At 39.5% G+C, this 57,671-nt stretch carries 53 protein-coding genes (2 of these 53 cut by a window edge); 32 read left to right on the top strand and 21 right to left on the bottom strand.

Annotation, left to right across the window (positions count from 1 at the left end):
* Positions 1–1,083, top strand: partial view of a transcription termination factor Rho gene (rho, locus tag I6E82_RS17170; protein ID WP_002960945.1) — the 3' portion only. Its footprint begins 177 nt before the window's first position; only the last 1,083 of its 1,260 coding nucleotides appear in the window; its start codon lies off the left edge, out of view; it ends in the stop codon at positions 1,081–1,083.
* 64 nt (positions 1,084–1,147) lie between these two features.
* Here rho and I6E82_RS17165 read toward each other — a convergent pair whose 3' ends face one another.
* Positions 1,148–3,967, bottom strand: a complete 2,820-nt coding sequence (locus I6E82_RS17165) for an ATP-binding protein (RefSeq protein WP_197118363.1) — start codon at positions 3,965–3,967, stop codon at positions 1,148–1,150.
* 76 nt (positions 3,968–4,043) lie between these two features.
* Between I6E82_RS17165 and I6E82_RS17160 the strand changes: the two genes are divergently transcribed.
* On the top strand, positions 4,044–4,616 hold the full coding sequence (locus tag I6E82_RS17160) for a DNA-J related domain-containing protein (RefSeq protein ID WP_197118362.1): 573 nt from the start codon (positions 4,044–4,046) through the stop codon (positions 4,614–4,616).
* A gap of 22 nt (positions 4,617–4,638) precedes the next feature.
* Here the strand turns inward: I6E82_RS17160 and dbpA are convergent, their stop codons facing one another.
* Complete coding sequence (dbpA, locus tag I6E82_RS17155; RefSeq protein ID WP_007580581.1) at positions 4,639–6,027, bottom strand: ATP-dependent RNA helicase DbpA; 1,389 nt, start codon at positions 6,025–6,027, stop codon at positions 4,639–4,641.
* A 191-nt stretch (positions 6,028–6,218) separates the two neighbouring features.
* Here dbpA and I6E82_RS17150 point away from each other — a divergent pair, with 191 nt between their 5' ends.
* The 3 genes from I6E82_RS17150 (at position 6,219) to I6E82_RS17140 (ending at position 10,907) form a co-directional block, all read left to right on the top strand.
* Positions 6,219–8,297, top strand: a complete 2,079-nt coding sequence (locus I6E82_RS17150; RefSeq protein ID WP_197118361.1) for a TonB-dependent siderophore receptor — start codon at positions 6,219–6,221, stop codon at positions 8,295–8,297.
* Between the two features lie 181 nt (positions 8,298–8,478).
* Entirely contained in the window at positions 8,479–9,879 is a 1,401-nt protein-coding gene (locus I6E82_RS17145) for a M20/M25/M40 family metallo-hydrolase (RefSeq protein WP_165726223.1), read from the top strand.
* 86 nt (positions 9,880–9,965) lie between these two features.
* Positions 9,966–10,907 carry a tetratricopeptide repeat protein gene (locus tag I6E82_RS17140; protein ID WP_197118360.1) on the top strand — a complete coding sequence of 314 codons (942 nt, stop codon included), beginning with the start codon at positions 9,966–9,968 and terminating at the stop codon, positions 10,905–10,907.
* A gap of 33 nt (positions 10,908–10,940) precedes the next feature.
* On the opposite strand, the gene I6E82_RS17135 is transcribed toward I6E82_RS17140, so the two are convergent.
* Positions 10,941–12,902 (bottom strand): alpha/beta hydrolase family protein, encoded by a 1,962-nt coding sequence (locus I6E82_RS17135; RefSeq protein WP_197118359.1) that lies wholly within the window; start codon positions 12,900–12,902, stop codon positions 10,941–10,943.
* 83 nt (positions 12,903–12,985) lie between these two features.
* Entirely contained in the window at positions 12,986–13,891 is a 906-nt protein-coding gene (locus I6E82_RS17130) for a DUF808 domain-containing protein (RefSeq protein WP_024592606.1), read from the bottom strand.
* 145 nt (positions 13,892–14,036) lie between these two features.
* Between I6E82_RS17130 and I6E82_RS17125 the strand changes: the two genes are divergently transcribed.
* The 5 genes from I6E82_RS17125 to I6E82_RS17105 all read left to right on the top strand — a co-directional run bounded on the left by I6E82_RS17125 (position 14,037) and on the right by I6E82_RS17105 (position 19,362).
* Positions 14,037–14,318 (top strand): MliC family protein, encoded by a 282-nt coding sequence (locus I6E82_RS17125; protein WP_197118358.1) that lies wholly within the window; start codon positions 14,037–14,039, stop codon positions 14,316–14,318.
* Between the two features lie 66 nt (positions 14,319–14,384).
* Entirely contained in the window at positions 14,385–16,415 is a 2,031-nt protein-coding gene (locus I6E82_RS17120; RefSeq protein ID WP_010555427.1) for a methyl-accepting chemotaxis protein, read from the top strand.
* A 71-nt stretch (positions 16,416–16,486) separates the two neighbouring features.
* Positions 16,487–17,953: a 4-hydroxy-3-polyprenylbenzoate decarboxylase gene (gene ubiD / locus I6E82_RS17115; protein ID WP_007580574.1), complete on the top strand. Its 1,467-nt coding sequence runs from the start codon at positions 16,487–16,489 to the stop codon at positions 17,951–17,953.
* 109 nt (positions 17,954–18,062) lie between these two features.
* Entirely contained in the window at positions 18,063–18,776 is a 714-nt protein-coding gene (gene fre / locus I6E82_RS17110; protein WP_024589658.1) for an NAD(P)H-flavin reductase, read from the top strand.
* A 175-nt stretch (positions 18,777–18,951) separates the two neighbouring features.
* Positions 18,952–19,362, top strand: a complete 411-nt coding sequence (locus I6E82_RS17105; RefSeq protein ID WP_007580571.1) for a CBS domain-containing protein — start codon at positions 18,952–18,954, stop codon at positions 19,360–19,362.
* 58 nt (positions 19,363–19,420) lie between these two features.
* On the opposite strand, the gene add is transcribed toward I6E82_RS17105, so the two are convergent.
* From add to cyaY, 8 genes are all read right to left on the bottom strand, one after another.
* On the bottom strand, positions 19,421–20,422 hold the full coding sequence (add, locus tag I6E82_RS17100) for an adenosine deaminase (protein WP_165726228.1): 1,002 nt from the start codon (positions 20,420–20,422) through the stop codon (positions 19,421–19,423).
* Positions 20,423–20,548: 126 nt separating this feature from the next.
* Positions 20,549–23,236, bottom strand: coding sequence for a CHASE domain-containing protein (locus I6E82_RS17095; protein WP_165736043.1), 2,688 nt, complete (start codon positions 23,234–23,236; stop codon positions 20,549–20,551).
* 51 nt (positions 23,237–23,287) lie between these two features.
* Positions 23,288–24,397, bottom strand: coding sequence for a heme biosynthesis HemY N-terminal domain-containing protein (locus I6E82_RS17090; protein WP_010554570.1), 1,110 nt, complete (start codon positions 24,395–24,397; stop codon positions 23,288–23,290).
* Positions 24,394–26,235, bottom strand: coding sequence for a uroporphyrinogen-III synthase (locus tag I6E82_RS17085; protein ID WP_197118357.1), 1,842 nt, complete (start codon positions 26,233–26,235; stop codon positions 24,394–24,396). The genes I6E82_RS17090 and I6E82_RS17085 overlap by 4 nt, the downstream gene beginning before the upstream one ends.
* Positions 26,236–27,174: a hydroxymethylbilane synthase gene (gene hemC, locus I6E82_RS17080; RefSeq protein ID WP_197118356.1), complete on the bottom strand. Its 939-nt coding sequence runs from the start codon at positions 27,172–27,174 to the stop codon at positions 26,236–26,238.
* Between the two features lie 35 nt (positions 27,175–27,209).
* Positions 27,210–28,187: a DUF2914 domain-containing protein gene (locus I6E82_RS17075; protein ID WP_121954370.1), complete on the bottom strand. Its 978-nt coding sequence runs from the start codon at positions 28,185–28,187 to the stop codon at positions 27,210–27,212.
* 22 nt (positions 28,188–28,209) lie between these two features.
* Positions 28,210–28,866, bottom strand: coding sequence for an alpha/beta hydrolase (locus I6E82_RS17070; RefSeq protein WP_007580555.1), 657 nt, complete (start codon positions 28,864–28,866; stop codon positions 28,210–28,212).
* Positions 28,863–29,186: an iron donor protein CyaY gene (cyaY, locus tag I6E82_RS17065; RefSeq protein ID WP_002960979.1), complete on the bottom strand. Its 324-nt coding sequence runs from the start codon at positions 29,184–29,186 to the stop codon at positions 28,863–28,865. The genes I6E82_RS17070 and cyaY overlap by 4 nt, the downstream gene beginning before the upstream one ends.
* A 341-nt stretch (positions 29,187–29,527) precedes the next feature.
* Here cyaY and lptM point away from each other — a divergent pair, with 341 nt between their 5' ends.
* The 8 genes from lptM (at position 29,528) to I6E82_RS17025 (ending at position 35,646) form a co-directional block, all read left to right on the top strand.
* Entirely contained in the window at positions 29,528–29,722 is a 195-nt protein-coding gene (gene lptM, locus I6E82_RS17060) for an LPS translocon maturation chaperone LptM (RefSeq protein ID WP_024592613.1), read from the top strand.
* Complete coding sequence (gene lysA, locus I6E82_RS17055) at positions 29,723–30,976, top strand: diaminopimelate decarboxylase (protein WP_197118355.1); 1,254 nt, start codon at positions 29,723–29,725, stop codon at positions 30,974–30,976.
* Between the two features lie 64 nt (positions 30,977–31,040).
* Positions 31,041–31,871, top strand: a complete 831-nt coding sequence (gene dapF, locus I6E82_RS17050; protein WP_007580548.1) for a diaminopimelate epimerase — start codon at positions 31,041–31,043, stop codon at positions 31,869–31,871.
* Positions 31,868–32,479 (top strand): DUF484 family protein, encoded by a 612-nt coding sequence (locus I6E82_RS17045; RefSeq protein ID WP_197118354.1) that lies wholly within the window; start codon positions 31,868–31,870, stop codon positions 32,477–32,479. Before dapF ends, I6E82_RS17045 begins: the two co-directional genes overlap by 4 nt.
* Positions 32,476–33,420 (top strand): tyrosine recombinase XerC, encoded by a 945-nt coding sequence (locus I6E82_RS17040; protein ID WP_010554563.1) that lies wholly within the window; start codon positions 32,476–32,478, stop codon positions 33,418–33,420. Before I6E82_RS17045 ends, I6E82_RS17040 begins: the two co-directional genes overlap by 4 nt.
* A gap of 8 nt (positions 33,421–33,428) precedes the next feature.
* The gene (locus I6E82_RS17035) at positions 33,429–34,136 is read left to right on the top strand and encodes an HAD-IA family hydrolase (protein ID WP_197118353.1); all 708 of its coding nucleotides are present in this window, start codon (positions 33,429–33,431) and stop codon (positions 34,134–34,136) included.
* Between the two features lie 28 nt (positions 34,137–34,164).
* Entirely contained in the window at positions 34,165–35,268 is a 1,104-nt protein-coding gene (locus I6E82_RS17030) for a retroviral-like aspartic protease family protein (RefSeq protein WP_165726237.1), read from the top strand.
* A 21-nt stretch (positions 35,269–35,289) separates the two neighbouring features.
* On the top strand, positions 35,290–35,646 hold the full coding sequence (locus tag I6E82_RS17025; protein ID WP_024592619.1) for a HopJ type III effector protein: 357 nt from the start codon (positions 35,290–35,292) through the stop codon (positions 35,644–35,646).
* A gap of 10 nt (positions 35,647–35,656) precedes the next feature.
* Here the strand turns inward: I6E82_RS17025 and I6E82_RS17020 are convergent, their stop codons facing one another.
* Positions 35,657–36,064, bottom strand: coding sequence for a GNAT family N-acetyltransferase (locus I6E82_RS17020; protein ID WP_197118352.1), 408 nt, complete (start codon positions 36,062–36,064; stop codon positions 35,657–35,659).
* Positions 36,065–36,104: 40 nt separating this feature from the next.
* On the bottom strand, positions 36,105–36,410 hold the full coding sequence (locus I6E82_RS17015) for a DUF6482 family protein (RefSeq protein WP_024589642.1): 306 nt from the start codon (positions 36,408–36,410) through the stop codon (positions 36,105–36,107).
* Positions 36,411–36,519: 109 nt separating this feature from the next.
* Here I6E82_RS17015 and I6E82_RS17010 point away from each other — a divergent pair, with 109 nt between their 5' ends.
* The 3 genes from I6E82_RS17010 (at position 36,520) to I6E82_RS17000 (ending at position 38,921) form a co-directional block, all read left to right on the top strand.
* Positions 36,520–37,218, top strand: a complete 699-nt coding sequence (locus I6E82_RS17010) for a pseudouridine synthase (RefSeq protein WP_197118351.1) — start codon at positions 36,520–36,522, stop codon at positions 37,216–37,218.
* Positions 37,219–37,325: 107 nt separating this feature from the next.
* On the top strand, positions 37,326–37,700 hold the full coding sequence (locus I6E82_RS17005; RefSeq protein ID WP_007580531.1) for a BlaI/MecI/CopY family transcriptional regulator: 375 nt from the start codon (positions 37,326–37,328) through the stop codon (positions 37,698–37,700).
* Between the two features lie 9 nt (positions 37,701–37,709).
* Positions 37,710–38,921, top strand: a complete 1,212-nt coding sequence (locus I6E82_RS17000; protein WP_197118350.1) for a M56 family metallopeptidase — start codon at positions 37,710–37,712, stop codon at positions 38,919–38,921.
* Positions 38,922–38,995: 74 nt separating this feature from the next.
* Here I6E82_RS17000 and I6E82_RS16995 read toward each other — a convergent pair whose 3' ends face one another.
* Positions 38,996–39,379, bottom strand: coding sequence for an MAPEG family protein (locus I6E82_RS16995; protein WP_197118349.1), 384 nt, complete (start codon positions 39,377–39,379; stop codon positions 38,996–38,998).
* A gap of 239 nt (positions 39,380–39,618) precedes the next feature.
* On the opposite strand from I6E82_RS16995, the gene I6E82_RS16990 reads away from it, so the two are divergent.
* The gene (locus I6E82_RS16990) at positions 39,619–40,497 is read left to right on the top strand and encodes a DMT family transporter (protein ID WP_197118348.1); all 879 of its coding nucleotides are present in this window, start codon (positions 39,619–39,621) and stop codon (positions 40,495–40,497) included.
* Between the two features lie 67 nt (positions 40,498–40,564).
* Here the strand turns inward: I6E82_RS16990 and I6E82_RS16985 are convergent, their stop codons facing one another.
* From I6E82_RS16985 to I6E82_RS16970, 4 genes are all read right to left on the bottom strand, one after another.
* On the bottom strand, positions 40,565–40,882 hold the full coding sequence (locus I6E82_RS16985; protein WP_007580521.1) for a DMT family transporter: 318 nt from the start codon (positions 40,880–40,882) through the stop codon (positions 40,565–40,567).
* Positions 40,882–42,414: a bifunctional GNAT family N-acetyltransferase/carbon-nitrogen hydrolase family protein gene (locus tag I6E82_RS16980; protein ID WP_010554553.1), complete on the bottom strand. Its 1,533-nt coding sequence runs from the start codon at positions 42,412–42,414 to the stop codon at positions 40,882–40,884. Before I6E82_RS16980 ends, I6E82_RS16985 begins: the two co-directional genes overlap by 1 nt.
* Positions 42,415–42,513: 99 nt before the next feature.
* The gene (locus I6E82_RS16975; protein ID WP_007580517.1) at positions 42,514–43,362 is read right to left on the bottom strand and encodes an MBL fold metallo-hydrolase; all 849 of its coding nucleotides are present in this window, start codon (positions 43,360–43,362) and stop codon (positions 42,514–42,516) included.
* A 79-nt stretch (positions 43,363–43,441) separates the two neighbouring features.
* Entirely contained in the window at positions 43,442–45,727 is a 2,286-nt protein-coding gene (locus I6E82_RS16970) for a penicillin acylase family protein (protein WP_197118347.1), read from the bottom strand.
* 156 nt (positions 45,728–45,883) lie between these two features.
* On the opposite strand from I6E82_RS16970, the gene ycaO reads away from it, so the two are divergent.
* From ycaO to folX, 7 genes are all read left to right on the top strand, one after another.
* Positions 45,884–47,644, top strand: a complete 1,761-nt coding sequence (gene ycaO, locus I6E82_RS16965) for a 30S ribosomal protein S12 methylthiotransferase accessory factor YcaO (protein ID WP_197118346.1) — start codon at positions 45,884–45,886, stop codon at positions 47,642–47,644.
* Between the two features lie 115 nt (positions 47,645–47,759).
* Positions 47,760–51,122 carry an ATP-binding protein gene (locus I6E82_RS16960; RefSeq protein WP_197118345.1) on the top strand — a complete coding sequence of 1,121 codons (3,363 nt, stop codon included), beginning with the start codon at positions 47,760–47,762 and terminating at the stop codon, positions 51,120–51,122.
* A gap of 43 nt (positions 51,123–51,165) precedes the next feature.
* On the top strand, positions 51,166–51,795 hold the full coding sequence (locus I6E82_RS16955) for a YceH family protein (protein ID WP_007580511.1): 630 nt from the start codon (positions 51,166–51,168) through the stop codon (positions 51,793–51,795).
* Between the two features lie 68 nt (positions 51,796–51,863).
* Positions 51,864–52,694, top strand: a complete 831-nt coding sequence (gene nadE, locus I6E82_RS16950; RefSeq protein ID WP_121953458.1) for an ammonia-dependent NAD(+) synthetase — start codon at positions 51,864–51,866, stop codon at positions 52,692–52,694.
* A gap of 225 nt (positions 52,695–52,919) precedes the next feature.
* Entirely contained in the window at positions 52,920–53,639 is a 720-nt protein-coding gene (folM, locus tag I6E82_RS16945) for a dihydromonapterin reductase (RefSeq protein WP_197118344.1), read from the top strand.
* A gap of 22 nt (positions 53,640–53,661) precedes the next feature.
* Positions 53,662–54,216, top strand: coding sequence for a GTP cyclohydrolase I FolE (folE, locus tag I6E82_RS16940; protein ID WP_024598803.1), 555 nt, complete (start codon positions 53,662–53,664; stop codon positions 54,214–54,216).
* 4 nt (positions 54,217–54,220) lie between these two features.
* Positions 54,221–54,577: a dihydroneopterin triphosphate 2'-epimerase gene (gene folX / locus I6E82_RS16935; protein ID WP_007377309.1), complete on the top strand. Its 357-nt coding sequence runs from the start codon at positions 54,221–54,223 to the stop codon at positions 54,575–54,577.
* 17 nt (positions 54,578–54,594) lie between these two features.
* On the opposite strand, the gene I6E82_RS16930 is transcribed toward folX, so the two are convergent.
* On the bottom strand, positions 54,595–55,029 hold the full coding sequence (locus tag I6E82_RS16930) for a YqaA family protein (protein WP_197118343.1): 435 nt from the start codon (positions 55,027–55,029) through the stop codon (positions 54,595–54,597).
* A 227-nt stretch (positions 55,030–55,256) separates the two neighbouring features.
* Positions 55,257–55,622: a DUF4870 domain-containing protein gene (locus I6E82_RS16925; protein ID WP_007580507.1), complete on the bottom strand. Its 366-nt coding sequence runs from the start codon at positions 55,620–55,622 to the stop codon at positions 55,257–55,259.
* 184 nt (positions 55,623–55,806) lie between these two features.
* Between I6E82_RS16925 and I6E82_RS16920 the strand changes: the two genes are divergently transcribed.
* From I6E82_RS16920 to I6E82_RS16910, 3 genes are all read left to right on the top strand, one after another.
* Entirely contained in the window at positions 55,807–56,508 is a 702-nt protein-coding gene (locus I6E82_RS16920) for a spondin domain-containing protein (RefSeq protein WP_165729342.1), read from the top strand.
* Positions 56,509–56,518: 10 nt separating this feature from the next.
* Positions 56,519–57,253, top strand: a complete 735-nt coding sequence (locus I6E82_RS16915; protein WP_024607274.1) for a spondin domain-containing protein — start codon at positions 56,519–56,521, stop codon at positions 57,251–57,253.
* Between the two features lie 62 nt (positions 57,254–57,315).
* Positions 57,316–57,671: the beginning of a response regulator transcription factor gene (locus tag I6E82_RS16910; protein WP_197118342.1), read on the top strand. It continues 370 nt past the right edge of the window; the window shows 356 of its 726 coding nt (coding positions 1–356); the start codon lies at positions 57,316–57,318; its stop codon lies off the right edge, out of view.

The following is a 57,671-nucleotide window of genomic DNA, read 5'->3' as shown; positions in this document are numbered from 1 at the left end:
GATGGTTTCGGCTTCTTAAGATCATCAGAAGCCTCTTACTTAGCTGGCCCAGATGACATTTATGTTTCACCTAGCCAAATTCGCCGTTTCAGCATGCGTACTGGCGATTCAATTTCAGGTCTTATTCGTCCACCTAAAGACGGTGAACGTTACTTTGCTTTACTTAAAGTAAATGAAGTTAACTTTGATAAACCTGAAAACTCTCGAACTAAAATTCTTTTTGAAAACCTTACTCCATTACATGCAAACGAACGTTTTCGCATGGAACGTGGTAACGGCAGTAAAGAAGATATTACAGCCCGTGTACTTGATTTAGCATCTCCTATTGGCCGCGGCCAACGTGGTTTGTTAGTAGCTCCGCCAAAAGCGGGTAAAACAATGCTACTTCAAAATATTGCACAATCAATTACGCACAATCATCCTGATGTAACATTAATGGTTTTACTTATTGATGAACGTCCGGAAGAAGTAACAGAGATGCAACGCCTAGTTAAAGGTGAAGTTATTGCATCAACGTTTGATGAACCAGCTTCTCGTCACGTACAAGTTGCCGAAATGGTTATCGAAAAAGCAAAACGCCTAGTTGAACATAAAAAAGATGTTGTTATCTTATTGGATTCAATCACTCGTTTAGCACGTGCTTATAACACCGTTATTCCTTCATCAGGTAAAGTACTTACTGGTGGTGTTGACGCTAACGCATTACATAAACCTAAGCGCTTCTTTGGTGCCGCACGTAACGTTGAGGAAGGTGGTAGCTTAACAATCATAGCTACAGCTCTTATCGATACTGGCTCTAAAATGGATGAAGTTATCTACGAAGAGTTTAAAGGTACTGGTAACATGGAACTTCACCTTAACCGTAAAATTGCGGAAAGACGTGTATTCCCAGCTATCGACTTTAACCGCTCAGGTACTCGTCGTGAAGAATTACTAACAAAACCAGATGAACTTCAAAAGCTTTGGATTTTACGTAAAATTGTTCATGACATGTCAGAAATTGATGCAATGGAATTCTTAATCGATAAACTATCGATGAGCAAAACCAATGATGAATTTTTTGATTCGATGAGACGCCAATAAAAGCGTTTTAATTGAATAAAAAAAGCGCCTTAGGCGCTTTTTTTGTGTCTGGATTAAATACAGTTTAACTTTCATTATACTTTTTAAGTACACCCTGCAGCGTATCAACGAGCGCTTTAAAGTCATTTGCACTGCTTTTTTGGCTTCTGCGTAGAAGTGCTCTGTCTAAATTTTTAGCCGATTGCGCAATTTCATCCAAACCAAACATTTGTGCAGCCCCTAAAATGCGATGGCTATCTTTTTGTAGCGCATCTAAATCTTCGCTTATAAAATGCTGCGTAATCGTTTCACTCTCCAAAGCAAAGCTCTGCTTGAAACTAATCACAAGATCGCTCATATCAACTTCATTTTGCTTTGTAGTTGGCTGATCTTCTGCATTATGTAGGTGACTAGAAAGCGCTTTATAAAATGACTCTTTGTCTATCGGTTTACCTAAATAACCAGTAAACCCTAACTCTAAATAACCATCCACTTCATGACTCATAGCATTTGCTGTTAAAGCAAAAATAGGTCGCTCAAAACCACATTGTTTTAATAGCTGAAAAGCAGAACGCCCATCCATCACTGGCATTTGAATATCGAGCAATACCAAATCTGGATATTCTTTTAAGCACTGCTCTACCGCTTGCTCACCATTTTCAACAGCAATAACCTCGAGTCCCATTGAGCGTAAATAACGACTTATTAACCTACGATTATCAGGATGATCTTCCGCAAGTACGACACGACCTGCCAATTGCTTATTTGCCTTAGGAGCACTTTGAGTTTCAATCATGCTTTGAGATTTATTTACTTCTGCGCACGGTAAAAAGAACGAAAACTGACTGCCCTTTTTGTATTCGCTTTGTACGCTGATATAACCACCCATCATCGCAGCTAATTGTTGCGATAAGCTAAGGCCTAACCCTGTACCACCAAAGCGACGGCTAATGCTGTTATCAGCTTGGCTAAAGCATTCAAAAATAAGCTTTAACTGTTTAGAGCTCATACCAATACCGGTATCTTTTACAATAATAACTAGTCCTTGCTCACTCTTATTTAATGCAATAATGATCTGCCCAGAATGAGTAAACTTAATAGCATTTGCACATAAGTTTATAAGAATCTGCTTTACGCGTATTAAATCCAGCTTAGTGTAAAACTCATTACCCACTTGATTGTCTAAAATAAGGTGTAGATTTTTTGCTTTCGCTTGGGTGATAAACATCGCGTGCACATCATTTACCAGCTCTACAATATCAAAGCACGAAATATTTAACTCTAATCTATTGGCTTCAATTTTACTTAAATCAAGTACATCATTTATTAAACTTTTTAAATGGTCACTGTGACGCTGAATTACTCTTAATTCATCTTTAAGTGACTCAGGCTCATATAATTCATTAATTAAAGCATCTGTTTGCCCTAAAATAGCCGTTAGTGGAGTGCGAATTTCGTGACTAATATTAGCCAAAAACTGGCTTTTAACATCGTTGGCTTCTCTCAGCTCTTGTGCAATTGCCTGCAATTCTGCAGTACGTTGCGTAACTTGTTCTGTTAACTGCTGCTTAGCGCGTTTTTCTGCACCACGGCGATAAAGCGCAATACCAGTTACGACAACTAAAAGTAATAGTAAAAAAGAGAATAAAGTAAGCTGAGAACGCTGCGACATTTTTAGCTCTTGCACACGGCGATCTTGTTTAAGTTTTTCTATCTCTTGGTTTAATTGCGTTGCTTTAAATTGATGCTGAAGTACCGCTAGTGCATTTATAATTGCCGTACTTCTGAGCTTTCGCAACTCACTAATATATTTTTGTTGCAAAGCCATTGCGCTTGAATAATCGCCTTTACTGGCTTCAAGAAGTGCTTTGGCCCCTAAGCTCTCTCTAATTATTCGCTCACTACCATATTCATGAGCAAGTAAAATAGCTCTATCTAAATTTATTTGCGCCTCTTCTAAGTTGCCCTTAACAAACTGAATTTTAGCCAGCGCATGTAGCGCATTAAGCTCTAAATTATGGTTATCTATTTTAAGGGCGTAGTACTCACCTAATTTAGCTTGCTCGTACGCTTCATCCACTTTTTTTAATACTAAATTAGTATTTGCTAAATTTGTATATTGTGTAGATAACTTATTGTAATCATTAGCTGAAATATAATACCGCAGCGCTAGCTGATAATAATGCAGTGCTAAGTCAAATTGATTACTCTCCATATGGGCAACACCCATATTGTTATATACCTGCGCAATACCGCTTTTATCATCTAATCGTTGATAAACCTTAAGTACATCTTGATAAAGACCAAACGCACTATCGTAGCGTGATAAGCGTATATAAACGCCTGCTATATTAAGTAGTATATCGGTTTTATCTTGCTCACTGCCGTACGCCTCGTAGATAGCTTTTGCTTTTAAATAAAACTCTAGGGTATCGCCTAGCTTATTCATATTAAAATAGGCCAAACCAATATTATTTAATAAGTTTGCCTGCTCTAGTAATTGCTTATTCTTTTCTGCTAATGCTAGGGTACGGGTATATTCAATAATCGCTTTTTGAAATAAGCCTTGATAAAAAAGTACAACACCTTGCATTTTAATTGCACGAAAGTGCTCATCAGGGAAGAAAGTATCCGAAGTATGTTGTTCAAGTAATTTAAAGTAATGTAATGAGTCTTTAAGATTATCAACCGATAACGCAGTATTACCCAATGCCGAATAAACAGCGACACGCTCTTTTTTGGAGGCATTTTTATTAGCAAGTAGCATGTTTGCTAATTGTAATTTAGGCTCCCACTGTACTTCGTTTTTGAATTGCTCAAATAACGAATCATTATTTTGGGCATAGCTAGGAGCTATTAGTACACAGCATATAGTAAATAAGAGGCATTTTAACTTGCCCAGCATAATTTTAATCCTTCAAACCGTTACTTATATCAGTGTAATCTTTATTGAAGATACACCAACTACTAGGGCCTAAACAATGCTTAACCCACTGATTGATGAGATTTTTGAGCTAATACTAACAAAGCAGGTTTGGCAAGTTCATACTTTAGCAGCAGAACTGACAAACCGCAGCGCTATGACCACTCTAGATAAAAGTCCTGAACGTGATTTATTTAAACGTAACTTTTTAATTATGAATGCACTGTACCAACTGCAGGCACAATTACGCCCTCAGAGTTTACTCATTTCAGCTCTGCATATCGAGCTTTTAGAAAAAGGAGATAATAGTTTAGTAACAACAAGCGAATATTTGCGAGATTATTATTTAGATTGGCATAATTACGATACCAGTGAAGAGCAGATTGATGAGCTTTTAAATAGCTTTTGGCGTCAGTTTAAAACGACATCACCACTACAGGCTTTAAATGAAAATGAATTTAAAGCATTGGCTTTAGAATGGAAGTTACCTGAAAATTTCACTCTTAAAAATGTTCAAAAGCGCTGGAGACAACTTGCATTACAAGTGCACCCAGATAAACCAAATGGCTGTGAAGTTGAGTTTAAAAAAATACAAACACAATACGAGCAGCTAAAGGTAGCTGCTCGTTAATCTATTAATTTAGAAGTTTAAATTAACGAGTAAGGCGACGTGCGCGTATTTTACGCCCTTTAATATTGCCTTCGGTTAATTTACGAAGCGCAGGTTTTAATGAGTTACGCTCAACAGCAACAAACGCTACGTTATCAAGTACGTTAATTTTACCCACCTGACGACCTGCAACCCCATCTTTACCCGTTAAAGCACCTAAAATATCACCTGCACGTACTTTTTGTTTTTTACCTGAATCAATCATCAAAGTAACCATTTCAGGGCGGTACGGTGGCTTGTCTAATAAATTAAATGGTGGCATTTGCTCTGGAGTAATATCACGTTCGTAATGTTCGCCTATTTGAGCAATTTTAAACGCTTCTGCTTCACCGTAAATAGAACATGCAATGCCCTTTTTACCAGCGCGACCTGTACGACCAACACGATGCACATGTGTTTGCGTGTCATGTGCTAAATGGTAGTTAATCACCATATCCATGTCGTCAATATCTAAACCACGTGCAGCAACATCGGTTGCAACAAGTATTGAAGCACTTTTATTTGAAAAGTGAATTAACGTACGTTCACGATCGCGCTGTTCTAAATCACCGTGTAGCGAAACAGCACTAAAGCCTTCATCAGCTAAATCGTCACACACTTGTTGTGTTTCTACTTTAGTATTACAAAACACAACACAGCTTTGTGGTGTAAATTTAAGTAATAATAATTTTAGCGTTGGATAGCGCTGCTTATTATTATCCATTTTGTAGAAGTACTGCTTAATTGTGCTTTTGGCTTGCTCTTCTTCTACTTTAACCATTTCTGGATTTTTAAGTACACGCTTAGCAATTGCTTCAATAGCTCTTGGGAATGTTGCACTAAATAACAATGTTTGACGATTTTGTGGAATGCGCTCAATAATTGCATCAAGTGTATCTTGAAAACCCATATCAAGCATTTGATCGGCTTCATCAAGTACCAATGTTTCAACATCATCTAAACGTAAAGTACCTTTACGAATATGGTCATCAACACGCCCAGGTGTGCCAACAATAATATGCGCGCCATGTTCAAGCGAGCCTATTTGTGGACCAATTGATACACCGCCACATAACGTTAATATTTTAATGTTATGGATACCGCGCGCTAATTTACGCATTTCAACCGCAACCTGCTCGGCAAGCTCACGAGTAGGACACAAGACTAAAGATTGAATACGAAAGCGTTTTACGTTTAATTTAGCTAACACACCCAAGCTAAACGCAGCAGTTTTACCTGAACCGGTTTTTGCCTGAGCAATGATGTCTTTACCAGCAAGTACAGGCGGTAAACTTTGCGCTTGTACAGGTGTCATATGCGCATAACCAAGTGTTGATAAATTATCAACGAGTCCAGCTGGTAAAGCCAAAGATGAAAAAGCAGTTGAAGTCACAGTAAGTTCCATAGCAATAAAAATAACGTGGGGGAAAGCCCCACTAAATATGCTGCTAATAATAGCAGAATTCGTAATTAGCAACCATTAACAAACACATAATAAAGCACGTTAACAAAAGGTGTTGAAAATGATAGTAGTTTGCATTAAGATCGCGATTGTTTTTTACATATCACTGCTGGAAGCAAACAATGAAACTGAATTCTCTTTACATAGCACTATTAGCAAGCATTACAACAAACACATACGCAAACACTACTGACCTTGAGCGTATAGAAGTAAAAGGTAGCTACTTTAACGATTACAAAGTAGATAACGCTAATGGCGCAATGAGAACATCAGCTTCATTACTTGAAACCGCACAATCTGTAACCGTAATAACCGACACTATTATTAGTGAGCAACTTGCCACTACCCTTGGCGAAGTACTTACAAATGACGCAAGCTTAACTGCAGGCTCACAACAACGAAATCGTGAGGTATTTAACTTGCGCGGCTTTGAGCTAAGCTCATCAACAGGTTATTTACGTGATGGGCATCAGCATTGGTCGCACTACCAACAACCAATCGAAATTTTACAACAAGTTGAAGTAATTAAAGGCCCATCGAGCATTTTATATGGTCAATCAGGTCCAGGTGGCTTGGTGAACATGGTTACTAAAAAGCCTACAGCACAAACACTCTTTAATGCCAGTGCCGATGTAGACCAACATGGCTCAACGCGCTTTATGGTTGATGCTGCTGGTGCCTTGACTGAATCTGAAGATTTACGTGCTCGTGGTATTTTAGTTAAACAAGATGTTGATTACTGGCGTGAATACCAAAACGGTGAAAACCGCGAGCGTGACCGCTTTTTAGGTGCTTTAGTTGTAGATTACGATATTAGCGACAACGCATTAGTACGTGTGCATTACGACCGCACAGACGACGAAGCAGGTTTAGATACTGGTGCATGGATAGACGACAATGCCAATGTAATTGGTGATGATAAAACAATCCGTGATATGTCTTGGGCGTTTACCGATATAACCGTAGAAAACCTAGGTGTAGACCTAGAAGTATTTTTAACCGATAACTGGCAAGTAAAGCTTGGCTATAACGAACAAACATTTGAACGCCAACGCTTTGAGTCAGCACCGCGTATGCCAGGTGGCTTTGCTGAAGGCGATAGTTATGAATCTCGCCCTTATGATCGCTTTGACGATTGGCAATTTAAAACTGCATTTATTGATTTTATTGGTGAATTTAAAACAGGTAGCTTACAGCACCAATTTTTAATTGGCGCAAACTCGCTTGATTATTACTACGGACAGCGCCGTACCTCTGCCGACTATTTTGATTTTTCTGCAGGACAAGCAGAACCATCTCGTCCATCAGTAAGCTATAAAACAGATGATACAGTAAGCGAAACTGAATACGACTACTACGGAATTTACGTTCAAGACTTAATTTCGTTCTCGCCTGAGTGGCAACTATCATTGGGTGGTCGTTACGACAAACAAAATAGCACAGGAAATGATAACGAGTCATTTGTACCAAAAGTAGGTGTGCTTTATCACCCAAATGCTTCTGCAACTATATACGCTAGTTACTCAGAAGGTTTTGAGCCTCAAGGTAGTGAAACACTGATTGATGAAACAGATGTAAATAACGGCATGAAATTAGATGCTGTTACATCTAAGCAAAGAGAGATTGGTATAAAATGGCAGTTATTTGATGACCGCCTAATGCTTACCAGTGCTATTTTTGATGTTAGCAAAGAAGGTACTCTTGTTAGCGAACAACTTGAGACGCCTATTGGCTCATTCACAAGTGAAACAAACCAAGTGGGTGAACAACGCCACAAAGGTGTTGAAGTAAGCGCACAAGGTGCCGCTACTGACCGCTTATTTGTTATGGCATCAACTATGTATCTAGATGCTAACTTTGAACGCGATGAAGTATTGGAAGGTAAACGCCCTACCGATGCACCAAAATGGTCGGCATCACTTTGGACGCGTTATGAATTAAACGACGCCATTGCACTTAATGCTGGTGCTTTTTACGAAGGTGAGCGCTTTGCCGATAGCGCCAATACAATTACTAAAGATGCCTATACGCGTGTTGATGTAGGTGCAACTTATAAGTTTAACTTAAGTAATACCGATATTAACTTACGCCTTAACATCGAAAACTTATTTGATAAAAGCTATTTAGGTGGTGGCGGCACTAGTAATGTAACTGTTGGCGAGGGTACAAATCTTCGTTTAGCAGCGCAATTTAGCTTTTAAATAAATGCCTTAAATAACAGTGTTAAAATATAGCCCGCGTACATTTACGCGGGCTTTTTTTATATCTAAACGTTTATACCTAACAGCATTAAACCTATTACAAAGCCTATTCATCTCATCTATTTTTTATCATGTTTGTTACATGCTCTAATAGCGCTAATTATTAAAAAGGCCTACCAAAATGAAAAAATTAATTACCGCACTGCTGCTTACTAGCAGTATGGCTGCAAACGCTAACAGCGCCGAATTTACCCAAAAGCAATTACAACAAGTAGACGAAGTGCGCACCTCTGCACTAAATAGTGATTTAAGTTATAAATTACTAGAGTCATTAACAACTGAAGTAGGCCCACGCCTTCCTGGTACCGAAAACGATAAAAAAGCCGTGGCATGGGCTCAAGCCAAATTTAATGAACTGGGCTTTGATAAAGTATGGTTAGAAAAAGCCACATTTCCTGAATGGCGCCGTTATAGCGAAAGCGGAAAAATACTAACACCAAGCGAGCAACCACTGCACTTAACTGCATTAGGTAACAGTATAAGCACGCCAAAAGATGGGATTACAGCGCCGGTTGTATTATTCGAAACACTTGATGAATTAAAAGCCGCACCGGCAAACAGCTTAAAAGGCAAAATTGCGTATATTAATTACCGTATGAACCGTGACATCGACGGGAATGGTTACGGACCTGCTGTAAAAGCACGCGGTACAGGCGCTATAGAAGCATCTAAAAAAGGCGCTGTTGCCTACATGATGCGCTCGGTTAGTACCGGTCATCATCGCTTTGCACACACTGGCGGTAGTTACTACAAAGAAGGTGTTACAAAAATACCTAACGTAACAATTGCTAACCCAGATGCAGATCAAATAGCACGCTTAGTTGCTTTAAATAAAGAAGTGTCGGTAAATATTAATGTGCAAACCGAAAGCCTTGGTGAAGGCACTGGTTATAACGTTATTGGCCAATTTAATGGTACCGAAAACCCTGAGCAATATGTATTAATTGGGGGGCATTTAGATTCTTGGGACTTAGGGACTGGCGCATTAGATGACGGCGCAGGCGTTGCACTAACAATGGCAGCCGCTAAACATATTAGCGATGTAAAACGCCCTAAGCGCAGTATTCGTGTGGTACTTTTTGCAGCTGAAGAGCTAGGTCTTTGGGGGGCAAAAGCTTATTTTGCAGAGCATAAAAACGAGCTAAGCAATATTGTTGCAGCCGCTGAGTCTGATTTTGGCGCCGATGTTGTATATGCTTTTGAATCGAACGTAAGCGCAGAGTCACTTCCTGTAGTTCGCGCTATAGCAAAAGAACTTGCGCCGTTAAATATTGAGCACATTGGTAAAAACCAAGCGAATGGTGGCCCCGATCTAATTCCACTTAAAGCAGCAACGTCAGCGCCTATTTTTGAACTTGCTCAAGATGGAACAGATTACTTTGATTACCACCATACAGCTGACGATACGCTTGATAAAGTAACACCTGCTAAGCTTCGTCAAAATACCGCTGCATACGCTGTATTTGCTCTAATGGCTGCCGATGCAAAAACCACTATCAAGCCTAAAGCTCAAAATAAGTAATAACAGACATACTTACTTACAGTTTGTAGCTTTAACTAACACGCTTCTTGTTTTACCTTTAGGTAATTAAACAAGGAGCGTGCTTTATGTTACTTTTCAACACGAGTGAATCATTTCCACATTTTGCACAAATAACACGCTGCCCTCACTGCCAAAGCGACGCCTACCATTTAGTAAATAAAAGCCGCTATTTACGATTTAGCATTTTACCTATGCTTGCCTTAAAATTAAGCTATAAACGCGAGTGCTATCAATGCGGAAAAAGCGAACCTGTTAAAATACCGCAACTACCGTTAATAGAAAAACTAAGCCTACCTAAATACTTTATTGGCGTATTTTTATTGCTTTGGATTGTTTCGTTTTTTTATCAACAACACCTAGATACCGAGACTCAAAAGCAAAGCTATTTGAATACACCTAAAATATATGACACCTACTTAGTACACGCCGACAAATTTACACACGAACCCTGGACCCTAACCAATTTAAGAATTGCTCAAGTTTTAAGTTTTGATAAGCAGTTTATTACCTTTCAGATAAGCAACTACAGCTATAAACGTAATAATAGTATTACCTTGGCAATGCGTACCAGCCAACTAATTCAAGACAATTACTTCTCCACTAAAACAATCACTCTCCCTCGTGATGAAGTAAAGCGTTTGTATAAAGACGAAGCTATTTATGACGTGCTGCGACCTTATGCCAACAGCCTTTATGGCGGGTTTGTGATGTTTCCTCCCAAACCTAAGCCACTATATAAAGGTTTAAAACTCGATAAAAACAATCAACAAGGCATTAATTATTTTAAAGATAAGTTGTTTTTTGAAGCATTTAATAGCTTTAAGCTAGCTGCTGAAGCGGGTTCTCAATGGGGACAATTAAATTTAGCGCAAATGTATCGTGATGGTCAGGGAATAGCTCAAAATTATCAACAGGCTATTTATTGGTATAAAAAGGCCATTGAGCAAAAAAATACTAAAGCACAATTTGAATTGGAATCTCTTTGTAAAATAGCTAACTGTGAATAAAGCAGCAAGTATGTTACTTGCTGCTTTAATATTTTATAACTCTAAATGTTTATCTAAAAAATTAATTACTTGTTTGTAGTAAGCAGTTCTGTGCTCTTCTTTGTAAAAACCATGGCCCTCATCCTCCAATAACACGTACTTATAAGGATGGTTAGCCTTTTTCAATGCAGCAATTAATGATTCGGCTTGTTCAATAGGGGCTCGTGCATCTTCACCTGCGTGAACTATGAACACAGCTGCTTTAAGCTTATCTATATTATAGCTAGGTGAAAATGCCTTCAAAAGCGTTTCATCAGTGCCTAAAACGTTTTCAAGATAGTTTTGTCCTGTACTACGCCCTGAAATATCACCTTCTTCAAACATTAGCGGTAGGTCATAAATACCAACTGTGCCAATTGCACACTTAAACATGTCTGGCTCTAAAATGGCGCTCTGCAAAGCTGAATAAGCACCAAAGCTTGATCCCATTATACAAATGTTGTTTTTGTTTACCGTTCCATTAGAAATTAAAAACTTAACACCATCAATAATATCAAACTGAATATCAGAACCCCACTTTTGGTAACCTGCTTCTTCGAAGTTTCGACCAAACCCACCAGAACCTCTAAAATTAACTCTTAGTACAGCCATTCCCCTACTTGCTAATAACTGTACCTCAGAATCATAACCCCAATAATCACGAGGGCCATGTGGACCGCCATGAGGCATTACAACTAGAGGTAAGTTTTTATCTTCTAGACCATTAGGAACAGTTAAATACCCATAAATAGTTAAACCATCCCGAGTTTTATATTGAATAGGTTTTGTCTTTGAAAGCTCATTTTCGTTCAGCCAGCCACGCGCTGAAAATAATATTCTTAGCTTATTTTGTACCCCATCGTATAAGTAATATTTACCAGGGTTGGTATCACTTGATGCGTAAATAACATTAATATCGCCATTAGAGGTGCTACTGACTAACTGCACTTGGTCGCCCTGCAATGCTTCTATCAAAGACTTTAAACGAACACTTTTATGAGAGTCTTTATCTATAAAAGCATAGTTTGGATAACCTAACTCACTTTCTATTGCAAATAATTCTTTTGAAACTTCATCAACCCACACTCTTTTTGGAGATACATATTGTTCTTGATGAACTAATTCAATTTCCTTAGTATTTAAATTTAGTTTATATAATCCTTCAGCCTCTCCACCAACAGAAGCAGTCATATAAATGTTGTCACCAGACTTATCAAAAGCTTTTAGTCTAATATCGCCATAACTAACCTCTCCTAAATTTAATTTCTCCCAGTCACCGCCATCTTTTGCCTTAGTATGTATTTTTGCATCTATATAATTATCTGTAGATACTGAAACTCGAACATTACCATCATGATCAGTTAAAAATTCAGCCATACGTGATGGAGACAAAGTAACTTGCTTCCTTTTGCCCGTATATACATCTACTTCATAGACAATAGTATGCGGTTCATTACTCGAGGTCCAAGGATAGGTAACTACTAACATTTTTCTTTTGTTAGTAACTAAGGGATCTAATACAAATGAAGTTCCGTATAAAGGAGTCTGCCTTTTAAGGCGTGTACCTGTTTGCATTTCACCATGGTAACCAATTAGATATTTACCTCTAGCTCCATTAGCATTTACGCCAAATATCTCACCATGATATTCAGGGTGGTCTTGCCACCCTTTTAAATACTCTTTAGTAACAACAACTCGTTCATTATTAACCCAATGATAATCACCAACTTGAGCATTTCCTTCAAAGGCAACTGCATGAAGCATTTTAAACTTTTCAGTATCAAAAATAACAAGCGCATTTTTACCTGCAACTTTATTTATAACCGCTAAATACTCGCCGCCTGGAGAAATAGTAGCGTGATTAAACTCTTTATTTTTACTGAAGTACTCCACGGGGATTTGGGGCTGCTTTGAGAAGCTAAAAAAGCTTACAAATAACAGAAGTACTAACAAGTTACATCTTAAAAGAAAATTCATCATAATTCCCTGTATTAACAAAAAGAAGTCATAATATATAAAGTCTTATAAAATGTAACGAAAATGATAACTCAATGTGTCTGCTATTTTTTAAATAACTTTGTATAACTTACATGTATAAGCACAACAACTAAGCCGGCAATAACACCTAGCAAACCATCAAACAAGAGAGGCGCTAATACTTCTCCTGTGCCGCCAGCAACAGACTGAGCATAGCTTGTTACATCCACTTGAGTATGATGCAGTAACTCAACACCATGCACTAAAATCCCGCCGCCTACTAAAAACATTGCAATGGTGCCCGCAAATGCTAAAAACTGCATCAACCTAGGCGCTGCTGCGAGTAAGCCTTTACCAAGTAACTCTTTAAATTTATTAGCTGACACTTTAGATTGGTTGAGTAAATAAAGCCCGGCATCATCCAGCTTTACAATACCGGCCACTAAGCCATAAACGCCAATCGTCATTATAATTGCGATAACACAAAGCACTAAAGCTTGGTTAAGTAATGTAGCGCCTGCCACAGTGCCTAAAGTAATAACAATAATTTCGGCAGAAAGAATAAAGTCGGTTCTTATTGCCCCTTTTATTTTTTGTTTTTCATACTCAACTAAATCTAATTTTTCATCTTCATCTACCACTTCATTGTGATGAGGCAAAAACTTAGCAAATACTTTTTCAGCTCCCTCAAAACACAAAAACAAACCACCCATCATTAAAAGCGGTGTTATTAACCAAGGCAGCCATACGCTTATTAATAAAGCAGCGGGTACGAGTATCGCTTTATTTAAAAATGAGCCCTTTGCCACAGCCCAAACAACCGGTAATTCACGCTCTGCTGCAACACCTGTAACCTGCTGTGCATTGAGCGCTAAGTCATCGCCTAATACACCCGCTGTTTTTTTTGTTGCTACCTTACTCATTGTCGCAATGTCATCAAGTAAAGTGGTTATATCGTCTAATAACGTTAAAAGGTTAGTGCCTGCCATAAAGCTTCCGAGCTCAAAAAATATTGCTATAAACATAACGTAAAGCGCTACTTTCACCAACGGTTAATTTTGCTTTGTTATTCTTACATTAGATTAAAATTTTGCCCTGTGTTTTAACTAACTTTTAAAGAAGATGGGAGGAAAAATGAAAGTATATTTAGCATTAATCGCTATTTTACTAAGCTTAACCGCATGTAGTGATTTACAAACCAGTACTGCTTACCAATGCGATGATGAGAGCGTAAAACTCAATATCATTAATAATTCTGAAGCCGAACTTATCTTTAACAATAAAGTGCATGTAATTAATCACGAAAAAAGTGCATCAGGGAATAAATATATAAGTGAAGAGGTACTGTTTTGGGGTAAGGGAAATGAGGCCATGCTAATCATTGCTGGTAAAAAAAGACAGTGCATCAAGGTTTAACACAAAACTAACCAATAAATTACAGCAATGCTACAATAATTGAAGACCCATTATTGTGATGAAGTTATGCGTTCAATTGCGATCAAACATAAAATAATTTTAGCTTTTACAGCCATTGGTTTATTGGTGCTAACAAGTAGTGTGTTTTTTTATTGGTCATTAAACAAAATTAGCGTTAACAATACCCGAACCGAAAAATTAGCAGTTCCGGTACAACAGTTCAGTAAAGATTTAAGGCTATCATTACTGTCTATTACCAAATTTAATGCCTTAGCTTACAGCCAAGCAAACCTTGATTTACTTCAACAAAATAAAAAACAGGCGCAAGCTGAGCAACAACAATTTAGCGATATGCTCAATTCGTTAAGCACTCAACTAAATCAACAAATAACAATGCAAAATTTACTCGCCAGTACCAACGAAGGCTTTGAGCAACTGACTAAAGTAAGTGTCGCAATGTTTAGTGCTAAAGAGAGTAAGTTTGTAGCGCAAAATTCCACCATAGAATTATCAGCAACGTTTAACGAGCAACTTTACAATTTAAGTTCTAACTTACTTGATATAGAACTTTTAGAAGTGCCTGCAAAACAGCAGGCGCTACTTAATGCTATGTTTGGAACAGCGACCCGTATAGATGATTTATTGTTTAACTTAAGCAATAATATAAAAAGCATTACTCAAACTACAAGTATCAATGATTTAAATAGCCATCAGCAAGATACCCTATTTCTACTAGATAACATCCAACCTAATTTCACCTATTTAGAGCAACAAGCGCTACCCTTTAATAATGCGTTTAATGCTAAAAATTTAACGACTAAGTTTAATCAATTAAGAGAGTTACTTAACAACAATACAGGAATTTATGCCCAACAAAATAAAGTACTCAAAAGTACTATTGCTGCGGCTCAAAATTTTGAACACTTTCAACAGCAATTTATAACAACAGAAGGTCAGCTTATTGAACTTAATAAATTGGCTGATGAGCGCTTTAATGCCTTACAAACTAATGCAAAGGCCGCCATAAATACTGGGATTAGTTCTGTAGTAATTATTACGCTTGTTTTAATTATATTGATTATCGCTATCTCTATTTTTACAACTCGCGCAATGCTAAAACCGCTTAAAAAAGTAAACCGCGATTTAGCCCGAATCGCCTCAGGTGATTTATCAAAGCGAAGCCATCCGCGCAGTAAAGATGAATTTGGTACTTTGCTAAATAACATAAATAAACTCAGTGAAGACCTTACCCAGTTAATTGGCGCAATTAGTAGTGACGCCCATGAACTAGACCGCAGCGCTATTAAAACCAGTGAAAAAGGTCAGCAAATGACGGTTGTTGCACAACAGCAGTTGGAGCGAAGCGCGCAGGCAACATCGCTTGCACAAAATATGCTAACCAACTCACAAGCGGTTTATGAACAAGCAGATAAAACATCAAGTGAAATAACCAATGCATCGCAATTTGCCAATGACGTAAACAAGATTGCTAATAAAAATAGTCTAAGTATAGAAACTTTATTACAGCGCCTTGATAAAGCAGTAGGCAGCACTGAGGAACTAGCCCAACACACTCAGCTTATTGAAGCCATTGTTGAAACAATTAGCAGCATTGCCGAGCAGACCAACTTATTGGCACTCAATGCTGCAATTGAAGCAGCGCGAGCGGGTGAAAACGGACGCGGGTTTGCTGTAGTTGCTGATGAGGTTCGATCATTAGCTGCACGTACACAGACCTCGACTAGCGAAATAAACACCATGATCCAAACATTGCAACAGCACACTCAAACAACTCAAGAACACATTACCGATGGCCAACACCAAGCCAAGCAATGTGTTAAAAACAGCACTGAACTAAATAAAGCCGTAGAGCGTATTAAAAGCACATTGTTGTCTGTTAATCAGATGAGTGAGCAGATTGCTCATGCATCACATGAGCAATTGACTAACAGTAACGACATTCAACAAATAATGGCCAAGGTGACAGAGCAAGCAACCTTGAATGCCAAAAACGCGACAACCCTAGCAAGCGAAAGTGAAGACGTAAATCAACTTGCACACTCCTTAACAAGTGCCGTAGAGCGCTTTAAGTTTTAAGTGCAAGTAATGACTTGGCTTGCATGAAATGGGTATAATACTTCAACTCTTTTGCTTAATAGCGGCCCACAATGAAATATAAAGATCTACGTGATTTTATCGATTTGCTTGAAAAAAAAGGCGAACTTAAACGTATCACCCAAGAAATCGACCCGTATCTTGAAATGACCGAAATATCTGATCGCACATTGCGTGCTAAAGGTCCTGCGTTATTATTCGAAAATCCAAAAGGCTACGATATGCCGGTGCTTACCAACTTATTTGGTACACCAAAACGCGTAGCAATGGGCATGGGCCAAACAGACGTTAGCGAGCTGCGCGAAGTAGGTAAACTACTCGCTTTTTTAAAAGAGCCTGATCCACCAAAGGGTATTAAAGAAGCACTAGGCGCTATACCTATTTTTAAGCAAGTGCTTAATATGCCTGCAAAAGAAGTTAAAAAAGCGCCTTGCCAACAAGTAGTTTTAGAAGGTGATGATGTAGACTTAACTAAATTACCTATTCAGCATTGCTGGCCAGGTGATGCAGCGCCATTAATTACTTGGGGCCTTACAGTCACTAAAGGGCCTTATAAAAAGCGCCAAAATTTAGGTATTTATCGCCAGCAATTATTAGGCAAAAATAAAATAATTATGCGTTGGTTGTCGCATCGTGGTGGCGCGCTTGATTTTCAAGAATGGTGTAAAGAAAACCCAGGGCAACCTTACCCTGTCTCGGTAGCACTAGGTGCCGATCCAGCTACTATATTGGGTGCAGTAACGCCTGTACCCGACACATTAAGCGAATATGCATTTGCTGGTTTATTACGTGGTAGCAGAACCGAAGTTGTAAAATCTATTTCAAATGACCTACAAGTCCCTGCCAGTGCAGAAATAGTACTTGAAGGTTACATTATGCCAGGTGAAATGGCGCCAGAAGGCCCTTATGGTGACCATACCGGTTACTATAATGAAGTAGATGACTTTCCAGTAATGACGGTAACTCACTTAACGCATCGTAAAGATCCTATTTATCACAGCACATTTACTGGCCGTCCGCCTGATGAGCCTGCAATTTTAGGTGTAGCACTTAATGAAGTGTTTGTGCCGATATTACAAAAGCAATTTCCTGAAATCGTCGACTTTTATCTGCCGCCTGAAGGGTGCTCGTACCGTATGGCGATTGTAACAATGAAAAAACAATATCCTGGCCATGCTAAGCGCGTGATGATGGGAGTTTGGTCGTTCTTACGTCAGTTTATGTATACCAAGTTTGTAATTGTGTGCGATGACGATATTAATGCCCGTGATTGGGAAGATGTTATTTGGGCTATAACAACCCGAATGGATCCTGCTCGCGATACAACATTAATAGAAAACACACCTATTGATTATCTCGATTTTGCATCGCCAGTCTCTGGCCTTGGTTCAAAAATGGGAATGGATGCCACCAATAAATGGCCTGGCGAAACCACCCGCGAATGGGGCGAGCCTATTGTTATGGATAAAGACACCAAAGACCGCGTAGATGATATTTGGGAAAGCCTTAATATTCTTTAAGTGTTTATATGTAAGTACATAACAGGCTATAAAATAACCCTGCAGATATGCTAGAATCGAGTCATTCGATTGCGTATCTGCTGTTTAAAGCGCTGCTAAAAGGTAAAAAATGCAAACATTAAAAGCTGAAGTTGTAGCTATCAGCCCACTTACAGAATTTGTTCACAAAGTAATTTTAAAGCCACAACAACCTGTGACCTTTGAAGCTGGCCAATACATGCAACTCGTATTGGGCGAAAAAGACAAACGTGCTTTTTCTATAGCTAGTCGCCCTTCACAGTGCGATGCAATAGAACTGCATATTGGCGCGTCAGGTGCCGATTCGTATGCAATGCAATCGCTGGAACATTTACGAAACGCCCATACCACTGGGCAGTTAGTAGACATTGAAGCTGGCTTGGGTATTTCACAGTTGCGCCTGCAATGTGAGCGCCCTATTATTTTACTTGCCGGTGGCACTGGTTTTTCATACGCAAAATCAATGGCTGATCACTTAGCTGAAATTAAGTGCGACCGTCCTGTATTATTTTACTGGGGTGTAAAAGAAGAGTCAGCTTTATACGCACATACAGAAATGCAAACATGGGCCGATAGCCACAAAAACTTTGAGTTTATCCCTGTGGTAGAAAATCCATCTGCTAATTGGCAAGGTCACACTGGCTATGTACATAAAGCGGTAATGCAAGATATTGTATCACTTGAACCATACGATATTTATATGGCCGGTCGTTTTGACATGATAGGTATTGTCCGTGATGACTTTATTACTCATGGTGCAATTCGTGAAAACATGTACGCAGATGCATTCGCATTTATCAAATAATTGAAATTAACTTTCAGTTATGAATAAAGGCACCTAATCGGTGCTTTTATTTTATATAACATCAAATAGTTAATAGTTAATAGTTAAAACCTATCAATCTCATCAATATAAACAATTTCCTAAATCCCTATCTATAAACCATACTTTGTATAGAACATCAGCGGGAGAGACCCAAATGCTAAATACAAAAGTAAAAGATTTTATGCAACGCAAGTTGCCAAATATCACACCAGATACAGAAATGACGACAGCCATAGCAGAACTACAAAAATTTAAACTACTTGGTGCACCAGTATTTGATAAAGATAAATGCCTAGTCGGATTTATATCTGAGCAAGAACTATTAAAACCACTTACGCAAAGCAGTTATTTTTGTGATGGGATGGTTAAAGTATCGCAACTTATGCAAACAAAGGTAGTGACCGTTAGCGGCGATACCAATATTATTGAGCTTGCAGAGCAAATGCAGCCCGGTAAACCAAAAAACTACCCTGTTGTAGAGGGTGTTAAAGTAATCGGCATGATCAGCCGAGCAGATGTACTTAAAGCACTTTACGATAATTACATGAGCTGCCAAACACACTAAATTGCAGATAACAAAATGCCGCTTATAAAGCGGCATTTTTAATGTGTATTAAATAGAGTTAACGTGCGCTAACGATTGCTGAAAGCTCTTTTTTATCGCCATCGCTTAAAAATGCTATTTCTAATGCATTTTTTTGGGCTTTTTCCATATCAGCTTGAGATAAGCCCGCTTTAGGTGCTGCAACGGTATATTCGTACTCAATTTCAATGCCTTCAACCGCAGGGTCATCAGTATTAATACACGCTAAAATACCGTGATCTAAAAACTGTTTAAGTGGGTGCTTAGCTAAATCGTTTACTGTACTGGTTTGAATATTACTTGTTAAGCACGACTCAATACCAATACGGTTATCGCGTAAGTAATCCATTAGTTTTGGATCTTCAATAGCTTTAACGCCATGCCCTATTCGGCAAGCACCTAACTCATTAATTGCCTGCCAAATACTTGGAGCACCGAGTGCCTCTCCAGCATGAATAGTCGAAGCTAAATAAGCATTTCGTACTTGTTTAAAGTGCTCTACAAACAACTCACCAGGAAAGCCAATTTCGTCACCGGCTAAATCAACAGCGACTAAATCATTTTTAAATGCGAGTAAAGCATCAAGCTCTTTTTGACATGTTTTTACGCCATAAGTACGCGATAAAATACCAATCAAGTTAGCTTTTATATTTGCATCCTTTGTTGCTGATTTAATACCATCAACAACCGCCTCTACAACCCCTTCTGGGTGTAAACCTTGGCTTTGTGCCATGTAGTAAGGGCTAAATCGAAGCTCTACATAATCAAGGCCTTGTGCTTGTGCATCTTCAATGTTTTCAATCGCTATGCGTCTACACGCATCGTAGTCGCCAAGTACAGTGACACCCCAATCTAACTTTTGTAAAAAAGCCATAAGGTTTGGCTCAGGGTCAATAACTTGAACATGAGGAATTAATGCCTCAACGTTATCTGCAGGTAACTCTATATTAAACTGACGACCAAGTTCTAATATGGTTTGCGCACGTACATTACCATCTAAATGACGGTGAATATCTAGCAAAGGTAATTTTCTATTGATCATAATAGCAACCCAGTTTAGTTAAATTTGCGCGCATGATACGCAGATATAGTTATTTTTCAAGTCTATATGGTTTGCGTTAAGTTTAAGCGGTCATATGTCTGCTTTTTGTGCAAAAAATAACGTTACTTATTTATTTGATAAATAGTGCCAAAGAGTTTTAAAAAGCGTATTTGCATCAATAGGTTTGGTAATATAACTATTCATTCCAGAGGCTAATGCCTTTTTAACGTCATCGTCATGGGCGTTCGCCGATAGCCCTATTATGGGTAAATCAATTAACCCTAAATCACAACGAATTACTTTTGTTGCTTGGAGTCCATCCATTTTTGGCATCTGAATATCCATAAGAACAATGTCGTAGCTATTTTCGGTTAGCTTTTCTATGGCTTCAAAACCATCATTAGCAATGTCGGCAATACACCCTTTTGTTTTTAAAATGGCACTGGCAACATGCTGGTTAAGTGGGTTATCTTCGACTAAAAGTAACTTATAGTTTGCGAATGATAAGGTACTTACATCTATTTCGTCGTATTGCTGTTGAATTTGCTCTGCCTTTGGTAAAGGCGATATAAGCGGCAAACTAAATGTAAATGTAGAACCTTTACCTTCATAACTGACTAAATCAATTGCACCACCCATTAACTCAACCAGCTTTCTGCAAATACTTAACCCTAAGCCTGTACCACCATATTGACGTGAGGTTGAGCTATCGGCTTGCGCAAACGGTTTAAACAATTGTTTTTGTGCTTCGCTACTAATACCAATACCCGTATCGTTAATACTAAAGTAAGTCATTTTTTTCGACTGCCAAATTTTCAGAGTGATCTCACCTTCCCCTGTAAATTTAACCGCATTATTGAGCAGATTCAGCAGCACTTGTTTTAAGCGGATTGGATCGGTATTAATGACCAAATTTGATGTTTTATCAAAATCGAGACTTAACTTTATTGATTTAATGTCAGCTTCAAACTGAAGTAAATTGAGCATTTCATCCGCTAAACTCGCTACGTTAATAGGCTCTTGCATTAAGTCTAGCTTGCCTGCTTCCATTTTTGAAAAGTCGAGCACATCGTTTAATACCCGCAGTAAAACACCCAGTGCTCCATCTGCTTGTTCAATGTAACTCCTTGCTTGTTGCCAATCATTCTGTTGCAGCGCTAAATAATGCAGCCCTTTTATACCGTTAATAGGGGTGCGGACTTCGTGACTCATGTTTGCTAAAAACTGCCCTTTAATATGACTCGCTTCATCTGCTTTTTGTTTTTCTTTGCGTAATGTATGCGTTTGCTTAGCCACTTGTTCGCGAATTTGTATGTTTGTACCTGTAACTGAAATCAAAAATGTAATCAGTAACCACACAAACAACATACCTACTATTTGTGCAAGCCAATACATTAACCAAGACGTTCTAACTATTGGTTCATATAACTCGACCTGCCACATGCGTTTGCCAATCAACAATTGATATTCTTTAAACAGCGTTTGCGAGTTATCGGTATCGGCAATATAAATTGCCTGCTTTTTCCCTGGTATCGTTGTATCAAAAAAACTGACTGAAATTGAGTTGTTGTGATCAAATAATAGTGTTTGCGATAAGCGTTTCAGACTGACAATCGCTGCCACAAAACCTTGAAAATCATCTTCGGTAGACGACTCTCCAAAAACAGGATATAAAAAGAGTACACCGTCTTCAGCTGTATTTTGGACCAAGTTAATTGGCTCACTTAGTGCAAGTTCATTAAGCTCTTTCGCTTTGCTAAGCGCTGCACCTCTTACTTTACTAGAAGCTAAATCAAACCCTAAAACACCTTCATTATCTTTTAAGGGATATACATATTTTACAGGAAAGTAATTACTACGAGTACCTGCAGGTTGCCAACCTCCATCAAGTGACTTTTCTTTTATATATAAAGGTTTGCCTGTGGCTGTATTTTCATGTGTTTCAAAATCTGCGAGTTTATTTGCTGGTACATAAGGTATCCATTCAAATGCTAAAATTTCTTGGCTATAGTCCAACTGCTTTGAAGTAAATTGTTTAAACTCTTTAAAGTTCACGTCATTACTACTAGCAAAAAATGTAGCTAACAATCCTAAGTGAGCAGTAATACCATCGAGCTTCTGGCTTATAGCATTTTGCACAGTAAGTATTTTGGCTTCTTGCTTTTGAATGTCTTTTTCTTTTTTAACACTGGCAGCGCCATAAAAACTAACGCTGATTAGTATATAAATTAATAGTGAAGGTAAAATTACCAACATACGGTGGCGTACTTGCGTGTAATTAAAGGCTGCGAGCATGAGTGGAGTAAATATAAGTACACCGATACTGTCGCCAATCCACCATGCTATAAAGCTATCAAAAATAGCATGCGTAGGGATCACATTATTCAATGCTAATAAACTAGTTCCCACACCTGCAGCAATAACACAGCATATTGGTCCTGCTACTATTAAGCTCTGCACACTGTGTTTTAAAGAAGATAAATCTAGTGGAGCCTTTATAACATTTACTATAATTTGACGACCAATCCAAGCCTGTAAAACAGAGGCTAAAGTGACGCAAATAGCTTGTAAAAGCACATTAAAATGAAGAATATCTACGGTGTTATCAAGATGAATTAAGTTAGTACAGAAAGCACCAAGAATAAGGCCAATAAATGACTTACGTCCCCAAATTAAAAAGCTCGCTAAAGCAATTCCTGAGGGTGGCCAAGAGGCGACCGCATAGCCATCTACAGAAAGAAGTGAGTTGCTAAAATACCCAGTAAAAAAGTAAGCACAAGCCAAGCTAAGGGTTAATATTAAAAACTTTCTCAATGCTTGTGCTCCTGAACTACAAAAAATGCTAAGTAGTTATAGTGTAGTCATTTATTGATATAAAACGAGCGCCTTTTCTGCTTGTGCACTATTTTTATAACTTAAAACAGCTTGTTCAGAGAACTGTTTTTTATTATCACTATTCAGTGCTTTATCAAAAATTCTAGCTGCTAAGTCATAATCACCTTTAGCATTAGCAAGGCAAGCCAGCGCAAGTAATAGTGAATTATTTGAATCATCCTTTTTAAGGCGTTCTTGTATGTTTATTTGCAACTTAGGCGCATCGGCTGCTGTTGCTTTACTTAATATATTGGCAAGCTCTAAGTGTTGCTCATTGTGCTTAACCATTTTAATTAAGTCACTTTCAATAGCAGCCAATTGACCTGCTTGCGCCATTTGCATTAAATATGCGGTGTGGGCATGAGCTTGCAGCTTTTTCGGTAGCTGTTTATATTTTTCACTCAGTTTGTCTGCATCTAACGCATTAAAGTAGGCACTAAATAACTGCGTCCACTGTGCATCAGTAAGTGCTTTTTTGCGTAATAAACGCGGCAAAAAATCTTCCAGCGCACTAAAGTGTTGTTGCTGTACTAATACTTCTGCATAAAGTTTTAACTCAAGTGCGGTGGCTTTTTTAGCTTCTGCGCTAATACGCATTTGTGATTCAATCGCGCTACTGTCGCCACTTGCCAACCATAGCTTTGCTACTTTTAATTGATGCTCTGGGCTTATTTCAAATAAACGCTCAAGTGCTTTATCTGTTTGATTATTAGCAAGCGCTGCTTTTGCAAGTAATGCTAAGCGAATATCTTCAAACTTATCTGGTACGCTATTACCCGATAGAGCCTGCTCTACATGCTCATAATCATCATTAATAGCACTCCACAGAGCCTGCTCAATAGCTACTTGTTTGCGCTCTTGGCTACGTGCAAAAAAGCCATGTTTAGTATTATGATAAATCGATAATAAGTAGCGAATTAGCTTATATGTTAAATATAAAACAACAGCGGTAATGACTGCCATTATACAAAACGATACTATCGTGCCTTCTATCGTCGTATTGTTAAATGAAATAAGTACATAACCTTTTTCATCTAGCACAAATGGAGTAACCGCTAGTACAACAACAATAGCTACAATTAAAATAATTAGCCCTATCATTGCGCCCACTCCTTAACCTTTTGTGTGCTATTTAAGGTTATTTTTGGATTAAAATTAAGCTGCTCTTTTTCGAGTTTAGACAACGCTTTAAGTACCGTTTTGGTTGCATCATCGTCTTGCTTAAAGTACTCACCAACTAAACGTTTTGCTTCACTTAAGGCGCTAAAGAAAATACTCGCCTGCTTACTCATAAGTGCATCTTGTGCCTGAGTTATATTAAGCTTGATTCGTTGATTAATTAAATGGCGCTCTTGATCTGTAAGTAATGGCTCAATGGAAACACCCTCGTGCTGGCGAATAGTAATAAAGCTATCCACAATTTTATTCCAGCTATTACTCAGGTTTTGCTGCCAATCACTCACGTCATCACTTAAAGCATTTTCATCTATTGCAGCCGCTTCTTCTGGCAAGTTAACCGCATTAAAAACTAAATTATCAACGCTATTAAGTGCACTGTTTAGCTGTAAATAAATAGCCTCTGTTGCTATAGGTTTAAGGCTATCAAGTGTTTGTATGTCTTGCATAATAGCTTGGCGAACTTCAACTGTTCCTGGGTGTTCGCTAAGTAATGCATCTAAGCGCTTTAAAACAGCACTAGTGCCTTGGTAATCTTTTTCAGCCCATAGTTTAAATTCAGCCATACGCTGCAAACTGGTCACTTCTTGTGGATTTAAAGACGAACCTTGTTGCTGCGCTTTTTGCAAAGCTGCTTTTAGTTCTTGCTGATTTTGAGTTGCACTTTCACTTAAGGCTGCGGCAACTTTTTTCTCACTATTAAATAGCGCTTGCTGCAAATTAGATTGTGCTGACTTAAGTGCTTGCAGCTCTTGGGCGAGTGACTTATTTTGCTCACTCAACTCATTCGCGGCCAGGTTTTGAGCCTTACCCGCATTTAATTTTTGATAAAACTCGTAACCCACGCCTGAGGCCACAATTAGCGAAATAAGAAGTGCAAGCACTGCAACTTTGCTAACTTTTTGTTTATTTTTATTTGCAGTGTTTTTAGCGGCTGCTGGCTCTTGCTTAGCTGATTTAGCTGAGGCCGTGTTAGCTATTGTTGGTGTGGCTTTTTCTGCCGTAACTGGCTTTGACTGTTCGCTCATGTTGCTACCTTGCTGATTTATGCAGGTAAACATAGCATTATCGCTTGCCCCTGCTGCAATGTGTATATTAGCCGAACTTACCTGTTGCAACTTTAAATAAGCGGCTATCCGCTCGCTTGCAACATAAAATCGGCACTGTTGTAACCATTGTAGTTGGTGTGCAGTAAGGCTTTTAAATATAGCATCAACTGCTGCATTACTTGTTATGACTATACCGTGTACATTCTGGCTTTTCCAGTGGTCTGTCCAGTTAGGAGTAATACTCTCTGTGGGTTCACGCTTATACACAATACAATTATTTAAAAAAGCACCGCGCTCTTTCAGCGTTTTAGCTAACTCAGGGCGGCCACCTTGCCCCTTAACTAACACTATATTACTGCCATCAACCTCGGCGAGTGATTTAAGCGCAAGTAACCCTTCTGAATCATACTGCTTCGGTACTGCTGCGCGCACACCAAATTGCTCATATATAATGTCGGCTGTTTGTTGTCCAACTGCATAAAACTGCGCTTTGGTATTTATATCGGGTTTTAATTGCGAAAGTGCACTGACTGCATCTTGCGATATAAATATTATTTTATCTGCATTTAACAGCGGACTAAGTTCAGTGCTGGAGGGTGTTAAATGCGTTATTTTTAATACCGGAAATAAAGACGCCTGATAACCCGCTTGCTCAAGTTGCTGTGCAAGGGCTGCGCCTTTTCCTTCGGGCCGAGTTATCAGAATATGTGTCATTTATGCGTCTCTATAAACTTCAGCTAATATTTTGTCTGCGCCTTGAGCTAGTAATTTTTTAGCAAGCTCAATACCTAGTTCTTCTGCGTCATTTACATGACCTGTTACTTCGTCACGTAAAATTTCGCTGCCATCAACAGCACCCACTAAACCACGCAAATGTACCTGCTCGCCATCAACCAATGCATAAGCACCAATAGGAACTTGGCAACCACCTTCTAAATAGCGGTTCATCGAACGCTCTGCGTTTACGCGAATACGTGTTTGGGTATGCTCAAGTGGTGCAAGTAATGCTTTTGTTACTTCATCATCAATACGACATTCAATACCTACAGCGCCTTGACCATTTGCCGGTAATGACACTTCTGGCTCAATGTAGTCAGCAATACGCTTACTCATTTTTAAACGAATAAGCCCCGCTGCCGCTAAAATAATAGCATCATATTGGCCATCATCTAATTTACCTAAACGCGTATTTACATTACCGCGCAAATCACGAATATCTAAATCAGGGCGAAGTGCTTTAATTTGGCACTGGCGGCGTAAGCTCGAAGTACCCACAATGGCGCCCTGTGGTAGCTCGTTTAAATTTGCAAAATTGTTTGATACAAACGCATCACGCGGATCTTCACGCTCACAAATAGTATACAGCTTTAATCCTTCTGGGAACTCTACTGGCACGTCCTTCATAGAATGCACGGCAATATCAGCTCGGCCATCTAACATAGCTTGCTCTAGCTCTTTAACAAATAAGCCTTTACCGCCAATTTTAGCCAATGGCGTATCTAAAATTATATCCCCTTGCGTCGACATTGGGACTAATTCTACGCGCACATCTGCATGAAAACGCTCAAGCTCTGCTTTTACAAATTCGGCCTGCCAAAGTGCTAAGGCGCTTTTGCGCGTTGCGATGCGTACTAATTTTGTTTTTTCTGTCATAGGGGTATCCAATTAATTACTGCGTTTAGCTAGTTTTAGTCAGCTAAAATTCTAAACTCTTTTTGGGCAATTAAATTGCCTTGCTCATCAACTACATCAACACGCCAATGGCCTGTTTGTGTGTCCATGATATTTTTTGTTGAGTACGTTCTGTAGCGAGGCGAAGTAACATTAAGTGTAATTTCAGCCATAGTTTCACCTTCAAACGACCAAACATGCTTAACTTGCTGGCCTTGAAGATTTTTAATCTCACTAAAAAACGATACGCCTTCATCAAACTGACTTAATCTAATATCAGCAGCAAACACATTAGTGGGCTCACGCTTACTTACTTTACGAGTAAGTACCGCACGGCTAATTTTACCCGTGTCTATTTGCGCGCCCAAAGCCACACTTGCCACTTGTGCTGTCGGCGAAAAACCTTCAGTGCCACTCAATGCGCCATCATCACTTTCTAACTCTAAAAGTAAGTCGCTTTGACTGGCTAGCTCAGCTACGTTTTGAGCTTCTGCGGTTTCTTCTTGCACATCATTATCAAGGTTTGAGTTTAACTCTGTATTAATGCTTTCGCTTTGTTCAGTAACACTATCGTTGTTAGCCAATAAAACAGGGGGATTATTTACAAGCTCAGCTTCATCAGATGTATTACTTGAAATGCTTAGTTGAGCCTCATTTTGCTCAGCTGACAACGGTTCAATCCGAGCTTGCATTACCTCTGCAGATTCATTAGGGGTATTGTTTATTGATGATTCAGACTCAACATCCGTTACTTCAACGTTTGCCTGGTTTTGAGCGTTACTGCTAAAGCTTAAAAATTGCTCCTGCTCATTTGGATGCTCACCTTGCTCTGCACTGGCTGACGTTGTTAAGCCATACACAACTGCTGCAGAGGTCATTAATACCAACATAGCAATACTCACAATACGACGCCAATTCCACTCGTAGCTTACCGTTGGTACACTCTCTTGTAGTTCGCGTTTAACATTTGCTTTAATAACTATTTTTTGACTCATATTGACCTCAGCGGTTCCAAAATTAGCTTAAACGAGCAATTAACCATTGGCGAATAGCTTGCAATTCTTCTGCGCAAACTTGGTGAGCCATTGGATATTCTTGCCAGCTTACATCCATGTTATGTGCTGTTAATACTTCAAACGCACTTCTTCCCGCACTATGCGGTACAACGTTATCTTGGCTACCATGAGCCATAAATACGTTTAAATCAGTATGCTTTGCTTCATCAGCAAATTTTTGCGGCACACACATATAAGTAGAAAGCGCCATAACACCCCCAAGCTTTTGCTCAAAGCGCGGTGCTAAATGCAGAGACACAACACCACCTTGAGAAAAGCCAGCTAAAATAATTTTATTAGCAGGTATACCATTAGCAATTTCTTTATTAATTAACTCTTCTACCTTTGCAGCCGAATCCCTTACGCCTTGTTCATCGGCACGCTTATCTAATTCTATAGATTTAATATCGTACCAAGAGCGCATTTCCATGCCACCATTTATGGTGACCGGTTGTACTGGCGCATGCGGAAAAACAAACCGTATACCAAGCTCACTTGGTAAATTAAGCTGCGGAGCTACTGGCGCAAAACCATCCCCAGAGTCACCTAAACCATGTAACCAAATAACCGTTGCTTTGTGCTCACTTTGGGCTGCATATTCTACAAATTCTAAACTCATAGTGATGATTGCCACTTAACTTCTTGGCCTGCTTGGCGAGTTGAGGCTTCATTTATAAACGCCCAAAATTCAGCGCCAGAACGGTTATCAATCCATAACCCATCACGCATTTCAAAATGATGTCCGTTAAACTTAGTCGCAACCCATACTTGGTGAAGAGGTGCTTGCTTGTTAATCACTATTTTACTTTTATCAGGAAAAATTATTTCTAAAATACCTTGTGCCGATTCGTAATCTAAATCAGCTTCGCAATCATCAACCTGCTCTTCAATAGTGAACATAAGAGCTTCGGCTAATTGGTGATATTCGTGTTCAGTCATTGTTATTTCCTTTGCAGGCGAGCCGCCTAATATTGGGTACGTTTTAGCTTTGAATTAGCTTTAAAAATGTGCAGCTAGGGCCTGTTAACCTTTCAGGATTGAAATTTGTTCTATCTAGGGGCGATTTAATCGCGGCGCGAGGTTTGTAACCTAGTGGACTAAGTTAAAACCGAGCAACAAAGAGTAAATCGTTCCTAGGACGAACCCAACGGGCAGCGCAAATTCAACCTCGAGAGATAAACAAGTCCTAGTGTAACAGGAATAAAATCATCCGCGAATAGCTGCATTTTTTAGATATTCTGTTACTCTGCGATTATAAAGCCAGCAACCGTATTAATCTAATGAAAGCGACACATACCTTACAATTAAAAAAACTATTAATAAGCACTGTACTGTTAAGCGCCTTAGCTGGCTGCGGACAAAGCGGTCCGTTATATTTACCAGAGCAACAAACAGAGCAAAACCAACCTCAAAATACAGCTCAGCCAGCCACTACCGCTGAGCAAGCCAAAATATCGCAAAGTCAGGAGCAATAAATGGATTATTTTAACTACAAAAACAACCAATTATTTGCCGAAGACGTCAGTGTGGCAAGCATAGCGCAGCAATACGGTACGCCGTGTTATGTGTACTCGCGCGCTACATTTGAGCGCCATTATTTAGCGTTTGCTAACGCCACTAAAAATCATAAAAGCTTGGTGTGTTACGCCGTAAAAGCAAACTCAAATATTGCCGTGCTTAATATATTAGCGCGCCTAGGATCGGGTTTTGATATTGTATCCAAAGGCGAACTTGCGCGTGTAATTAAAGCGGGAGGCGATGCTTCTAAAGTGGTTTTTTCGGGCGTGGCTAAAACAGCAGACGAAATAGCGTACGCATTAAAATTGGGGATTAAATGCTTTAACGTTGAATCAGCCTCTGAGCTTGAGCGTATTTCTGAAGTGGCTTGCGAGCTTAACTTAGAAGCGCCTATTTCTATTCGCGTAAACCCCGACATAGATGCAAAAACACATCCGTATATTTCTACTGGTTTAAAAGAAAATAAATTTGGTATTGATATACAAACTGCTGTAAGTGTTTATCAACAAGCAGCGGCTTTACCTGGTTTAAAAGTTATTGGTGTTGATTGCCATATTGGCTCTCAATTAACGCAAGTAAGACCATTTTTAGAAGCCCTTGATAAATTAATGGCGCTTATTGATGAGCTAAAAACCAACGGTATTGAGCTAACTCACTTAGATATTGGTGGCGGTTTAGGCGTGCCATATAACAACGAGCAACCACCGCACCCAAGTGAATATGCAGCGCAAGTTACCGAACGCTTAGCTAACTATAAACACCTTGAACTAATTTTTGAACCAGGGCGCGCTATTGCAGCTAACGCAGGTATTTTAGTTACTCAAGTTGAATTTATTAAACAAAACCAAGACAAATTTTTTGCCATTGTAGATGCAGGTATGAACGACATGCTTCGCCCTGCGCTTTATCAAGCGTGGCAAAAAATCATTCCGGTATCAGTTCGCGACGACGAAACACCGACTCACAACTTTGATATTGTGGGCCCTGTGTGCGAAACCGGCGACTTTTTAGGAAAAGATCGTGAACTAGCGCTTAAACAAGGCGACTTACTCGCACAACGAAGTGCTGGTGCATACGGCTTTACCATGAGTTCAAACTACAACTCGCGCCCGCGTGTTGCAGAAATAATGGTAGATGGTCAGCAGCATCATCTTATTCGTGAACGCGAAACTATTGAAAGCCTTTATCAGGGTGAGAAAGTTTTACCATAAACGTTTTTGTCTACTAGCTGCTCTGTGGCATGATTAGCACAGAGCAAAACCGAATTAGAGCGCTATGTTAGTTAATTTTTCCAAAATGCACGGCTTAGGCAACGACTTTGTTGTGATTGATAACATTACACAAAATGTTTTTTTGTCGCGAGATCAAATCAAAAAACTGGCAGATCGCCATTTTGGCATTGGCTTTGACCAATTGCTAATGGTTGAAGCGCCATACTCTCCTGATCTCGACTTTCATTATCGAATATTTAATGCCGATGGTACCGAAGTAGAACAATGCGGTAACGGCGCACGCTGTTTTGCCCGCTTTGTACGTATGAAGGGCCTTACTAACAAGCATAAAATTACTGTGTCGACCAAGTCGGGCAACTTAACGCTCTACATAGAAAAAGACGGTCAAGTAACGGTTAACATGGGTCATCCAAATTTTGAGCCAAGTAAAATCCCTTTAAAAGCGAGCAAGCGTGAGCTTACTTATATTATTAGAACCGAAGAACACACTGTATTTAGTGGCGCGGTATCTATGGGTAACCCGCATTGCGTGCTAGAAGTTGACGACGTAACCACCGCGCAAGTTGATATATTGGGTCCATTACTTGAAAACCACGAACGTTTTCCGCAAAAAGCGAACATTGGCTTTATGCAAGTTGTATCGCATGAACACATTAAATTAAGAGTGTGGGAGCGAGGCGTTAACGAAACCCTAGCCTGTGGCACAGGTGCGTGTGCAGCAATGGTTATTGGTCATATGCAAAATAAGTTATCAACAACCGTTCAAGTAGATTTACCAGGCGGTAGCTTACAAGTACGTTGGAGTGGTGAAGGTCATCCTGTACGTATGACAGGCCCCGCAGAGCATGTGTTCGACGGACAAGTAGCGCTATGAGCGAGCTAAGTAAAGAACAGGTTATTGATTACTTACAGCAACATCCTGATTTTTTGGTTCAACACCCGGAGCTACTCGCACAACTTGAGCTGCAACAGCAAGCTCAAGGTGCAACGTCGCTGGTACATATTCAGCAACGTCAATTACGCGAGCACAACACGCTTTTAAAAAGCCAAATAGACGCCATGAGCAAGCATGCAACGCAAAACGAGCTTGTATATCGTTTGTTTAGCCAGTGCCATCGCCAGCTTTGGAATCATGACGATTTTGACACTCTTGCAAATAATCTACGTAATATAATATGCTCAAGTGAAGATGTTAACGACTGCAAATTAGTAAAATATAATCCCAAATACGACGAACTTATTGCGCATCGCCTTACCCATTCTGGGCATTATTTAGGGCGTATTAATCAGCAAGAGCGCGAATTATTATTTAGTGAAGATACACAATCTGTCGCTATTTATTTAATTGGCGACACTAAACACCCTATCGCTATTTTGGCGTTTGGTAGCAGTAACGTAAACCACTTTGAGCCCGCTCAAGATAACCTGTTTGTGCTCGACTTTATAAACGCATTACACCTGCGGTTGCAAAAACTAACATGAGTGACGATGCGCCTAATACTACCCAGTTAAGCGACAGTTGGCGTACACCCATAACGCTATTTAGCGATTATTTAAAGTTTGAAAAGCAATATTCAGCGCACACAGTTAATCAATATGTAAGCCAGCTTGGCTTTGCAGCCCTTTATTTTAGCAAATTATGTGATGACTGGTTTGGCGTGCAAGGCGAGCATATTCGCCGCTACAGCATGGCACTACGCTCAAAACAATTAAGTGGCCGTACAATTAGCTTAAAGCTCAGTTGTATTCGCAGCTTATATAAGTTTTTAAAAGCAAAAAATATTGCCGAGCAATCGCATTACCATAATCCGGCGGTGGGTATAAAAGGTCCTAAGTTTGCAAAGCCCCTACCTAAAAATCTCGATGTGGATCAAATGGCACGCTTGCTCGAAATACCCGACGACGAACCTCTCGCAATTAGAGATAAAGCAATGATGGAGCTTATGTATTCATCAGGGCTGCGTATAAGCGAGTTAGTTGGCGCTAACATGCAAGATATTAGTGCTGCCAATGGCGAAATTTTAGTGCGTGGTAAAGGCAATAAAGAGCGGTTAATTCCGGTGGGTAAAAAAGCGTTAGACGCATTAAAAAAATGGCTCACAATACGCCCTCAGTTTGCAAAGCCCGATGAAATAGCAGTATTTTTAAGTAGCCAAAAAAATCGTATTTCGATTCGCCAAGTGCGCCTACGCATGCAAGAGTGGGGAATAAAACAAGGCATTAGCTCGCAGGTTCACCCGCATAAGTTACGCCACTCGTTTGCGTCACATATTTTAGAATCATCTGGTGATTTACGCGCCGTGCAAGAGTTACTAGGGCACAGTAGTTTGTCGGCTACACAAGTGTATACGCATTTAGATTTTCAACATTTAGCCAAGGTGTACGACAATACTCATCCTCGCGCAAAAAAACGAACTGATTAGGAAGTAATATGATCCGATTTAATCGTGCTATTAAGCCATTTTCTGTCATGAGCTTTGATTTAGACGACACGCTATACAGCAACCATCCTATTATAAAAGCAGCCGTTAAAGCCCAGCAAAATTATTTAAACGCAGTACCACGCTACCAAGAACAAGGTCCAAAGTACTGGCAACTATGCCGTAACGAAGCCGTATTACAATCACCAGAACTTGCCGATAACGTCACTAAATGGCGCCAACATACACTGCGTTTAGCGCTTTCCAAGTTAAATTTAAACGTCAATGATGTAGAGCTTCATGCAAATGCAGCGTATAACGCCTTTGCCGATGCACGTAGCAACATAGTGGTTAGCGATGACATACTTAACCTGCTGGATAACTTGGCAAAACATTTCACTCTTATTGCAATTACTAACGGTAACGTAGAAATTGAACGCTTTAATTTACACAATAAATTTGAGCTAGTACTGCAAGCGGGTATGCACGGTAAAGCAAAACCGCATACCACTTTATTTGATAAAGCAGCCGCACATTTAAACGTTGCTAAAAGCGATATTTTACATATTGGTGATAGCCTAGATACCGACGTGCAAGGCGCAAATAATGCCGGTTGCCAATCGGTATGGTTAAACGACCAAGGCGCTAATTATAGCTATAAAGGGCTGGCTGATATTGAAATAGCCAATATTCATGCATTAACGCACTTTATTAAATAATACCAATTGCATTAAATAAGAGGTCACAATGAGCCACTATACCAAGCTAATCACCTTGCTATTAATTGGCTCGCTTAGCCTTAACGCTTATTTATTATGGCCGCAGCCTGCGTTAACTACACCACAAAAAACGCAAAGTGCCCAGCAAAGCATATCGCCTAAACAACAAGATACGTTACTAAATACGGCAAAGCAGCAATTTAAACAACACCAATTTGAAGCCGCACTTAGTAGCTATCAACAACTCAAAAATAGCAATCCAGAAAGTGCAAAAAACCTTTATTCATCGTGGCTGATACAGCTTAAAACATGGCTAAATAGCAATTTATTACTCAGCGAGTCATTTCTCAATGCGCTATTAAATAACAGCCCTTATAACGTAGAATTACTTAACTTACAGGTTGAGTATTTAATAAATAGCGAGCAAACACAAAACGCCATTATTGCTTTATTTGAGCTGAATTCATTACTGCCTGCTGATCAGCAAAACAACGTAAATACACGTTTAAATACGCTCACTCAAAACGAATTACACACATTAACTGAGCAACAAAATTGGCAAGCTATTATTGAGCAAACACAAATTTGGCTTGATTATAAAAGCGATAACGCGCAGTTTTTATATCCGCTTGCGTACGCCTACTTTCAGCAAGGCGATTTAATTAGTGCACAAGCAACCCTTGATCGAATGCCAAACCAGCACAATCTAAAAAGCCAAGTGCAAACACTGCAAGCTATGATCAATAAAGCACAATCGCAAGACGACTTTGTTGCTTTAACGCCTTACGGCGCGCATTACTTAATAAACACCGAAATAAATAACAATCTATCGACCGAATTAATGATTGATACAGGCGCAAGCGTGACCTCACTACCTACAAGTATAATTGAGCAAATTTCGCCACAACCTTTATATTTAGGCGATGTAACGGTAAACACAGCTAACGGTCAAATTGTTGTAAAACGTTATCAAATTGAATCGTTTAAAGTGGGCTCGCAAATTATTTATGGTTTTGAAGTGTTGAGCATTGAAAACACACGCGGACAAGGTTTGCTAGGGATGAACTTTTTATCGCGATTTAAATTCAATATAAATCAGCAAACAGATGAGCTAGAGTTGAGCGCTAAATAATTAAAAATCCAAAGGTAACACATGACACTAAATAACTATTTAAAAGCACTTGCTGAAAACCCAAAAAGCATTCAATTTACCGATACAATGGCGGTGATTGAAGCAAATTACGACTTTACTGCATGTGGCTTTAATAACCATGGATTACTTAGCGCTGCGAGTGAGAACAACGGCTCATGTAAAATTTTTGCGTTTGCTAAATTAAACGATTTAAGTAAACAAAATACGTTAGATTGCTTTGGTAAGTTTTACCGAGAAGACGTGCTGCAAAACCCAAAAGGCGATGATCACCTAAATATTCGCACTTTTATGTTAGCACCAGAGGCAACACCTTTTTTAGGTATTACCTTTGAAGGCGAGCCACTAAAAGAAAAATAGCCAGCAAAAATTAAAGTGGCTTTTCCATAAAGTAACGCGTACCTGAGCGTGGGTAATTATTAAGTTGATACTTAACACTATAACCGCGCTTTTCGTAAAAAGGTTTTGCTTGAAAATCAAGTGTATCAAGCTGAGCAGTTGTTACTCCTAGCTCAATAGCAGCTTGCTCAAGTGCCGTTAGCAATTTATCTGCAAGCCCTTTACCTCGTGCACTATCGCTACACCAAAGCCAACTAATCATCAGCCAATTTCCAAACACACACCCACTAATACCGGCAACAAGCTCGCCTTGCTCATCAGTAAATTTATAGCCTAATGGCACTCTTTGCGCATCAAAATACTGGGCGTTAAATTCAACCATTTGTGCGCGAAGCGCTGAGTTTAACGCATCGGTATTATCTACTTTTAATTGATACATTTATCGCCCTTAAAAAGCAGATACTAGCAAATTAGCTCAATCAATAAAGATTATTTTTACCGTAAGGTACTTCAAGCATATTGCTGCCGGTTTTTTCTGGCTGACCGCACATTTCGTCGTAAGCGCTTGTTTGGCGCAGTACCATTTCGGCATACGCTATTTTGTCAAAACGCTTTTGAACATGCAGTGGGCTTAGCGCTCTTAAAAACTCACCGCTGTCTTCTGTTACATAGTATTCAACGTTATTAATCATTACTGATACTTGATAAAGCGCCATATCTAACGAGTGAACAATGACTTTTTGTAGCGGCTCATGCTTTTTTAACTGTGAAAATTTAATACCCATCTTGGCTACCTTTTTATATTTAACCTGAGTTCTGGTTATTTAACATTATCGATACGCAGCTTTGCTATAATCACGATCAAATTTTTATTAGCCGCTGGCGTCACACGTTATGAGCACAAAAATCCGACTCGCTAAATATATTGCCCATGCAGGTATTTGTTCTCGTAAACAGGCATCGCGTTTAATTGATGAAGGTGTTGTGACTGTAAATAATCGCCCAGCGAATCATATAGATCATGTTGATGAGCAAGACATTGTAATAGTGAATGAAAAAGAAATTAAAGGTGCTGCCAATTTAGTTTATTTTGCGTACCACAAACCAGTAGGTATTGACTGCAAATTAAATATTGATGACCCAGCCAGCCTTATTCACCATTTGCCCACACTCACCCGCGTTTACCCTATTGGTCGATTAGATAAAGACTCTCGCGGTTTGCTTATTTTGACCAACGATGGGGATTTTTGTAATCAACTAATACATCCTGACTTCCACCAGCCTAAACATTATTTAGTCACCGTAAATAAGCCTTTAGACGATGCTTTTTGTAAAAAAATGGCAGCAGGCGTACCCGTTGATAAACACATAACCCTGCCTTGTGAAGTAAATAAAATAGCCAGCAATCAGTTTAGTATTGTTTTAAAACAAGGGCTAAACAGACAAATACGTAAAATGGCGCATTACTGCGGATACAAAGTAATTGATTTATTTAGAGTGCAATTTAGTGACCTTGTACTTGAGGATTTAAACCTTTGTGAAGGGCAGTATATACAAATTAATAAAACCGATATTTTAAAAGCCCGCACCTAACCCCCTACCTATTAGCTTAAATAACATCCTAGAAAGTTAAAAATAAACTTGCAATTATAGATTACAGGTGTAGTCTTTAATTAAAGATTACATTTGTAGGCAATAGCATGATTGAGTTATCAAAAGCAGAGTTTGACGTGCTCGACGCACTTTGGATTAACTACCCCGCTACCGCGAGCCAAATAATTGAGCGCTTAAGCGACGATAAGCAATGGCACGAAAAAACCATTAAAACCCTACTAGGTCGACTAGTAAAAAAAGGCGCACTTACATTTGAAAAAGAAGGTCGCCAATATATTTATATGCCTTGTATGGAGCGCGCCGACTACACCTTAAAAGAAAGCCAAAACTTTATTGAGCGATTTTTTAGTGGGCGTATTGCGCCACTTGTAAGTGGTTTTGCTAAATCGGAGCAGCTTTCTCAGCAAGATATAAACGAGCTTAAAAAAGTTATAGATGACTGGGAAAAAAACCAAAAGTAAGGGATTAACATGGTTATTCAAACTGGTTTTAATTGGTTGATTGAGCAGCAATTACTATTAAGCATTTTGTTTTGTGGATTTATTTTACTCGAGCGATTTGGTTTAAAAGCCCTTGGCTCGCGGTTTGTATATAAATTAGCATGGCTATTACCTGCGGCATTGGTTATTGCTAATTTACCAAATGCGATTAAACCACTGCAAAATAGCAATATTAGCCATTACTTAATCACCCCTAACCAGCCTTTTACACATGAAATGGGTATTAGCTGGGCGCTCATGTATGTACTTATTACCGCAGGGTTATTAATAGCTAGCTTTATTACGCATACCCGCTTTGTTAAAAGCCTGCAGTTAACTGAGTTAACACAATTTGAAGGCACTCTTACCGCTGATGTTAAAACTTATACCAGCCAACATGTAGCCACGCCAATGGTGGTCGGTATTTTAAACAGCAAGCTGGTGCTACCGAGTAACTACAATACCCAGTTTGATAAAGCCACATTAGCGCTTATTTTAGAGCACGAAAACGTACACATAAAACGCAAAGACAACCTAACAAACGCACTTATATTACTGCCTACTATTTTACTGTGGTTTAACCCACTAGCTTGGTTTTGTTACGCAAGCATACGCCGACTACAAGAGTTGACTTGTGATGAACGGGTACTTGCCAATAAAACCACACAACAACACATTTTATATAGCAAAGCCTTAATAAACTGCGCGGCGAATGCGCCCACAGGACTTATGGCTTATTCACACTACGGAGACAAAAAAACCATGTTACAACGACTTGCTAATATAAAACACAACGGGGAGCGTTCAAAGTTTGCTAAAGGTGGCTTATTGCTTGTAGCAGCAAGTATGCTAAGCGGCTTAGCAATTGCAAAGCAACCTGAAGTAAATAAAACGCAAGAGGAGCATATTTCACCAACAATACGCATTGAACCTGCTTACCCAATACAAGCAGCTCAACAAGGGATCAGCGGCTCTGTTGTATTAAAATACGATATTGCAGCTAACGGTAAAACAAAAAATATTAGTGTTATTCAATCTAAACCTAAAGATGTTTTTGATAAATCAGCGAAAGAGGCGCTAGCAAAATGGAAATATAAAGCATCAGATTCCGGTTTTGAAGATGTACTTGTGCAACTAGATTTTGCGATTAATAGTGAAGTGGCGCCTACCGATTTAATAGAGCGAATTAAAGTATCGCACTAACTTTATTAGATTTTTCAAGACTACAAAGCAAGCGCCCTTTTAGGCTGCTTGCTTTGTGGTTTTACGCTATAAAGTTACAAACTCACCACAATCATGGCAATGGCTGTACCCAAACCAATAAACCACACTAATGAGCGAATTATATCTAGGTTCATATAGTAAAATACGCAATACAAAATACGCGACACAATATACGTAACAGCTAGCATTTCGGTCACTGCACCTACAGAGTTAGTACCCAGTACAACTGCAATAGCGACAGCAAAAACAGCAAGCGATTCAAAACAGTTTTGATGAGCAGCGAGCGCCCGTGCACCAAAGCCGGTTAATTTTTTTTGTTGCGCCCTAGGATGTTTATTGTCGTATCGACCTAATTTTGCCATTGCTATAGCAACCGGCACTTTTGCAAAGTAAGGCATTAATACCGCAAGTAATGCACATACAACTAATGTTGTCATAATTTATCCTTTTGATGTTTCGGATAATTTAGCATAAGCGAAATAAAAAAGCCGCCAGATGCGTTTTATGACAAACGCTGGCGGCTAACAATAACATCAGGCTTACTATAGCTAAATATATCCTCAAACCCATGCGACATAATGTCGCAGATGATGAATATTCAACATCATAGTTAATGCATCGCTTTACTTCACAAAGCTTGTTAACTTTACTGCCTTACATTTTAACGATGACGACCATGACCTGGATATTTTTCACTTTTTTAGCCGCCTTCATGCAAGCATGGCGTAATGCCCTGCAAAGTAAATTAAGTAACGATGTGAGTGTTGCTGGCGTAACTCTCTCCCGCTTTATTATTGCAGGCCCTATTGCTACCGTGTATTTATATGGTTTGTATCAATATCAAGATACCGCCATGCCTACGTTTAATAATGCCTTTTGGGGATTTATTATAGGCGCAAGTGTGATGCAAATACTTGCCACTGGTTTAATGGTTAAGTTATTTAAAATGAATAATTACGCCGTAGGTGCTGGTCTTGCCAAAAGCGAGGCGTTAGTGGCTGCTATTTTAGGTGTATTATTTTTTGGCTCGGCACTTTCTTTACTCGGTTGGCTTGGTGTGTTTTTTGGCGCTATTGCCGTATTGCTACTCAGCGGCATAACAAGCGTTAAACACTTTAATGCTAAAACGGCATTATTAGGCCTTGCTTGTGGTACTTGCTTTGCACTTACCTCACTGTGGGTACGTGAAGCGAGCTTAAATTCAGGATTATTATTCCCACACTCAGCCGCTTGGGTTTTGCTGTTTGTAATTAGCTTACAAACACTAATACTACTGGGCTATTTATTATTAAAAGAGCCGCAAACGCTCAGTAAATTGTGGTACTACAAAGGCACTACAGCCGCTATTAGTGTTTTTAGTTGTATCGGCTCTATTGGCTGGTTTAGTGCAATGAGCTTACAGCACGTTGCTTACGTTAAAACACTTGGACAGGTTGAAGTGTTTTTTACCATGCTAATTGCTGTACTTTGGTTAAAACAGCCACTTAAAAAACAAGATACTGCAGGCTTAATACTCATAGCCATTGCCGCTGTTTTGGTTATGCTACCAAGTTAAGAGCATAAAAAAGCGCAGGCTTTTATACCTGCGCTATTCATAATTAAGCGTTTATTCAAATTACCAATTAAGAGCTGATTTTTAGTGTTATCACACCACTAATAATCATTAATACTCCCGCAATACGACCAAATGTAGCTGCATCGTTATAAAACAATATACCTACTAAAAACGTACCCGCAGCGCCAATACCTGTCCACACCGCGTATGAGGTGCCCATTGATATTTGCCTTTGCGCAAGCCACAACATAAAACCACTAGCGACTAAAAATGCCACCGCTATTGCGATGCCCTGCCAGCGAGTATCTGAGTTTTGCGAAATTTTTAAACCTATCGGCCAGCCAATTTCAAGTAAACCGGCAATAACCAAATAAATCCACGCCATTAAACATCTCTCTTTTTCAATATAACTTCATATAAATCTTCGCGGCGATCTTTTAAGTTACGCACTGTGCCTTCGCTGTGAAGAATTTTAAGCTTATCCATATCAAGGTCACTAAATAACAGCATTTCTGTATTAGGTGTGGCTTCGTTAAGTGTTGCATCGTGCGGGAACGAAAAGTCCGATGGCGTTAACACAGCCGATTGTGAGTACTGCACATCAAGGCTTTCTACTTGTGGTAAGTTACCTACCGAGCCTGCAATAACCACATAACATTCGTTTTCTATTGCACGCGCTTGTGCACAATGGCGCACACGTAAGTAGCTGTTTTTAGTGTCGGTCCAAAATGGGACAAACAAAATATCTAACCCTTGTTTTGCTAATATGCGTGAAAGCTCAGGAAACTCTACGTCATAACAAATTTGAATACCTACACGCCCAGCATCGGTTTCAAATACAGCAATTTTGTCGCCGCCTTGAATAACCCAATCGTTTTGTTCATGCGGGGTAATATGTATTTTACGTTGCTCGTCTATTTTACCGCTGCGGTGGCATAAATAACTTACGTTATAAATTTTATCGTCTTCGGCAAGCGGCATAGAGCCGGTAATAATATTGGCGTTGTATTCTATTGCCATACGCGACATCGCGTTTTTAAACGTTTCGGTATATTCCGCTAAATAACGAATCGCTTCAGTTTGGTTGCTTTGATTTCCTAAGCCCATTAATGGCGCGTTAAAAAATTCAGGGAATAGTATAAAGTCGCTTTTGTAGTCTGATACGGTATCTACAAAGTATTCAACCTGCTTTAGCATTTCTTCAACCGATTCAACACAACGCATTTGCCATTGCACAGCACCTACACGCACGATTGATTTAGTTGACTCGAGTACAGTGTCGGTTGGTTCATACATAATGTTATTCCACTCAAGTAAAGTGGCGTAACCAACTGACTCTTGATCCTCCGGTAGGTACTTTTTAAGTAAACGCTTTACCTGAAAATCGTTAGATAACTGAAAGCTTAAAATAGGATCGTATAGCTCTCTCTGATCTACTTTTGCAATGTATTCCATTGGCGTCATTTCACTACTGTGATTGTAATAACGTGGAATACGACCACCCGCTAAAATAGCGCGTAGGTTATATTGGCGGCACAGTTCTTTACGGGCATCATAAAGGCGACGACCTAATCGCATGCCTCTGTGAGTTTCGCTAATGGCCACATCTAAGCCGTATAGCGCATCGCCGTCGGTATCGCTAAATACACGGTCGTGACCATCTGCAATGTCTTCGTACGTATGCGGGTTTGAAAAACGTGTGTAATCAACTTGTACACTTAATGCTAAGCCCACCAGCACACCGTCATCTACAATACCTATTTGCCCTTCAGGAAATTGGTCTATTAATCTAAAAATGGTATGACTTGGCCACGCACCACCTAAGTCGGGATACGCTTGATCCATCAAGGTTTTAATTTGCGGATATTGCTCTCTGGTTAAGTTACAAATTTCAAGATGGGTTTTTTCTGCCGACATACACAACTCCTTTAGGCATAAGAAAATAAAAGCCGAATGTACGCTCGATTAAATCAAGAATACACTCAGCTTTGTATCATGTTTTTTACTTTAGATGTACTACTTTAAACTGCGATAAAAGAGTGTGGTTACTTTCTCTTTTGGTAACCAGCCTGCGTATTCAAGACCAAGTTCTGCCAATGGATCGGCTTTAAGTACTTGCTCTAAGCTTGCATTATTTTGCATTGCTTTTAGCATCACATCTTTCGCGTTTTGAACTAGTTTACCATACGCTATCAGTCCTGAACGGTCACTTACCTTACCGTGTCCTGGTATTACTTTAGTGTTGTCGTCAATTTGTTTAACTACATCGTCTACTGCCGCTAAAATACCATCAACGCTACCGCCACTATCTACATCAACAAACGGTAAGCTGCCAAAATTAAAGTAAATATCGCCCATGTGCACTATGTTGTCGTTACTAAAAAAGACAACCGAGTCTCCATCGGTATGTGCATGTTCGTAATGCACTACATGGGCATGTTCATTATTAAAATGCAGTTTTAAATCGTGACCAAAACTAATGCGCGGTAAAAAGTCTGACCCTTCGCCATGCTGCTCTTCTAAACGTTTATGTACATTGTCGTGTGCTATAACGTGCGCACCCGCTTTAGCAAAGTTTTCGTTGCCACCGGTATGATCGCCATGATGATGCGTATTAATAACAAACTCTGCACTGCCTGGTTTTAAATCGCTAATCGTTTTTTTAATATCATCTGATAGTTTGGCAAACTGATCATCAATAATATAAATGCCATCATCACCTACACTTGCTGCAATATTACCGCCTTGCCCAAATAGTACGTATACATGCTCACTTAGCTTTTGTGCTGTTACTGGTCCCTCGTCGGCTTGCGCTGCTGTACTTAGTAATAAACCTGTTATTAATGCGGGTAGTATTTTTTTCATTTTTGTTCTCTGTTGTATGAAGTAATTAATATAGAACGTTTTTATCACTATTTAAGCTCACTCACTGATCACTTAAACGTTATTTAATAGGACTTATGACTATTTGATGCATAAGTGTTTGCGGCAATAAAGGTGTATGTTTACCCTCTACGTAATCACTAAACCCCGCTCTATAAAATTCAGAAAGAGGATGCCCCGATTGCCCACCGGGAATAGCTAAAATTGCATGTTCTAAATGCCCAGGTTGAGCAATAAAGCGCTGCGATGCGCCAAAACTACGCCCTTGTACGGCGGGCATGTAGCTATCACCAAAACCCGCTGCTGTGGGCATATTTAATAACTTAGCAAGTAACGGCATTTGCTTTGCAAACGGATGCTCTATCACTAACTCATTGACCTTGCCCCACTGCCAGCTTTGTACATTATTACCAAATTGCTCAGTAAGCTTAGTGATAGTTTGGTTAAATGCACCGTGTAATTGTGCATCCCAGCTTTTAAATTGCGGGTTTATCCACGTATCGGGTTTGTTATTAATAAGCTGCCAAACTGCGGGCTCTAAATCTCGTTTTACGTATTTAAGTGTGCCTTGCTGTTTATTTAATTGGCTTTCAATATTACTAAATAAAATATTAATCACTTCATCGCGGTAGCGCTTAACTAAGGTATACCCTATGGAGGTTGAACACGCACATTGCTGCCAATTTTCGAGCGCTGTTATATATTGCTGATTTTTGGTTTGATCTGTTTTTAATTGCTTTAATAGCAAAGCATGCCAAGGCATTAAAAAGCGAGCTTGGTTATCGAGCTGCAGTGCGTAAAAGTCACTCTCAGCAAATGTTTGTTTTTCAAATAATCTATCGCGAATTTGACTCGAACGTGCACCGAGTGCATAGCCACCATTACCAAAACGCGCGTTATCTTCAGCCGATACCACGCGAGAGTTACCAGTCCATAATCGCCCGCTTTGTGGGTTTTTAATAAAGGGACGTTCTAATTCATTTTGCAGCCAAAGCGCTGAGTAGTCGTCGGCATTTACGCCAAGTTCGCTTGGCGTTTTACGCGCCGGTATACCGCCCATATTTTTCCACGCTGCGCTACCAAGGCTGTCGACCACCATTAGGTTTTGCACAGGTATTCCTACATCGCTTGCTACGGCAAGTGCATCATCTACTGTTTTGGCTTGCTCTAACTTTAATAGTTGCATATTAACGGCGTAAGGCTGATGTGCAGCCCAGCTCAATGCATAAGGTTTTCCGTTAATGTATTTTACAGGGCCATATTCGCTGAGTAGTAATGAATAGTTTTCAACCTCCCCATCGGGTAATGCAATAGGTTCATCTACTTGCCATGTTTTACTATCATCGTTTAATGCAATCCAATCGGCTGTATCTAAATAACCGTTAGTAAATCCCCATGCAACATTGTTGTTAGTGCCAACAACAATGGCTGGAGCTCCGGGCAGCGATACACCGGTTACCTGAGCAGGTTTTCCATTTTGTATATAATTTAGCTGAGCTCTGTACCAAATTACAGGTACTGCCATCGATAAATGCATATCATCCGACACCATACCAGCGCCTGTTTTAGTTAGCGTTCCCGTAACAGCCCAGTTATTACTGCCGCGCTCTTGGTTGGCTTCAATACTTTTAACTGTATGCTGTGTTTGAGTTGGCAAAGTAGGTATGCCGCCGCTATAAGGCGCTAATTTACTGCCATCAAGTGCGGCTTGGTACTTACTCGGTTGCGTTAAAAAATCAACCATTTGCTTTGTGTACGCTTGCTCAATTTGAATAAGTGCTTGGTCGCGCTCAAATGTGGCGCTTTGCAAATCAAGGTACATGCTAAATATCACAAGTAGGCTGTCTTCACTTTGCCATGGCTTTTGTGTTGCACCGGTTAGTAAATATTCAAAGCTTGAATACCCTACTTGCGCTAAGCCTTCGTTTACACCTTGAGCGTAACTTTTAAGTAATTGCTTATCTGCATCAGGCAGCGTTTGTAAAATAATTTGGCTGCGTTTACGTAATTGATGAAAACGCATCTTTTTATCGAGCCCCAACGCGGCTTCGCCAAATAACTCACTTAGCTCGCCTGCGGCATTACGTCTTAGTAAATCCATTTGAAAAAATCGGTCTTGCCCATGCGCATAACCTAAACCATAGGCTGCATCGTTTCGGCTATTTGCATTTATCACTGCTTGCCCTAGTGCATCGCGCGAAATTTTTACAGGATCTACTACCGCGTTACTACGTCCGTTTCCATCAAGGGCAGGTAAACTTAAACTAAGTACACCATAAACAACGGCGGTACTTGCCAGCCCTAATATCACAATTAATAACAACAAGCGTTTGATTACTTTAAACATCAACCTTTCCTTTGCACGTTTTGACCAAGCGTTAAGAACATATAATAACCACAGTTTTATTAAATAATAATGTTCTTGCTCGCAAAGGGTGAAATAAACATCAAAATCCACGATAATGTCAGCTCCACACATCGTGCAGAACTAGTTGAGATCAATATGACTGAAAAAACATTTATCAAAGGTAAAGACCGCGACCTAGAATCGTCAATCTCTACCATGCAAAACAAGCTTGAAGCCCTACACATTAATGTTGAAGAAGCGCTTTGGCTTAACCCTGTAGCTAACTGTTATTCGGTTCATATAAAAGACAGTGACTGCGGTGTTATGTTTACCAATGGTAAAGGCGCAACCGACAAAGCCTCTATTGCCTCAGCACTCGGTGAATACTTTGAGCGTTTAAGCTGTAACTACTTTTTTGCAGACTTTTATCTAGGTGAAGAATTTGCCAATGGCGAGTTTACTCATTACCCAACCGAAAAATGGTTTAAAGTTGAAGGCGACGAAGTACCACAAGGTATTATGGATGAAAGCTTATGGGATTACTTTGACCCAGAGCGCGAACTTACCGCATCACACCTTTTTGATTTTAACTCTGGCAATATTGATCGTGACATTTGTACCCTGCCCTACACTCGCCAACGCGATAACCAAGACGTATACATTCCGGTAAACGTTATTGGTAATATTTTTGTATCTAACGGTATGAGCGCAGGTAACACAAAATTTGAAGCTCGCGTACAAGGTTTATCAGAAGTATTTGAACGCGCTATTAAAAACCGCATCATCGCCGAAGGCATTTGTTTACCAATCGTGCCTGAAGACGTTGTTAAGCAATATCCTAAAATTCACGAAGCGTGTGAAGAGCTTCGCAGCCATGGCTTTCATTTACGTATTGCCGATGCATCACTTGGGGGGATTTACCCCGTAATGAGCGTAACGCTTATTAACCCAACTGATGGTTCTGTGTTTGCCTCTTTTGGTGCTCACCCTTCATTTGAAGTAGCGCTTGAGCGTACCGTTACTGAGTTACTACAAGGTCGTCGTTTAGATCAACTAGATGTATTCCAACCTGCAACATTTGATAACGATGAAGTAGCAACACCAGAGAACATTGAACTGCACTTTATTGATTCAAGCGGTTTGATTTCGCATGATTTCTTCCGTGCAAAACCTGACTTTGAATTTGTACACTGGGACTTTAGCGGCACAACAGAGCAAGAATATAACTTCTGTACTGACCTGATTCACAGCATGGATCATGATATCTACATCATGGATTACACGCACCTAAACGTATACGCATGTCGTATTTTAGTACCGGGCATGTCAGACATTTATCCAGTTGATGAGCTTATTTGGCGCAACAACAACGAAGGCGCAAAATTTCGCGAAGCATTCCTATCGCTTGATCAGTACGATGCAGAGCAATGGATGGAAATTTACGACAGCCTAGAAGAAGCCGGTCATAGCGATATTATCCGCGCCGCAGAATTTATTGGCTTAGCAACTGATGCCGACACACCATGGCACACACTGCGTATAGGTGAGCTTAAAGCGCACCTATGCTTAGCCGCAGGCAGCGAAGAAGCCATTGATTGGGTTGATTGGATACTTCATACGGGCCAAGTAAACGAAGATGCAATGCGCCACTTCCGCTGTTTAAAAGCGATTCTTGAAATTAAATACGATGACGAGCGCGAATACGCTGATTACCAAGATGCATTAGGCTTAATGTTTGGTGCTAATAATGTAGCGCTGGCTATAGAAATTGCCGAAGGTAAAAAGCAGTTTAACGGTTTAACTTTTCCAGGTTTATCGCTTGAAGGCTTTAAAAAGCATGCGGCACTACTTGATGGTTACCGCAAGCTACACGTAGCAAAGCAAAATCATTGGGCGCGTGAAGTTAGCGATTCGTAACTCGCTAAACTACTAATTATAAAAAATAAACGGCGCATTTGTTAATGCGCCGTTTTCATTTATGTCATAAATTAGCTATAGTTAATTTGCCTAAATTAACGCCACGATGTAGCTAATGCCACCGTCTAGTAATAACAAAAAAACGAATGTTCATAACTTTAAGCTGACCTTTTGGTTATCGCTTACGCTAACTGTACTAGTTGGTGTTGTTCTTGATCGTATTAACTATAATCGTGTAAAAGATGCTCACCGCCTACAAATTCTTTCAGAAGTAAGTACTTATAGAGCTCAACTCGAATCAACCTTAGTTTCTAATATTCAACTAGTACGGGGTTTAGGTGTTGCCGTTGCCGCAGAACCGGGTTTAGAACAAGAACGCTTTGAACAAATCGCAGCCCCTCTTTTTGATACATCAAATGAACTTCGTAATATTGGTGGCGCTCCCAATATGGTCATTCAAATGACCTATCCTTTAAAAGGGAACGAAAAAGCAATTGGCCTTAATTTTTTAGATAATAAAAATCAGCGTACTGATGCACTTAGAGCCCGCGATACCAACACAATTATTATGGCAGGACCGCTAACATTAGTTCAGGGGGGGGAAGCATTAATCGCCAGGGTTCCGGTGTATACCCCTCCTAATAATGAGTTTTGGGGGTTGTTGTCGGTTGTACTCGATATTGACAAGGTTTATATCAACTCTGGTGTTTACGAATTAGAAAAACAGTACAACGTTGCCATTCAAGGGCGTAATGGTTTAGGTAAAAAAGGCGAGTTTTTTTTCGGCAATCAAAATATTATTCAGCAAGATCCTCTTGAGTTCACTCTAAATTTTCAAGGCGGCAGCTGGCAGTTATATGTAGCGCCAAAAATCGGTTGGAGCCCTCCTATTTCATCAATATGGCCACTTCGGTTATCGATTATTATTATTTGCGGGTTATTAATCTGGGCCTTTTTATTCTTTTTGAAAATGCTTAATCGTCAGCAACAAAACGAAAAAATGCTTGAAGCAATGAGTGATCTAGCTCAAATAGGCGCATGGTCATTTAACTTAGAAACTAAACAAGTGTATTGGTCTGATATGACCAAAAAACTATTTAAATACCCATTAAATAACCAACCAGAATGGCCTAAAGATTTAAATTACTTTAAAAAAGGCACTAGCCGAGAAACAATTAAACCTTTAATTGAACGAGCCATAAAATATGGTGAAAGCTACGAAGTTGAATTAGAAGTAATGGATGCAGAAGGTGAATCTGTTTGGGTACTCGTACATGGTGAAGCAGAACGAAAGAATGGACGATGCACACGCATTTTTGGCTCACTACAGAATATTGATACCCGTAAAAAAATTGAATTAGAAAATAATAAAACCGCATTACATAACGAAATTTTAGCTTCTCTTACCGTTAATAAATTAATATTAAATGGGCAACTTAGCCAATCGAAAGATATTATCACTGAAGCAATCTGCCAAGCATTCGATATTAAACGTGCCAGTATTTGGTTTTTTAATGAAGACAAGTCTCAACTAAGCCCCTTTGCCATACATAGCAAACATTCGTCTAGTGACAAAATTGACTCTATTTGGCTAAGAAAAAACAACCCCGGCTTTTTTAATGCAATAGATCATCAAGCAGTATTTAATGCACCCGATGCACTAGAACACCCAATACTCGCACCAATTAAAGAGCAGTATTTAATGCCACTCGAGATTAAATCAATGCTGTGCATAATTATTCCTGCGGGAAGTGGTGCTATAGGCGTTGTTTGCGCCGAGCAATGTCAATCCAAGCGCCACTGGTCTAAAAACGAAGAAAGCTTTTTAATTGCCGTTGCAGCGTTAATAGGCAGCTTGCACTCGAGCCAGCAACGAATTGAAACTGAACAAAAGCTGGTTGCCGCCAAAGAAACTGCAGAACAAGCTGTTGAAGCTAAAAGTGAATTTTTAGCAAGTATGAGCCACGAAATTCGCACACCAATGAATGGTGTTTTAGGCATGCTTAATATAATTAAGCAAACGCAACTAGACCTACAGCAAAAGCATCATATTGAACTTGCTCAGTCATCAGCTCAATCTTTACTTAATATAATTAACGACATATTAGACTTTTCTAAAATTGAAGCCGGTAAGCTCGATATTGAAAACGTGCAATTTAACCTACCTCGGTTATTAGGAGAAGTGGTTGAGTCGTTTGCTTTAAAAGTAGAGCAAAACAATACAAAACTTATTTTAGATGCCACTCAAATTACAGTTAGCGAAATAATTAGTGATCCGAACCGCTTACGCCAAATTTTGAATAACTTAATTGGCAACGCCGTTAAATTTACTATTGATGGCGAAGTAGTTATTACCGCCAAAGTGGATGAAACAACGGATGGCTCGTTCCTACAATGTTCGATTATTGATACTGGCATTGGTATTGACCCTAAAAAACGAGCGTCGTTATTTGACTCATTCACACAAGCAGATACCTCAACTACACGCCAGTTTGGGGGCACAGGGCTTGGCCTTGCGATAGTAAAACAACTGTGTGAGCTGATGAACGGTGAAGTAAGTGTAAACAGCATGCAAGGTGAAGGAAGTACATTTTCTTTCACAATACAAATACAGCCTCGCTTAAGTAAAGAACAAGATTTACCGAGTCATTTAATTAAAAACAAACATATTTTAATTATTGATGAGTGCTCGTTAAATGCAAATACAGCCAGCAAACAACTCACGGTATGGGGTGCAAAGGTTAATTGCATACATGACTATCTTGAGGTTGATGATTATTTAAATAATGTAACCACCCACCCTGAAGCTATTTTAGTTGATTACTACTTTTTTGAAAAAGCGCCGCAAACGCATATAACTGCGCTTAAAAACTTTATAAATATGCATAGTTGCAAGTTAGTTCTTATGGCGCCAATGAGTTATTCACCTGAGGAGTCTAAAGTAGGTATGGAAGTCGACTGTATGATTTTCAAACCACTCACACCTTCTGATTTGTTTGACTCACTCACTAACGATAAATACATTGAACAACAGCAGCAACAAGCACAACTACAAAATAAACTAACTAAAGCACCAGTACTCGATTCATCAGAGCCACAACTACTGCTCGTTGAAGACAATAAAATAAACCAAGTAGTTGCCTCGGCGCTATTAAAGCAAGCAGGTGTGACTTTTGATATTGCTGAAAATGGGCTTGAGGCAATTGTAAAACTCAATGCAAAACAAGGTAAGCCATATAAGCTAGTTTTAATGGATTGCCAAATGCCTGAAATGGATGGCTACCAAGCCACTAAAGCCATTAGAGAAGGCGATGCAGGTAAGGGTAATGAAAATATTACTATTATTGCACTTACAGCCAATGCCATGCAGGGCGATAAAGAAAAATGCCTAGCAGCAGGCATGAACGACTATTTAAGTAAGCCGCTCGATTTAGCCGCCCTAAAACCTAAACTCCAGCAATGGCTTGGTATCCAATAAAGGTGTAAGCTAATAAAATACGCTTACTAATTTGAGATTATTTATGCAGTTATCAGCAAATCAACAACGTATTCTTGGTTGCTTACTAGAAAAACAAAGCACAACGCCAGAACATTATCCGCTATCGTTAAACGCTCTAGTGAACGCATGTAACCAAAAGTCTAATCGCGATCCTGTGTTAAATCTTACAGATAGTGACGTGCAAAACGCACTTGATGAACTAATAGACATGCGTTTGGTAACTATAGATGAAGGGCTTTCTGGTCGCGTAAATAAATACGACCACCGCTTTTGCAACACTGAGTTTAGTAATCTGCAATTTTCTGCTCAGCAACGTGCCATTGTTTGTTTATTACTTTTACGTGGTGCCCAAACCCCAGGTGAATTAAGAACTCGCAGTGCTAGGCTTGCTGATTTTAATAACGTAAATGAAGTAGAAACAGCGCTCAATAAACTGATTGAAAGCGATTACGCCCGTAAATTAGAACGAGAAGCAGGTAAACGCGACAGCCGATACATTCATTTATTTGGCGAACAACAAAATAATCCCGCCGATGCCTTTGTTGCTCTACCAAGCGAAGTAATTAAAGATAAAGAATTAAGTGATTTACTGGCAGAAGTGGAAGAATTAAAAGTAGAGCTTCGCAAAATAAAAGCTCATTTAAAACTTTAATTAATTAAGACTAAATCACATAATAAGTTTATTGCGTATCACATATTAAATTTTATAAGGAGCTGGCAATGCGCGCCGAAATTATGGCTGAAATGAAGGTTCAGCCAACTATTGATGTAAATGCTGAGATAACTCGCCGGGTTGCTTTTATTAAAGCACGTTTAGTAGCAGCTCACTCACGATCACTAATATTGGGTATTAGTGGTGGTGTTGACTCATCAACTTGCGGCCGCTTATGTCAACTTGCCGTAAACGAGCTAAATAAAGAACACGATACTGACAAATACCAATTTATTGCTGTGCGCTTACCTTATGGCGTACAAGCCGATGAAGACGAAGCGCAAATGGCGGTTGATTTTATCCAGCCAAGTAAACGTATGACCGTAAACGTACAACCGGCTGCTGATGCACTGCATGAGCAAGCGATAGCTGCTGTAGTTGGCTGTGGTGAAGCACTGCCTGAGCAAGCTCAGATAGATTTTATTAAAGGTAATGTTAAAGCACGCCAACGTATGGTTGCTCAGTACGAAATTGCTGGCTTTTGCCAAGGCTTAGTAGTGGGTACCGATCATAGTGCTGAAAACATTACTGGTTTTTATACTAAATTTGGTGACGGCGCGTGCGATTTAGCTCCGCTATTTGGTTTATCAAAACGCCAAGTGCGTGCACTTGCTACTGCACTCGGTGCCCCAGCTTTATTAGTAGATAAAGCACCTACAGCTGATTTAGAAAGCGACCGCCCAGGCTTAACAGATGAAGAAGCACTTGGTTTGAGCTATGAGCAAATTGATGACTTTTTAGAAGGTAAATCTGTTTCTAAAGACGTTGAACAAAAGCTTGTAAGTATTTACATGCGTACACAACATAAGCGCCAACCAATTCCGACAATTTACGATTAATGTTTTAGTAAATAAAATAAAGCAATTAACGCCTTTGAGGATTAATTGCTTTTTTGATCGACAGATTAAGAAACTGCGTATATTTTAATAAATTAACGCTTTGAATTATATAATACCAATTGCGTTAAATTAGTGATCTATTATAGCCCTAAGAAAATAGCGATAGATCGATCTTGTTTTAATAATATTGGTATAAGTTACCCGCCAAAGAGAACACTGCCTTATATGACATCGCCGATCTTAATTACCGGCGCAGGCCAACGTATTGGTTTAGCGCTCGCTCAGCATTATATAGCCCAAGGGCAGGCTGTTATTATTACGTATCGTACTCGCCACAACGCTGTTGATAAATTAGAGCAACTAGGCGCTGTATGTATTTATGCCGATTTTAATACCGATAACGGTATAAGTGCATTTATAAATACGCTTAAAGAGCATACAACATCGCTGCGCGCTATTGTTCACAATGCATCAAGCTGGGACTGCGAAGCTAACAATCCTGACTTTGCAGTACTGTTCGATAATATGATGCGTATACACGCCAAAACACCGTATTTAATTAATTTAATGTGCGCTGAGCTGCTTATAAACTATCAGCAAAGTGAAAAAGTACCTGCTGATATAATTCACCTTACTGATTATGTAGTTGAAACAGGCAGCCCTAAACACTTAGCTTATGCAGCAAGTAAAGCGGCACTCGATAACTTAACTAAATCGTTCAGCGCTAAATATGCACCAAATATAAAGGTAAACTCGGTTGCTCCATCACTCATTATTTTTAATGAACATGATGACGAGCAATATAGAGCTAAAACCCTTAAAAAATCATTAATGGGTATTGAACCCGGATGCCAAGAAATTATCAATAGTATTGATTTACTATTACAAAGCCACTACATCACAGGGCGCTCCTTGCCTGTTGATGGCGGACGCCATTTAAAGTAGAACACACTAGAATGAGAAACTTATGCATGACGAGTTAAAAGAAAGTTACCAAAAAATAATTACTGCTGTAGGTGAAGATGCTAACCGCGAAGGTTTACTTGATACGCCAAAACGTGCCGCAAAAGCAATGGAGTATTTAACGCAAGGGTATCGCCAAACGCTTGATGAGATAACCAATAAAGCAGTATTTACGTCTGATGCTGACGATATGGTTTTAGTGCAAGATATAGAGCTTTACTCTATGTGTGAGCATCATTTACTGCCTTTTATTGGTCGTTGCCATATTGCTTATATTCCAAACGGTAAAGTATTAGGCTTGTCTAAATTTGCACGTATTGTTGATATGTTTTCACGTCGCTTTCAAATTCAAGAACAGTTAACGCATCAAATCGCTAAAGCAGTCGAAGAAGTTACTGGCGCTAAAGGCGTAGGCGTTATTGTTGAGGCAAAACACATGTGTATGATGATGCGTGGTGTAGAAAAGCAAAATTCAAGCATGCGTACATCAGTAATGTTAGGTAACTTTAGAAGCGATCCTAAAACACGTAACGAATTTTTGCAGCTTATAAAAGGTTAACCCTATGGCTAATGCAATTATTAACGTTACTAATTTGCGCCTGCGTACGTTTATTGGCTTTAACCCCGATGAGCGTGAGAAAAAGCAAGATGTAGTGATCAATCTAGAAATTCATTACCCTGCTGATGACGCGTGTAAAACAGATGAAGTAGACCAAGCACTTAATTATAAAGTGATCACGAAAGAAGTAATTAGCTTAGTAGAGCAAGGGCACTTTTTACTGCTCGAAAAATTAGTGGCTGAAATTCTTGCGGTTTGTCACTCACACCCAAGTGTTCATTACGCTAAAGCACGTGTTGATAAACCACATGCACTGCGTTTTGCCGACTCAGTGTCGTTAACGCTCGATTGGGCTAAATAAGGTCTTAAAAAATTTATTTAAAAAAGCTTTTCGAATCCTACGGCAAGGGCGATAACCGCTAAATAGCGCGCGCCTTTGCCTAGTGTTACTAGTAATAAAAACATACCAAAGCGTACTTTAAATATTCCCCCAATCACCGTTAATGGGTCTCCCACAACGGGTAACCAAGCAAATAACAAGCTATACACACCGTATTTATTAAATTGCTTTTGTGCGTTATCAAGCCCTTTTTGCGATACCGGAAACCATTTTTTATCTTTAAAACGCAGTACTTGTGTACCTAACCAGTAATTAACGCAGCTTCCCAATACATTTCCAAGTGTTGCTACGCACCACATAAGCCATAAATTAACTTTACCTTGGGCAATCATCCCCACCATTATCACCTCAGAAGAGCTAGGCAGTAATGTGGCAGATATAAATGCGCTAATAAATAACGTGAGATAAAGCATAATGTCCTTATGGCTAAACGTAAAAACCCAGCCTATAGCTGGGTTTATAATACCAATTTTATTAAAAACATGATCATTCTAGCGTATTAAATAACTCACTAACGACGTTAAAAATTATTTATATAGAACAACTATGTATCATAATTTTAGCCTTGTTATTGAGCTATTTTCTTATCGCTATAATAGATCACTAATTTAATGCAATTGGTATAAAAATAACTGAGGTTTTATTTTATCAAATTTAAACTAAACGGGTAATTAAACTCTTTACCTTCGTTAGCTTTAATACTCGCCATTACAACCATTACAAACCCAAAAATTGCCACTATAGGTAGTAATATTAAGCCTACTGCTACAAACATCAGTAAAAAACAAACTACATATGCAATTGCCATCGTTATTTGAAAGTTAAGCGCCTTTTTACCGTGCACGTCAACAACTGGCATCTCATCTCTTTTAATTAACCACACAATTAATGGCCCAATTATTGAGCCAAACGGCACAATAAATCCGGCAAGCGCACTCAAATGGCATAACATAGCCCACATACGGTCATCTTTATTAACTGGTTCAACCTGTTGATTTTCTTCCATAACACTCTCCTTTTTGTTTTATGTATGTTGCCTCTTAACTAAACAAATGTCTACAAATCAACCAACGTATTTGTATTTAAAAATCACAGCGTGAAATCTTGTGATAAAAAAGTGATAAGTTTGTGAGAGTTTCTGGAGACGATTATTCAATACTTAACTCGAATCATCACTTACAGGAATAATAATGAAAACTTCTACATTAACAATTGCAATTCTTTTAGCGGCAGCTAGCCAATCGACTATGGCCGCAGAATTAGACCTAAAAGTTACTAACCTAACCAAGGGTATTCACTTTACTCCACTGTTAATTACAGCACACAACAGCGAAGACACACTATTTGAAGTAGCAACAGAAGCATCTACAGCATTACAAACAATGGCTGAAGGCGGCAATATTGCAGAGCTAGTTGCACAAGCAACTGCAGCGGGCAGTGATATGGCTGCAAATCCAGCTGAAGGTTTACTTGCACCAGCCGCATCTACAACGGCAACACTAACAACTACTGACGGTAACGAGTACCTATCTTTAACTGCAATGATGCTACCAACTAATGATGGCTTTGTAGGCTTAAACAGCTGGAAAATCCCAACAGAAGCGGGTACTTACACTATTAATTTAAATGCTTACGATGCAGGCACAGAACAAAACAATGAGCTTGTAGTTGAAGGCTCTGGCGCTCCAGGTACTCCGGGTATTCCTGCGGCTCCAGGTGGCGACGCTGGCACTGGCGGTACAGGTATATTAAGTGGTGATACAAATACAAGCATCCATATTCACCCAGGTAGCTTAGGTGATGACGATTTAGAAGCGGGTAATAGCGATTTAAGTAATACAGTACACAGATGGTTAAACCCAGTAGCGCAATTAACCGTTACAGTTAAGTAGGAGCATGATTATGTCATCTGCTAACAACCTTAAAAAAAGTCTACTCGTGCTTGCACTTGCAACCACACTTGCAGCGTGTAGCGATAATGATAACGACCCAGTGGTTGAAGAGCCGGTCGTTGTTGAGCCAATTGTTGTAGAACCTGTGATCAGTGAGTTTACTATTACTTTTAGTAACTTAACTGCAGGACAGCCTTTGTCACCACTCTCTGTCATTGCTTTTGAAGATGAAGCACCTTGGACATTCGGTACAACAGCTTCTGTTGGTTTAGAAATGCTTGCAGAAAGCGGTGCAAATGAAGAATACCTCAGCTACGAAAGTGCACTTGCTGCAGTTTCAGCTGAAGGCGCTATTGGCCCTGGTGAAACCACCACAGTAATAATTACTGTTGAAGAGCAAGAAACGCTTAATTTGTCATTTGCTGCCATGCTTGGGAATACAAATGATGCTTTTACCGGTCTTAGTTCTTTAGATGTATCAACATTAGAAGTTGGCGGTTCGTTATCACGCACTACGACAGCTTATGATGCGGGTACGGAAGCAAATACAGAAACAGCTGAAACTGTGCCAGGTCCTGCCGCTAGCGGTGAAGGGTTTAACGAAATACGTGACGATACAGCCGATATAATAACGATGCATCCAGGCATTGTTTCAAATCAAGATGGATTATCTACATCAGCACTTGGTGTTGAACATAAGTTTGATAACCCAGTATCGAAAATAGTAATTACGCGCACGCAGTAACGTTCCAGCTTGTAATGGGGAAGTAAGGGAGCACGGATGCCCCCCTTTTTACGAGGTAATACATGCGTCACGAAAAAATATTAGTAGTAGAAGATGACAGAGAAATAGGTAAGTTAATTACCACGCAGCTAACGTCGCTTAACTTACATGTTGATCATGTTGTAAGCGCAGAACTTGCCTTAAAAAAAATAGCTAAGCATCCCTACGGACTTATTTTACTCGATATAAACTTACCCCAAATGGATGGTTTGAGCTTATGCCGAAAAATAAAAGAGCATTACCCAACTACTTCCGTAATTTTACTCACCGCGCTGAGTAGCGATATGGACAGAGTTATTGGCCTTGAAATGGGCGCCGATGATTATATTTGTAAACCCTTTTTTGCACGCGAATTACAAGCCAGAGTAAAAACCCAATT

Origin of the sequence: Pseudoalteromonas sp. NZS11 (assembly GCF_015864765.1) — a bacterium.
Lineage (GTDB): Bacteria > Pseudomonadota > Gammaproteobacteria > Enterobacterales > Alteromonadaceae > Pseudoalteromonas > Pseudoalteromonas arctica.
This window is presented reverse-complemented; position numbering and strand designations above follow the sequence as displayed.

What these genes read in the sequence shown, in the direction of transcription:
- I6E82_RS17165 (WP_197118363.1), bottom strand. Translation starts at nt 3,967, where the DNA reads ATGCTGGGCAAGTTAAAATGCCTCTTATTTACTATATGCTGTGTACTA.
- I6E82_RS17160 (WP_197118362.1), top strand. Translation starts at nt 4,044, where the DNA reads ATGCTTAACCCACTGATTGATGAGATTTTTGAGCTAATACTAACAAAG.
- I6E82_RS17150 (WP_197118361.1), top strand. Translation starts at nt 6,219, where the DNA reads ATGAAACTGAATTCTCTTTACATAGCACTATTAGCAAGCATTACAACA.
- I6E82_RS17145 (WP_165726223.1), top strand. Translation starts at nt 8,479, where the DNA reads ATGAAAAAATTAATTACCGCACTGCTGCTTACTAGCAGTATGGCTGCA.
- I6E82_RS17140 (WP_197118360.1), top strand. Translation starts at nt 9,966, where the DNA reads ATGTTACTTTTCAACACGAGTGAATCATTTCCACATTTTGCACAAATA.
- I6E82_RS17135 (WP_197118359.1), bottom strand. Translation starts at nt 12,902, where the DNA reads ATGAATTTTCTTTTAAGATGTAACTTGTTAGTACTTCTGTTATTTGTA.
- I6E82_RS17130 (WP_024592606.1), bottom strand. Translation starts at nt 13,891, where the DNA reads ATGGCAGGCACTAACCTTTTAACGTTATTAGACGATATAACCACTTTA.
- I6E82_RS17125 (WP_197118358.1), top strand. Translation starts at nt 14,037, where the DNA reads ATGAAAGTATATTTAGCATTAATCGCTATTTTACTAAGCTTAACCGCA.
- I6E82_RS17120 (WP_010555427.1), top strand. Translation starts at nt 14,385, where the DNA reads ATGCGTTCAATTGCGATCAAACATAAAATAATTTTAGCTTTTACAGCC.
- ubiD (WP_007580574.1), top strand. Translation starts at nt 16,487, where the DNA reads ATGAAATATAAAGATCTACGTGATTTTATCGATTTGCTTGAAAAAAAA.
- fre (WP_024589658.1), top strand. Translation starts at nt 18,063, where the DNA reads ATGCAAACATTAAAAGCTGAAGTTGTAGCTATCAGCCCACTTACAGAA.
- I6E82_RS17105 (WP_007580571.1), top strand. Translation starts at nt 18,952, where the DNA reads ATGCTAAATACAAAAGTAAAAGATTTTATGCAACGCAAGTTGCCAAAT.
- add (WP_165726228.1), bottom strand. Translation starts at nt 20,422, where the DNA reads ATGATCAATAGAAAATTACCTTTGCTAGATATTCACCGTCATTTAGAT.
- I6E82_RS17090 (WP_010554570.1), bottom strand. Translation starts at nt 24,397, where the DNA reads ATGATAGGGCTAATTATTTTAATTGTAGCTATTGTTGTTGTACTAGCG.
- I6E82_RS17085 (WP_197118357.1), bottom strand. Translation starts at nt 26,235, where the DNA reads ATGACACATATTCTGATAACTCGGCCCGAAGGAAAAGGCGCAGCCCTT.
- hemC (WP_197118356.1), bottom strand. Translation starts at nt 27,174, where the DNA reads ATGACAGAAAAAACAAAATTAGTACGCATCGCAACGCGCAAAAGCGCC.
- I6E82_RS17075 (WP_121954370.1), bottom strand. Translation starts at nt 28,187, where the DNA reads ATGAGTCAAAAAATAGTTATTAAAGCAAATGTTAAACGCGAACTACAA.
- I6E82_RS17070 (WP_007580555.1), bottom strand. Translation starts at nt 28,866, where the DNA reads ATGAGTTTAGAATTTGTAGAATATGCAGCCCAAAGTGAGCACAAAGCA.
- cyaY (WP_002960979.1), bottom strand. Translation starts at nt 29,186, where the DNA reads ATGACTGAACACGAATATCACCAATTAGCCGAAGCTCTTATGTTCACT.
- lptM (WP_024592613.1), top strand. Translation starts at nt 29,528, where the DNA reads ATGAAAGCGACACATACCTTACAATTAAAAAAACTATTAATAAGCACT.
- lysA (WP_197118355.1), top strand. Translation starts at nt 29,723, where the DNA reads ATGGATTATTTTAACTACAAAAACAACCAATTATTTGCCGAAGACGTC.
- dapF (WP_007580548.1), top strand. Translation starts at nt 31,041, where the DNA reads ATGTTAGTTAATTTTTCCAAAATGCACGGCTTAGGCAACGACTTTGTT.
- I6E82_RS17045 (WP_197118354.1), top strand. Translation starts at nt 31,868, where the DNA reads ATGAGCGAGCTAAGTAAAGAACAGGTTATTGATTACTTACAGCAACAT.
- I6E82_RS17040 (WP_010554563.1), top strand. Translation starts at nt 32,476, where the DNA reads ATGAGTGACGATGCGCCTAATACTACCCAGTTAAGCGACAGTTGGCGT.
- I6E82_RS17035 (WP_197118353.1), top strand. Translation starts at nt 33,429, where the DNA reads ATGATCCGATTTAATCGTGCTATTAAGCCATTTTCTGTCATGAGCTTT.
- I6E82_RS17030 (WP_165726237.1), top strand. Translation starts at nt 34,165, where the DNA reads ATGAGCCACTATACCAAGCTAATCACCTTGCTATTAATTGGCTCGCTT.
- I6E82_RS17025 (WP_024592619.1), top strand. Translation starts at nt 35,290, where the DNA reads ATGACACTAAATAACTATTTAAAAGCACTTGCTGAAAACCCAAAAAGC.
- I6E82_RS17020 (WP_197118352.1), bottom strand. Translation starts at nt 36,064, where the DNA reads ATGTATCAATTAAAAGTAGATAATACCGATGCGTTAAACTCAGCGCTT.
- I6E82_RS17015 (WP_024589642.1), bottom strand. Translation starts at nt 36,410, where the DNA reads ATGGGTATTAAATTTTCACAGTTAAAAAAGCATGAGCCGCTACAAAAA.
- I6E82_RS17010 (WP_197118351.1), top strand. Translation starts at nt 36,520, where the DNA reads ATGAGCACAAAAATCCGACTCGCTAAATATATTGCCCATGCAGGTATT.
- I6E82_RS17005 (WP_007580531.1), top strand. Translation starts at nt 37,326, where the DNA reads ATGATTGAGTTATCAAAAGCAGAGTTTGACGTGCTCGACGCACTTTGG.
- I6E82_RS17000 (WP_197118350.1), top strand. Translation starts at nt 37,710, where the DNA reads ATGGTTATTCAAACTGGTTTTAATTGGTTGATTGAGCAGCAATTACTA.
- I6E82_RS16995 (WP_197118349.1), bottom strand. Translation starts at nt 39,379, where the DNA reads ATGACAACATTAGTTGTATGTGCATTACTTGCGGTATTAATGCCTTAC.
- I6E82_RS16990 (WP_197118348.1), top strand. Translation starts at nt 39,619, where the DNA reads ATGACCTGGATATTTTTCACTTTTTTAGCCGCCTTCATGCAAGCATGG.
- I6E82_RS16985 (WP_007580521.1), bottom strand. Translation starts at nt 40,882, where the DNA reads ATGGCGTGGATTTATTTGGTTATTGCCGGTTTACTTGAAATTGGCTGG.
- I6E82_RS16980 (WP_010554553.1), bottom strand. Translation starts at nt 42,414, where the DNA reads ATGTCGGCAGAAAAAACCCATCTTGAAATTTGTAACTTAACCAGAGAG.
- I6E82_RS16975 (WP_007580517.1), bottom strand. Translation starts at nt 43,362, where the DNA reads ATGAAAAAAATACTACCCGCATTAATAACAGGTTTATTACTAAGTACA.
- I6E82_RS16970 (WP_197118347.1), bottom strand. Translation starts at nt 45,727, where the DNA reads ATGTTTAAAGTAATCAAACGCTTGTTGTTATTAATTGTGATATTAGGG.
- ycaO (WP_197118346.1), top strand. Translation starts at nt 45,884, where the DNA reads ATGACTGAAAAAACATTTATCAAAGGTAAAGACCGCGACCTAGAATCG.
- I6E82_RS16960 (WP_197118345.1), top strand. Translation starts at nt 47,760, where the DNA reads ATGCCACCGTCTAGTAATAACAAAAAAACGAATGTTCATAACTTTAAG.
- I6E82_RS16955 (WP_007580511.1), top strand. Translation starts at nt 51,166, where the DNA reads ATGCAGTTATCAGCAAATCAACAACGTATTCTTGGTTGCTTACTAGAA.
- nadE (WP_121953458.1), top strand. Translation starts at nt 51,864, where the DNA reads ATGCGCGCCGAAATTATGGCTGAAATGAAGGTTCAGCCAACTATTGAT.
- folM (WP_197118344.1), top strand. Translation starts at nt 52,920, where the DNA reads ATGACATCGCCGATCTTAATTACCGGCGCAGGCCAACGTATTGGTTTA.
- folE (WP_024598803.1), top strand. Translation starts at nt 53,662, where the DNA reads ATGCATGACGAGTTAAAAGAAAGTTACCAAAAAATAATTACTGCTGTA.
- folX (WP_007377309.1), top strand. Translation starts at nt 54,221, where the DNA reads ATGGCTAATGCAATTATTAACGTTACTAATTTGCGCCTGCGTACGTTT.
- I6E82_RS16930 (WP_197118343.1), bottom strand. Translation starts at nt 55,029, where the DNA reads ATGCTTTATCTCACGTTATTTATTAGCGCATTTATATCTGCCACATTA.
- I6E82_RS16925 (WP_007580507.1), bottom strand. Translation starts at nt 55,622, where the DNA reads ATGGAAGAAAATCAACAGGTTGAACCAGTTAATAAAGATGACCGTATG.
- I6E82_RS16920 (WP_165729342.1), top strand. Translation starts at nt 55,807, where the DNA reads ATGAAAACTTCTACATTAACAATTGCAATTCTTTTAGCGGCAGCTAGC.
- I6E82_RS16915 (WP_024607274.1), top strand. Translation starts at nt 56,519, where the DNA reads ATGTCATCTGCTAACAACCTTAAAAAAAGTCTACTCGTGCTTGCACTT.